The 57,671-nt window shown below is 36.2% G+C and carries 50 protein-coding genes and 1 tRNA gene (1 of these 51 running past the window's edge); 18 read left to right on the top strand and 33 right to left on the bottom strand.

Features of this window, described 5'->3' with window-relative positions; all coding sequences use genetic code 11:
* Together WBY99_RS02245 and WBY99_RS02240 are read left to right on the top strand one after the other, a co-directional pair.
* Positions 1-243 carry the 3' portion of a hypothetical protein gene (locus tag WBY99_RS02245; protein ID WP_423974722.1) on the top strand. It extends 114 nt beyond the left edge of the window, so only the last 243 of its 357 coding nucleotides appear in the window; its start codon lies off the left edge, out of view; it ends in the stop codon at positions 241-243.
* Positions 244-346: 103 nt separating this feature from the next.
* On the top strand, positions 347-2,575 hold the full coding sequence (locus WBY99_RS02240; protein WP_423974721.1) for a M1 family metallopeptidase: 2,229 nt from the start codon (positions 347-349) through the stop codon (positions 2,573-2,575).
* 87 nt (positions 2,576-2,662) lie between these two features.
* Here the strand turns inward: WBY99_RS02240 and WBY99_RS02235 are convergent, their stop codons facing one another.
* The 8 genes from WBY99_RS02235 to WBY99_RS02200 form a co-directional block, all read right to left on the bottom strand.
* Positions 2,663-3,901: a M20 family metallo-hydrolase gene (locus tag WBY99_RS02235; protein ID WP_423974720.1), complete on the bottom strand. Its 1,239-nt coding sequence runs from the start codon at positions 3,899-3,901 to the stop codon at positions 2,663-2,665.
* A gap of 105 nt (positions 3,902-4,006) precedes the next feature.
* The gene (gene preA, locus WBY99_RS02230; RefSeq protein ID WP_423974719.1) at positions 4,007-5,275 is read right to left on the bottom strand and encodes an NAD-dependent dihydropyrimidine dehydrogenase subunit PreA; all 1,269 of its coding nucleotides are present in this window, start codon (positions 5,273-5,275) and stop codon (positions 4,007-4,009) included.
* 42 nt (positions 5,276-5,317) lie between these two features.
* Positions 5,318-6,655 carry an NAD(P)-dependent oxidoreductase gene (locus tag WBY99_RS02225; RefSeq protein WP_423974718.1) on the bottom strand — a complete coding sequence of 446 codons (1,338 nt, stop codon included), beginning with the start codon at positions 6,653-6,655 and terminating at the stop codon, positions 5,318-5,320.
* Positions 6,656-6,734: 79 nt separating this feature from the next.
* Positions 6,735-7,601, bottom strand: coding sequence for a nitrilase-related carbon-nitrogen hydrolase (locus WBY99_RS02220; protein WP_423974717.1), 867 nt, complete (start codon positions 7,599-7,601; stop codon positions 6,735-6,737).
* 52 nt (positions 7,602-7,653) lie between these two features.
* On the bottom strand, positions 7,654-9,033 hold the full coding sequence (gene hydA, locus WBY99_RS02215; protein WP_423974716.1) for a dihydropyrimidinase: 1,380 nt from the start codon (positions 9,031-9,033) through the stop codon (positions 7,654-7,656).
* 22 nt (positions 9,034-9,055) lie between these two features.
* Positions 9,056-10,519, bottom strand: a complete 1,464-nt coding sequence (locus WBY99_RS02210; RefSeq protein WP_423974715.1) for an NCS1 family nucleobase:cation symporter-1 — start codon at positions 10,517-10,519, stop codon at positions 9,056-9,058.
* 65 nt (positions 10,520-10,584) lie between these two features.
* The gene (locus WBY99_RS02205; protein ID WP_423974714.1) at positions 10,585-11,934 is read right to left on the bottom strand and encodes an aminotransferase class III-fold pyridoxal phosphate-dependent enzyme; all 1,350 of its coding nucleotides are present in this window, start codon (positions 11,932-11,934) and stop codon (positions 10,585-10,587) included.
* Between the two features lie 40 nt (positions 11,935-11,974).
* On the bottom strand, positions 11,975-13,438 hold the full coding sequence (locus WBY99_RS02200) for a CoA-acylating methylmalonate-semialdehyde dehydrogenase (RefSeq protein WP_423974713.1): 1,464 nt from the start codon (positions 13,436-13,438) through the stop codon (positions 11,975-11,977).
* A gap of 131 nt (positions 13,439-13,569) precedes the next feature.
* On the opposite strand from WBY99_RS02200, the gene WBY99_RS02195 reads away from it, so the two are divergent.
* The 3 genes from WBY99_RS02195 to WBY99_RS02185 all read left to right on the top strand — a co-directional run bounded on the left by WBY99_RS02195 (position 13,570) and on the right by WBY99_RS02185 (position 16,883).
* Positions 13,570-14,034, top strand: coding sequence for an Lrp/AsnC family transcriptional regulator (locus WBY99_RS02195; RefSeq protein WP_423974712.1), 465 nt, complete (start codon positions 13,570-13,572; stop codon positions 14,032-14,034).
* Positions 14,035-14,852: 818 nt separating this feature from the next.
* Positions 14,853-15,950, top strand: a complete 1,098-nt coding sequence (locus tag WBY99_RS02190; RefSeq protein WP_423974711.1) for a Fic family protein — start codon at positions 14,853-14,855, stop codon at positions 15,948-15,950.
* A 618-nt stretch (positions 15,951-16,568) separates the two neighbouring features.
* The gene (locus tag WBY99_RS02185) at positions 16,569-16,883 is read left to right on the top strand and encodes a ParB/RepB/Spo0J family partition protein (protein ID WP_423974710.1); all 315 of its coding nucleotides are present in this window, start codon (positions 16,569-16,571) and stop codon (positions 16,881-16,883) included.
* Between the two features lie 120 nt (positions 16,884-17,003).
* Here WBY99_RS02185 and WBY99_RS02180 read toward each other — a convergent pair.
* A tRNA-Gln gene (locus WBY99_RS02180) sits at positions 17,004-17,074 on the bottom strand.
* A gap of 147 nt (positions 17,075-17,221) precedes the next feature.
* Here WBY99_RS02180 and recA point away from each other — a divergent pair.
* From recA to htpG, 3 genes are all read left to right on the top strand, one after another.
* The gene (gene recA / locus WBY99_RS02175; protein ID WP_423974709.1) at positions 17,222-18,229 is read left to right on the top strand and encodes a recombinase RecA; all 1,008 of its coding nucleotides are present in this window, start codon (positions 17,222-17,224) and stop codon (positions 18,227-18,229) included.
* Between the two features lie 212 nt (positions 18,230-18,441).
* A complete protein-coding gene (locus tag WBY99_RS02170) occupies positions 18,442-18,636 on the top strand; it encodes a hypothetical protein (RefSeq protein ID WP_423974708.1) in 195 nt (64 codons plus the stop codon).
* Between the two features lie 17 nt (positions 18,637-18,653).
* On the top strand, positions 18,654-20,549 hold the full coding sequence (htpG, locus tag WBY99_RS02165) for a molecular chaperone HtpG (protein WP_423974707.1): 1,896 nt from the start codon (positions 18,654-18,656) through the stop codon (positions 20,547-20,549).
* A 109-nt stretch (positions 20,550-20,658) separates the two neighbouring features.
* On the opposite strand, the gene WBY99_RS02160 is transcribed toward htpG, so the two are convergent.
* The 9 genes from WBY99_RS02160 to WBY99_RS02120 all read right to left on the bottom strand — a co-directional run bounded on the left by WBY99_RS02160 (position 20,659) and on the right by WBY99_RS02120 (position 31,871).
* Positions 20,659-21,453: an alpha/beta hydrolase gene (locus WBY99_RS02160; protein ID WP_423974706.1), complete on the bottom strand. Its 795-nt coding sequence runs from the start codon at positions 21,451-21,453 to the stop codon at positions 20,659-20,661.
* 114 nt (positions 21,454-21,567) lie between these two features.
* Positions 21,568-21,873, bottom strand: a complete 306-nt coding sequence (locus WBY99_RS02155; RefSeq protein WP_423974705.1) for an MGMT family protein — start codon at positions 21,871-21,873, stop codon at positions 21,568-21,570.
* 237 nt (positions 21,874-22,110) lie between these two features.
* Complete coding sequence (locus WBY99_RS02150; RefSeq protein ID WP_282904432.1) at positions 22,111-23,085, bottom strand: deoxyhypusine synthase family protein; 975 nt, start codon at positions 23,083-23,085, stop codon at positions 22,111-22,113.
* A gap of 30 nt (positions 23,086-23,115) precedes the next feature.
* Entirely contained in the window at positions 23,116-23,763 is a 648-nt protein-coding gene (locus WBY99_RS02145; protein WP_423974704.1) for an outer membrane beta-barrel protein, read from the bottom strand.
* 20 nt (positions 23,764-23,783) lie between these two features.
* A complete protein-coding gene (gene arfB, locus WBY99_RS02140; protein WP_423974703.1) occupies positions 23,784-24,176 on the bottom strand; it encodes an alternative ribosome rescue aminoacyl-tRNA hydrolase ArfB in 393 nt (130 codons plus the stop codon).
* 86 nt (positions 24,177-24,262) lie between these two features.
* Positions 24,263-25,297: an AMP-binding protein gene (locus WBY99_RS02135; protein ID WP_423974702.1), complete on the bottom strand. Its 1,035-nt coding sequence runs from the start codon at positions 25,295-25,297 to the stop codon at positions 24,263-24,265.
* Positions 25,298-25,511: 214 nt separating this feature from the next.
* On the bottom strand, positions 25,512-27,290 hold the full coding sequence (gene argS / locus WBY99_RS02130; protein WP_423974701.1) for an arginine--tRNA ligase: 1,779 nt from the start codon (positions 27,288-27,290) through the stop codon (positions 25,512-25,514).
* 80 nt (positions 27,291-27,370) lie between these two features.
* Entirely contained in the window at positions 27,371-28,825 is a 1,455-nt protein-coding gene (locus tag WBY99_RS02125; protein WP_423974700.1) for a SusD/RagB family nutrient-binding outer membrane lipoprotein, read from the bottom strand.
* A gap of 10 nt (positions 28,826-28,835) precedes the next feature.
* On the bottom strand, positions 28,836-31,871 hold the full coding sequence (locus WBY99_RS02120) for a SusC/RagA family TonB-linked outer membrane protein (protein WP_423974699.1): 3,036 nt from the start codon (positions 31,869-31,871) through the stop codon (positions 28,836-28,838).
* Between the two features lie 542 nt (positions 31,872-32,413).
* Between WBY99_RS02120 and WBY99_RS02115 the strand changes: the two genes are divergently transcribed.
* A complete protein-coding gene (locus WBY99_RS02115) occupies positions 32,414-32,998 on the top strand; it encodes a ribonuclease HII (protein ID WP_423974698.1) in 585 nt (194 codons plus the stop codon).
* Between the two features lie 76 nt (positions 32,999-33,074).
* On the opposite strand, the gene yidC is transcribed toward WBY99_RS02115, so the two are convergent.
* The gene (gene yidC / locus WBY99_RS02110; RefSeq protein WP_423974697.1) at positions 33,075-34,889 is read right to left on the bottom strand and encodes a membrane protein insertase YidC; all 1,815 of its coding nucleotides are present in this window, start codon (positions 34,887-34,889) and stop codon (positions 33,075-33,077) included.
* Positions 34,890-35,055: 166 nt separating this feature from the next.
* Positions 35,056-36,663 (bottom strand): CTP synthase, encoded by a 1,608-nt coding sequence (locus WBY99_RS02105; protein ID WP_423974696.1) that lies wholly within the window; start codon positions 36,661-36,663, stop codon positions 35,056-35,058.
* A 345-nt stretch (positions 36,664-37,008) separates the two neighbouring features.
* Here WBY99_RS02105 and radA point away from each other — a divergent pair, with 345 nt between their 5' ends.
* The 4 genes from radA to WBY99_RS02085 are packed head-to-tail and all read left to right on the top strand — an operon-like array spanning position 37,009 to position 39,590.
* Positions 37,009-38,355, top strand: coding sequence for a DNA repair protein RadA (radA, locus tag WBY99_RS02100; protein WP_423974695.1), 1,347 nt, complete (start codon positions 37,009-37,011; stop codon positions 38,353-38,355).
* A gap of 53 nt (positions 38,356-38,408) precedes the next feature.
* Entirely contained in the window at positions 38,409-38,645 is a 237-nt protein-coding gene (locus WBY99_RS02095) for a hypothetical protein (protein WP_423974694.1), read from the top strand.
* Complete coding sequence (locus WBY99_RS02090; protein WP_423974693.1) at positions 38,629-38,970, top strand: type II toxin-antitoxin system PemK/MazF family toxin; 342 nt, start codon at positions 38,629-38,631, stop codon at positions 38,968-38,970. Before WBY99_RS02095 ends, WBY99_RS02090 begins: the two co-directional genes overlap by 17 nt.
* A 41-nt stretch (positions 38,971-39,011) precedes the next feature.
* On the top strand, positions 39,012-39,590 hold the full coding sequence (locus WBY99_RS02085) for an ACP phosphodiesterase (RefSeq protein ID WP_423974692.1): 579 nt from the start codon (positions 39,012-39,014) through the stop codon (positions 39,588-39,590).
* On the opposite strand, the gene WBY99_RS02080 is transcribed toward WBY99_RS02085, so the two are convergent.
* From WBY99_RS02080 to WBY99_RS02070, 3 genes are read right to left on the bottom strand one after another with little or no spacing between them, the layout of a single operon-like run.
* Entirely contained in the window at positions 39,587-40,087 is a 501-nt protein-coding gene (locus WBY99_RS02080) for a DUF6702 family protein (RefSeq protein WP_423974691.1), read from the bottom strand. The genes WBY99_RS02085 and WBY99_RS02080 overlap by 4 nt on opposite strands.
* A 5-nt stretch (positions 40,088-40,092) precedes the next feature.
* Positions 40,093-40,395 carry a hypothetical protein gene (locus WBY99_RS02075; protein WP_423974690.1) on the bottom strand — a complete coding sequence of 101 codons (303 nt, stop codon included), beginning with the start codon at positions 40,393-40,395 and terminating at the stop codon, positions 40,093-40,095.
* Entirely contained in the window at positions 40,371-40,619 is a 249-nt protein-coding gene (locus WBY99_RS02070) for a hypothetical protein (RefSeq protein WP_423974689.1), read from the bottom strand. Before WBY99_RS02070 ends, WBY99_RS02075 begins: the two co-directional genes overlap by 25 nt.
* Positions 40,620-40,687: 68 nt before the next feature.
* On the opposite strand from WBY99_RS02070, the gene WBY99_RS02065 reads away from it, so the two are divergent.
* The 4 genes from WBY99_RS02065 to groL all read left to right on the top strand — a co-directional run bounded on the left by WBY99_RS02065 (position 40,688) and on the right by groL (position 45,887).
* Positions 40,688-41,266 carry a HupE/UreJ family protein gene (locus tag WBY99_RS02065; protein WP_423974688.1) on the top strand — a complete coding sequence of 193 codons (579 nt, stop codon included), beginning with the start codon at positions 40,688-40,690 and terminating at the stop codon, positions 41,264-41,266.
* Between the two features lie 83 nt (positions 41,267-41,349).
* On the top strand, positions 41,350-43,722 hold the full coding sequence (locus WBY99_RS02060) for a M1 family metallopeptidase (protein WP_423974687.1): 2,373 nt from the start codon (positions 41,350-41,352) through the stop codon (positions 43,720-43,722).
* Positions 43,723-43,910: 188 nt separating this feature from the next.
* Positions 43,911-44,189 (top strand): co-chaperone GroES, encoded by a 279-nt coding sequence (locus tag WBY99_RS02055; protein WP_423974686.1) that lies wholly within the window; start codon positions 43,911-43,913, stop codon positions 44,187-44,189.
* A gap of 75 nt (positions 44,190-44,264) precedes the next feature.
* Positions 44,265-45,887: a chaperonin GroEL gene (groL, locus tag WBY99_RS02050; RefSeq protein WP_423974685.1), complete on the top strand. Its 1,623-nt coding sequence runs from the start codon at positions 44,265-44,267 to the stop codon at positions 45,885-45,887.
* A 314-nt stretch (positions 45,888-46,201) separates the two neighbouring features.
* Here the strand turns inward: groL and pyk are convergent, their stop codons facing one another.
* From pyk to WBY99_RS02005, 9 genes are all read right to left on the bottom strand, one after another.
* Positions 46,202-47,647 (bottom strand): pyruvate kinase, encoded by a 1,446-nt coding sequence (gene pyk, locus WBY99_RS02045; RefSeq protein WP_423974684.1) that lies wholly within the window; start codon positions 47,645-47,647, stop codon positions 46,202-46,204.
* Complete coding sequence (locus tag WBY99_RS02040) at positions 47,640-48,110, bottom strand: IPExxxVDY family protein (RefSeq protein WP_423974683.1); 471 nt, start codon at positions 48,108-48,110, stop codon at positions 47,640-47,642. Before WBY99_RS02040 ends, pyk begins: the two co-directional genes overlap by 8 nt.
* Complete coding sequence (rnc, locus tag WBY99_RS02035; RefSeq protein ID WP_423974682.1) at positions 48,079-48,849, bottom strand: ribonuclease III; 771 nt, start codon at positions 48,847-48,849, stop codon at positions 48,079-48,081. Before rnc ends, WBY99_RS02040 begins: the two co-directional genes overlap by 32 nt.
* 15 nt (positions 48,850-48,864) lie before the next feature.
* Positions 48,865-50,109 (bottom strand): beta-ketoacyl-ACP synthase II, encoded by a 1,245-nt coding sequence (fabF, locus tag WBY99_RS02030; protein ID WP_423974681.1) that lies wholly within the window; start codon positions 50,107-50,109, stop codon positions 48,865-48,867.
* A 25-nt stretch (positions 50,110-50,134) separates the two neighbouring features.
* Positions 50,135-50,374, bottom strand: a complete 240-nt coding sequence (locus WBY99_RS02025) for an acyl carrier protein (protein WP_034760617.1) — start codon at positions 50,372-50,374, stop codon at positions 50,135-50,137.
* A 341-nt stretch (positions 50,375-50,715) separates the two neighbouring features.
* Positions 50,716-51,639 carry a formimidoylglutamase gene (gene hutG / locus WBY99_RS02020; RefSeq protein WP_423974680.1) on the bottom strand — a complete coding sequence of 308 codons (924 nt, stop codon included), beginning with the start codon at positions 51,637-51,639 and terminating at the stop codon, positions 50,716-50,718.
* A 145-nt stretch (positions 51,640-51,784) separates the two neighbouring features.
* The gene (gene paaA / locus WBY99_RS02015) at positions 51,785-52,717 is read right to left on the bottom strand and encodes a 1,2-phenylacetyl-CoA epoxidase subunit PaaA (RefSeq protein ID WP_423974679.1); all 933 of its coding nucleotides are present in this window, start codon (positions 52,715-52,717) and stop codon (positions 51,785-51,787) included.
* A 30-nt stretch (positions 52,718-52,747) separates the two neighbouring features.
* Positions 52,748-53,005, bottom strand: coding sequence for a hypothetical protein (locus tag WBY99_RS02010; RefSeq protein WP_423974678.1), 258 nt, complete (start codon positions 53,003-53,005; stop codon positions 52,748-52,750).
* 27 nt (positions 53,006-53,032) lie between these two features.
* Entirely contained in the window at positions 53,033-54,121 is a 1,089-nt protein-coding gene (locus WBY99_RS02005) for an FAD-binding oxidoreductase (RefSeq protein WP_423974677.1), read from the bottom strand.
* A gap of 333 nt (positions 54,122-54,454) precedes the next feature.
* Here WBY99_RS02005 and clpB point away from each other — a divergent pair, with 333 nt between their 5' ends.
* Positions 54,455-57,046, top strand: a complete 2,592-nt coding sequence (gene clpB, locus WBY99_RS02000; RefSeq protein ID WP_423974676.1) for an ATP-dependent chaperone ClpB — start codon at positions 54,455-54,457, stop codon at positions 57,044-57,046.
* A 75-nt stretch (positions 57,047-57,121) separates the two neighbouring features.
* On the opposite strand, the gene WBY99_RS01995 is transcribed toward clpB, so the two are convergent.
* Positions 57,122-57,310, bottom strand: a complete 189-nt coding sequence (locus tag WBY99_RS01995) for a hypothetical protein (RefSeq protein WP_423974675.1) — start codon at positions 57,308-57,310, stop codon at positions 57,122-57,124.
* Positions 57,311-57,671: the final 361 nt, after the last annotated feature.

Below are 57,671 nucleotides of genomic sequence, written 5' to 3'. Positions count from 1 at the left end.
CATAAAAGAACTAGTAAAGTACAGCTTATTGAAATTAGACAGGATTCGCTAGTTATTTTAAAAAAAGGGAAACAGTTTACCATCGCAAATGGCGAATTTACCAACCCGAAAAAACGAAAATTTTCAGCTGTTAAAACAGTTGCTTTATATGTCGGAGTTTCGGTTGTAGTGGGAACCGTTATCATTGTGGCAGTTTTAGGAGATGCTTTGAAACATGTGGGGTCTATGCAGATGCCACCTTAAGTTCTTCCGTAAATGCAGTTAATTAGTAAAGGAATAGATAAATTAAACCCATCATTTGTAACAATGTTGGTTTTTTTTAATACTTATCTAAAAATTATCCATCATGAATTTTAAATTTTTAAAGCCATTGGTTGCTTTGTCGATTGCAGTTTCTGTTCATTTATCTGCGCAAACTGATGCACCGAAATACAGTTACACTGAAGCTTTCAAGCCATTTTTCTATATGAATAACGGTACCGAAACCCGTTCAGCAAGCGGACAACCCGGTCATCATTATTGGCAAAATAGTGCCGATTATGTTTTGAATGCTACTTTAAATGAAGCAACGAATGAAATCTCAGGATCTGCGGAAATTATTTACACCAATAATAGCTTTGATGATTTAAGTTTTCTTTGGCTTCAATTGGATCAAAATTTATTTAAAAAAGATTCCCGCGGAAATGCCGTAGTTCCAATGTCCGGAAGTAGAAATGGAGCGCACGGACAGGATTTCGACGGAGGTTACACCATCAAATCGATTGAAATTCTTTCAGCAAACGGAAAAAATTTAAAGATAAATCCAACCTACACGATTTCGGATACAAGAATGCAAATTGATTTGCCACAAAATCTTAAAGCAAAAGGTGGTGTTGTGAAATTCGTCATCAATTATTCTTTCGTTTCTCCAAATTATGGTTCCGATAGAATGGGAGTGGAAGCGACCAAAAACGGGAAGGTTTTCACGATTGCACAGTGGTTTCCAAGAATGTGTGTTTACGATGACCAAATGGGATGGAATACTTTGCCTTATTTAGGAGCAGGAGAATTTTATTTGGAATACGGAAATATTACTGCAAATTTAACCGTTCCTGCCAATCATTATGTGGTTGCTTCTGGCGAATTATTAAATCCGAAAGACGTTTATACCAATGACCAAAATAAGAAATGGAACGAAGCGAGAAACAGCGATAAAACTATAATTATTCGTTCTGCGGAAGAAGTAAATGCGGCAGCTAAAACTTCAAATTCCACTAAAACCTGGAAATTTAAAATTGAAAATACCCGAGATTTTGCTTGGGCTTCTTCGTCGGCATTTATTTTAGATGCTGCGAAAATCAATTTACCGAGTGGCAAAAAATCGTTAGCAATTTCTGCTTATCCTGTAGAAAGTGACGGAAATACAGCTTGGGGAAGATCGACGGAATATACCAAAACGTCCATCGAAAATTATTCAAAAAGATGGTATGAATATACTTATCCGAATGCGGTAAATGTTGCAGGAAATGAAGGCGGAATGGAATATCCGGGAATTGTTTTCTGTCACATGAATTCGAAAGGTGCAGATTTATGGGGCGTTACCGATCACGAATTCGGACACAACTGGTTTCCGATGATTGTGGGTTCCAATGAAAGATTATATGCCTGGATGGATGAAGGTTTCAATACTTTTATCAATGGTATTTCGGAGAAAGATTTCAACAAAGGCGAATATGATCAACCCAAATCGCTTCAAAGTATGGCTTTTGCATTTAACAGCGATCAAATGGAACCTATCGCAACCTCGCCAGATAATTTAAAAGAAAGAAATTTGGGTTTTTTAGGATATTACAAGCCCGCTGCCGGATTGCAGATGTTGCGTGAAAATATTTTGGGCGAGGAGCGTTTTGATAAAGCTTTCCGGGAATACATTAAGAGATGGGCTTTCAAACATCCAACGCCGGAGGATTTTTTCAGAACTATGGAAAATGTTTCTGGTGAAGAACTGAACTGGTTTTGGAGAGGTTGGTTCTTAAATAAATGGAAAATCGATCAAGCAGTAACGAATGTGAAATATGTAAACGGAGATTTCACGAAAGGAGCGATCATTAAAATTGAAAATATCGGTCAGTTGCCAATGCCCGTAAATTTAGAAATTAAATTTAAAGACGGAACGATGCAAAATGTAAAATTACCAGTTGAGATTTGGAAGCGAAATTCCGAATGGTCATTTGAAGTTCCTACTCAAAAAGAAATTGTTTCCGTGCAATTGGATCCGAAAGGAAGTTTACCCGATGCAAATACTGCGAATAATATCTTCAAAATGACAGATTCTGGCGCAGTTGCGGAAAAAGTAAATCTGCAAGATTTTGTAGGAAGTTTTGCCAGCAAACTAATTCCAGTAAAAATTGTAACAACAATAGATAATAATCAATTAAAAGCGCAAGCAACCGGACAACCAGCTTTCCCTCTGGATTATGAAGGTGCAGATAAGTTTTCTTTTTCGGTGGCGGAAATTGAGTTGCAATTTGCCAAAGACAAGAAAAGTTTTACCCTTCATCAAGGGGGAAAAGAGTTTGCTTTTACTAAAGAATAATCTAAATTTTTTATAATTGTTAACCGTCTTGCAATTTTTGTAGGACGGTTTTTTTTGTTTTTTTAGCAGTACAACTAAGATTATGGTTTATCCTTTTAAAATATCTAAAATAGTTCCGTACAAAATTTCGCTTCCTAAAGCTAAATCTTCTGGAGACGAATATTCTAAGGGGTTGTGACTTATTCCGTCTTTGCAACGCACGAAAATCATTCCGTAATCGCAGGCGTAAGAAATCGCCATTGCATCGTGAAAAGGACCGCTCATTATTTCAGGAGTTTCTTGTAAACCGATTTTTTCGCAATTATTTCTGATGATATTTTTAATCCAATCTGCGCAATATCGTGGATCTGATTTCCAATCTTCGGAAATTTCATAAGTTAATCCGTGTTTTTTAGACACTTCCTCAATTTTATCTAACAATTGTTTTTCGTAACGGTTTCTTCTTTCTAAATCAATGTCGCGTAAATCCAAAGTAAACTCGCATTCTTCGGGAATTATGTTTCTGGAAGCTGGAAAAACTTTGATCGTTCCGCAAGTTCCAACCGTTGGATTTCCTGGTACTTGATTCGCAATTTCGTTTAATGCAACGATGATTTCTGCAGCACCAACCAACGCATCTTTTCGCATTGGCATCGGAACAGAACCGGTGTGACCTGCCATTCCTTTCAGTTTTACCGTCAACCAAATCGGTCCGGAAATCCCGGAAACCACGGCGATTGGTTTTTTGCTGATGTCCAAAACCGGACCTTGTTCGATGTGAAGTTCGAGATAGCAATAAATGCTTCCCTCTTTATATTCTGATTCTTTGAATTTTGTAATATCACATCCGAAATCTTTTAACGCTTGTTCGCGCGTAATTCCATTTGCATCGGCTCTTTGAAGTTCGCCTTCTTCTAATTTCCCCAAAATACCACGAGAACCGAATAATCCTTTGTTAAAACGCCAACCTTCTTCATCGGCAAAGGAAATTATTTCTAAAGTCCGTTCTGGTTTTATGCCTTTTTCGTGCATGGTAATTGCCGCTTCGATGGCGCACAAAACGCCTGCAACACCGTCATATCTTCCGCCGTAAGGTTGAGAATCGAGATGAGAACCCAACATCAAAACCGGCAAATCGGGATTGGTTCCTTGTAATCTTCCGATAAGGTTTCCGAAGTTGTCAATTTTGGTGGTCATTCCTGCTTGTTCCATCCAGGAAGAAGCGAGTTCGAAGGCTTTTTTTTCGTCCGGAGAATGCGCGGGTCGATTGGTTCCGGTTTCACCAATTTTCCCGATTTTGCTCATTTCGGTAAAGAAATTTTCGAGGCGTGAGGAGTTGATATTCATATTTTTATCATTCAAGATTTAAAGTTAAAAATTCAGAGTTCAAAATAGAATTTAGTTAAAAACAATATCAAAAATATTGAAGGTTTAGGAAGAATGTTAAATGTTTTAATGATTATTCAAAGGCAAACCCTGTTCCTGAAACTGTTTCCAATTAAGATATTCTGGTGCAACGCGTTTTTCTTCCATCGTAATACAATCGTCAACCGGACAAACGAGTTTGCAAAGATTGCAACCAACACATTCTGGTTCGTTGATTTCGTAATGGTTATAAGGCATTCCGTCGTTTTTGAAAATCGCTTGATGGGAAGTGTCTTCGCAAGCGATGTGGCACAATCCGCAATGGATGCATTTGTCTTGATCGATATTGGCAACGATGTGAAAATTGAGATCGAGTTTTTCCCATTCTGTCATTGTAGGCACCGATTTCCCGATAAAATCGGTTATTTTTTCGAAACCTTTTTCGTCCATCCAATTATTAAGACCTTCATTGAGATCTTCTATAATTCGGAATCCGTATTTCATTGCGGCGGTACAAACCTGCACAGAAGTTGATCCCAACAACATAAATTCTACCGCATCTTGCCAATTGGAAACGCCGCCAATTCCGGAGATAGGAACTTTATTGGTGATTGGATCCTGAGCAATGGTGGTCAACATTTTCAAAGCGATTGGTTTCACCGCTGGTCCACAATAACCGCCGAAAACAGATTGTCCGCCAACGTTTGGATTCGGGACAAAAGTATCTAAATCGATTCCTGTTACAGATTGTATCGTATTAATTAAAGACAAAGCGTTGCTTCCGGCGTTTACAGCGGCTCTTCCGGTCGGAACTACGGAATGAACATTCGGAGTTAACTTTGTAATGACCGGCAAAGTGGCGACTTCCATCACCCATTCTACAATTTGTCCTGCAATTTCGGGATCTTGTCCAACCGCTGCGCCCATTCCGCGTTCGGTCATTCCGTGCGGACAACCGAAATTGAGTTCGAAACCGTGCGCTCCGGTTTGTTCGCAGCGTTTTATCATTTCATGCCAAGCTTCTCTTGTATTGTCTGCCATTAATGAAATAATCATCGCCCGGTCGGGAAATTCTCTCAGAACTTCTTCTATTTCACGAAGATTAATATCTAAAGGGCGGTCAGAAATTAATTCTATATTATTAAAACCTGCAACACGCTGACCGTTGAAATTAATTGCAGAATATCTGGAAGAAACGTTTTTTACCTGAGAACCCAAAGTTTTCCAAACAACGCCACCCCAACCTGCTTCGAAAGCACGCATTACATTTATTTTTTTATCCGTTGGTGGCGCCGAAGCCAACCAAAAAGGATTCGGGGATTTTATACCTAAAAAGTCACAAGAAATATCGGCCATTTTTTTGAATTTTAAATTAAAGATTTTAGATTTTGAATGGTATTAATTCATCATATATTCCAGAATTGAACGTGCTGCTAACTTTCCGTCTTGGGCTGCGTTTACGACTTCTTTTCCACCATTGATGCAATCTCCGCCTGCGAAAACGCCTTTTAAATTGGTTTCGTAAGTTGAATTCACAGAAACTTTTCCATAAGAATTTTGCAATTCGGAATTCGAAATTAAATTCTCGAATGGGGTCTGTCCTGCTGCTTTGATAATCATATCGCATTCGATTTCGAAAGTTTCACCCGTATCAACGGGGCTTCTTCTTCCGGAAGCATCGGCATTTCCTAAAGTCATTCGGCTGCAAATCAAAGATTTCACGTTTCCGTTTTCAGAAATAATTTCTTTAGGAGCGGCTAAATATTCTAAACCGCAACCGTCTAATTTTGCAATATCCAACTCAACATCGGTACACGGTTTTTCGTTTTCGGTTCTTCTATAAACAATGGTCACTTCTTTTGCTCCCAATCTTTTTGCTTGAGTTGCAGCGTCAATTGCCGTCATTCCAAGTCCAATAACCGCGACTTTATCACCAACAGGAATTTCAGAGAAATCATTCGTTCTGAGGTTATAAATATAAGAAATAGCATCTTCTATTCCTGCTGAATTTTCTCCGTTAATGTCTAATTGTCTTGCAACGCCAACGCCAATGCCAAGAAAAACCGAATCAAAATTCTGCTGCAAATCTTTCAGTTGAAAATCTTTTCCTAATTCCTGATTGTATTTAATGTCAATCCCGCCAATTGAAATGATGTAATTCACTTCGTCTTCGCAGAATTCTGGCGTTACTTTGTAAGCGGCAATTCCGTAAGTCATCAATCCGCCACCTTTCGATTCTTTCTCGAAAATGGTAACATCAACGCCTTCTTTGGATAAATAAAATGCACAGGAAAGTCCCGCCGGACCTGCGCCAACGATGGCTACTTTCTTTCCAAGAGAAGGTTTTCTTTCGAACAACTGCCAATTATTTTCCATCGCTTTTTCAGTGGAATATCTTTGCAAACGTGCAATCTGAATCGGTTCTTCATGAAGCAAATTATACACACAAGATCCTTCGCAAAGCTTTTCGACAGGACAAACTTTGGAACAGCTTGCTCCCATAATATTGTCGGTGAAAATCGTGTGTGCCGAACCTTTTACATTATCGGTTGCGATTTGTTTGATGAATTTTGGAATATTAATATGCGTCGGACACATCTTTATGCAAGGCGCATCGTAACACATAATGCATCGGTTGGCTTCTATTATTGCACTATCGCGATTTTCAAAAGGCGGGTGAATATCTGCAAAATTTTCCTGATATTGTTCGGAGGTTAAGCGTTTGTTTGCTATCATCGTTTTTTTAGTTGTTGGTTGATGGTTGTCAGTTATTTTTTAGGAATCAATAATTCGTAATTGATAACTCTTAATTGTTTTAAAGTTTTGTTAAATCATCGTAAGTTTCGGGTCTTCTGTCTCTGTAAAACTGCCATTTAGAACGAACTTGATCGATTAAATCCAAATCGAATTCAGCAATCAGAAGCTCATCTTGATCTTCGGAAGCGCAAGCTAAAATTTCACCCAAAGGATTTACGAAATAAGAATTGCCATAGAATTTACCCAAATTCCAAGGTTTTTCGATTCCGACCCTATTGATACAACCCATAAAATAGCCGTTGGCAACGGCGTGAGCGGGTTGTTCTAATTTCCATAAATTTTGTGACTGCCCAACTGTAGTTGCGGAAGGATTATAAACGATTTCTGCACCGTTGATTCCTAAAGCTCTTGCACCTTCTGGAAAATGACGGTCATAACAAATATAAACGCCAACTTTCGCATATTTGGTCTGAAAAACTGGATAACCCAAATTTCCGGGTTTAAAGAAATATTTTTCCCAAAATCCACCCGTTTGCGGAATGTGATTTTTGCGGTATTTCCCCAGATATTTTCCGTCTGCATCGATTACTGCGGCGGTGTTGTATAAAATTCCTGCGCCGTCTTTTTCATAAACTGGAACGATAATCACCATTTGATATTTTTTGGCGTATTCCGACATTAAATCCGTTGTAGGACCAGGAACGGTTTCCGCAGATTCATACCATTTGGAATCTTGACCGGGACAGAAATAGGGCGTATTGAAAATCTCTTGAAAACACAAAATTTGCACACCTTTTTCACCTGCTTCGTCAATAAAAGGCAAATGTTTTTCCAGCATCGCCTGTTTTATTTCGTCGATTGTTCCTTCGCCTTCGGTTTTTGCGAGCGACATTTGGATTAATCCTGATTTTATGATTCGAGCCATAAATTATTATTTTGAATGATGAATATTGTGTGCTGAATTCATTTAAAATTTCTTAGATTTTATCTGAAACCTTATTTCTTTTAATAAACTGTCCATATCCTTTTTCTATATGACATTCGTTATTGTCAATTGCTTTTTTTCCTCGCAAGAAAACTGTTTTTACTTTTCCGGTAATTTCCCAACCTTCGTATCCGCTGTAATCTACATTCATGTGATGGGTTTTAACAGAAAGCGTATGTTTTTCCTTCGGATCAAAAATCACCAAATCGGCATCTGAACCAATAGAAATTGTTCCTTTTTTCGGGTACATTCCGAAGATTTTTGCAGGATTTGTACAAGCCACTTCTACGAATTTACTCAAAGTAATTCTGCCTTTATCAACGCCTTCAGAATACAACAATTCCATTCGGTTTTCTACAGCCGGATGACCATTTGGGATTTTAGAAAAATCGTCGATTCCCATTAATTTCTGTTCCCAGAAAAACGGACAATGATCGGTCGCCACCACATTTACTAAACCTTGATTAATTCCTGCCCAAAGCGTTTCCTGATCTTTCTTTTCCCGCAAAGGCGGCGACATTACCCATTTTGCACCTTCAAAATCTTGCTCGTACAAACTCGCATCAAGGATTAAATATTGAATGCAAGTTTCCACAAAAACGTGCTGATTTCTTTTGGTTGCATTTCTCACCGCATTCAGCGCGCCTTCGCAAGTGAGATGAACAATATATCCGGGACAACCTGTATAATTCGTCATATCCACAAAACGTTCGCTGGCTTCAGCTTCGGTGACTTCCGGTTGCGATAAATAGTGATAAATCGGCGCACAATTGCCTTCGTTTTTATTTTTCTGAACGAGATAATCGATCATATCGCCGTTGGTTGCGTGAACATTGATGAGTCCGCCTTGTTTTTTCACTTCTTCCATCAAACCAATCATTTGTCGGTCATCTACCATCAAAGCACCTTTGTAAGCCATAAAAGTTTTGAAAGACGTAATTCCTTCCTCAATCATTTCTTTGATTTCTGGTTTTACATTTTCGTTATAATCGGTTACTGCCATGTGAAAACTGTAATCTCCAACGGCGTTTCCGTCGCTTCGTCCTTTCCATTCATTCAAAGCATTTCGAAGAGATTTGCCTTGAGTTTGAAGGATAAAATCAATCACCATTGTTGTTCCGCCAAAAAGTGCAGCGCGAGTTCCGGTTTCGTAAGTATCGCTGGAAAACGTTCCCATAAAAGGCATTTCGAGATGAACGTGCGGATCTATTCCGCCGGGGAAAATTAATTTCCCGGAAGCGTCAATAATTTCGTCTGCTTCATATTTTAAATTTTTTCCGATGGCAGAAATCGTTTCGCCTTCGATAAATAAATCGCCGATGAAGTTTTCTGAAGCAGTAACAATATTTCCGTTTTTAATTAAAATGCTCATATTTTGAATTGCGAATTAAAAATTATGAATTAAGTGTTTTTTGATGATTTGATTTCATTAAAATATAATAAACCAAACCGCTGATAAAGAATCCGACGAACCAGCCATAATGATAAAGATTCGTTAAAAACTCAGGAACAGAATCATTAGGAATGAGTTTTATCGTCAGCAAAAACCCAGGAATATTAGGTAGAATCCCGAGAATTAATGCCCAAATTGCTTTTGAATTAAAACCGTTTTTATAAGAATAGCTTTTGTTGTTTTGATACAAATCTTCTACAATCAGATTTTTATTTCTGATGAAATAATAATCGGCAATCATAATTCCACCAATCGGACCAAGCAAGCTTGAATAACCAACCAGCCAAGTGAAAATGTAACCAGAAGGATCTGCAATCAATTTCCACGGACAAATTAAAACGCCAATAATTCCCGTGATATAACCGCCAGTTCTGAAGTTTATTTTTTTCGGACTAAGGTTCGCAAAATCATTTGCCGGACTTACAATATTTGCTGCAATATTGGTTGCCAACGTAGAAATAGCGATCGCGATCATTGCAACAGTAACGAGTATTTTATTTTCGAATTTACCTGCGAGAATTACCGGATCCCAAATGGTTGTTCCATAAATAATCACGGTTGCAGAAGTTACCACGACGCCAATGAACGAGAAAACTGCCATTGATGGCGGCAAACCGATCATTTGACCATTAATCTGGGCTTTTTGCGAAGTCGCATATCTGGTGAAATCTGGAATATTAAGCGATAAAGTCGCCCAAAAACCGACCATTCCCGTTAAAGCCGGAAAGAAGAATTTCCAAAATTCTGATGAGGTTTGAAACTTTGAAGGCTGATTAAGAATTTCGCCTAAACCATCCGTAGCATAAATTGCCCAAAATAACAATGCAAAAGCCGCAACCGGAAGAAACACCGCTTTGAAAACCAACAATTTACGAATGCTTTCAACCCCAAAATAAACAACAATCATATTGATAATGAGGAAAATAAGAAAGCAAACCATTTCTAAAACCGGCGGAAAAAACCCAACAACCGCAGGTTCTGAAAGCGAAGGAATCCAAACTCTCAGAATCTGATATAAGGAAACGCCGCCAATCCAGGTTTGGATTCCGAACCAGCCGCAAGCGACAATTGCCCGCAACAAAGCCGGAATATTAGCACCTGAAGTTCCGAAACTTGCCCTTGCAAAAACCGGAAATGGAATGCCATATTTTGTTCCTGCATGTCCGTTGAGAATCATCGGAATCAGCACGATTAAATTGCCCAAAAATATTGTTAATACCGATTGCCACCAATTCATTCCGCCTTCTATCAGCGAACTTGCCAACATATAAGTAGGAATACACATCGACATACTGATCCATAACGAAGCGTAGTTCCAGGTTCCCCAAGTTCTTTTATTCTGAGGAATCGGAGCTAAATCTTCATTATAAAGCTTTGGATCTGTTGTGATATTGGTTTCCGACATTTTATTTGAATTAAAAATTAATAATTACGAATTACTCTTCATGCTTTAATTAATAATTACGAATTTTAATAAGTCGCTTCATCAGCAATTTTCAAAGCTTCCGAAATTATGGCTAAACCTTCTTCTACCTCATCTTTAGTAATAATTAAAGGGGGCGCAATAAAAATATAACCCCATCTTACAAACGTGTACATTCCGAGTTCTTTGATTTTTGCAGCAACTTTGTTCATTACCGCCATTTCTGCGGGTTTTGCGTTGAAAGGAGCCATTGGTTCTTTGGTTTCGCGGTTTTTTACCAATTCGATACAACCCAACAATCCTGTATTTCTGAAATCACCGATTGATGGATGGATTTTCTTTAAATCTTCAATTCGAGATTCAATGTATTTCCCCATTTCTACGGCTTTTTCTATCAAATTGTCTTCTTCATAAATTTTAAGAACTTCCAAAGCAGCAGCACAGGAAACCGAATGCGCCGAATAGGTAAGACCTAAAGGCAAAACCGCATCGTCATATTTTTCAGCAATTCTTTCGGAAACCATCAGACAACCCAAAGGCAAATACCCGCAAGTAAGACCTTTTGCCATACAAATCATATCCGGAACAATATCGTGATTTTGGAATCCGAACCATTTTCCTGTTCTTCCAAAACCGGACATTACCTCATCCATAATCAACAAAATGCCGTATTTGTCGCAGATTTTTCTTACTTCTTTCATATACCCTTTCGGATATTGCAAACATCCGGAAGTTCCAGATTCGCCTTCCAAAAGAATCGCCGCAATATTATTTGGTCCTTCATACTCAATTTGCCTTTCCAATGATGCAACAGAATCTTTCAGCAGGTTTTCTTCGCTATATTCATAATGATAAGCATCTTGCAAATCGAAATGAATAAAGTTAGGCGCTTGCTGAGAATCTACCGCTAATTTCCTTGGATCGCCACCTGCGGAAATTGCGCCAATTGTTGCGCCGTGATACGATTGATACCTTGTGAAAATCTTATGACGCCCTGTATGAAGTCTTGCTAATTTGATGGCGTTTTCTATGGAACTCGCGCCACACAAAGTGAAAAAAGCCCTGTTTAAATCTCCCGGACAAATCTCCGCCAGTTTCTTTCCTAAATCTCCACGAACCTGCGAAACACAAGCTGGAGAAATAAAGGCAACTTGCTGCATCTGTTTCACCACCGCATCTGTTACGCGCTGATCGCCATAACCGATATTGGAGTTCATTAATCCTGAAGAAAAATCAATTATTTTTCTTCCATCGAAATCATACAGATAAACCCCTTCTGCTTTTTCTATCGCAAACGGATCAAGACCTTTTTGCTTAGACCAAGACATCATGGTATAGTTCAAACTGTTATCTACAATCTCCTGACGGTTTTTTTTATTTTCTACTATTGCTGACATTTTTGATGTGAAATTTGAAATTAATACTTTGAAATTGATCCTAACTCATCCAATTGATTCCAGCGTCCGGATTCCATTTGGTGGTCATTTTTTTCAGTTTTGTCCAGAATTCGATTGAACTTTTTCCGGTAATATCGCCAACTCCGAATCTCGATTCGTTCCAACCACCGAAAGAGAAAGGCTCTCTTGGAACGGGAACACCGATATTTACGCCAATCATTCCGGCAGAAGCATTTTCCATGACGTGTCTTGCCAAACCGCCGCTTTGCGTGAAAACAGAAGCTGCGTTGCCGTAAGGATTTGCATTCTCAATTTTAATCGCTTCATCCAAAGTTCGGCTTCTCATGATAGAAACAACTGGTCCGAAAATTTCTTCTTTGGCAACCGACATTTCCGGCGTTACAAAATCGATAATCGTTGGTCCCACATAATAGCCGTTTTCTTTGCCTTCAACTTTACAATTTCGCCCATCCAAAAGGATTTTAGCACCATCTTTCTCGGCTTGAGTAATATAACCTTCAATTCTTTCTTTTGCTGCTTTTGAAATGACGGAACCTAAATTTTTTCCAGGAATAATATTCTTAGCCTCTTCAACCATTTGTGCAATAATATGGTCGGATTGCCCAACAGCAACCATCGCAGAAGCCGCCATACAACGTTGACCGGCACAACCAGCCATAGAAGCGACAACGTTTGCGGCCGTCATTTCGGGGTTTGCATCGGGTAAAACCAAAAGGTGATTTTTCGCACCGCCCAAAGCCAAACATCTTTTGAGATTGGAAGTCGATCGCTGATACACAATTTTTGCCACTTTAGTGGAGCCGACGAAAGAAACAGCTTGAATATCCGGATGATCACAAATGGCTTCTACAATTTCTTTTTCCCCATGAACAATATTGAGAACACCATCCGGAAGACCTGCTTTTTTCAAAAGTTCTGCAATTTTCATCGCACTTAGCGGAACCAATTCTGAAGTTTTTAAAATCATACAATTTCCAAGCGCAATCGCATTCGGAATCGTCCAGTTGGGAACCATGGACGGGAAATTAAATGGAACAATCGAGGCTACAACGCCCAATGGCGCATATTCTGTTCTGCATTCCACTCCTCGGCTGACCTCCAAGATTTCACCTTGAGTCAATTGTGGAAGCGAAACGGCAAACTCGCAAAGTTCTATACTTTTTTCTACTTCGGCTTTGGCTTCGTCGTACGTTTTTCCGTTTTCTTCCTGTACCAATTCCGAAAGTTCCTTTATATTTTCCTGTAACAGATTTCTGTAATTAAATATCACCTGAACCCTATCTTTAATAGGTTTCTTCGACCAACTTTCGAAAGCAGATTTTGCTGCTTCAACTGCCTTATCCAAATCTTCTCTTGAAGAAAGTGCCACTTCTGCGATTACTTCGCCAGTTAATGGAGATTCTACATTAGACCAACGGTTAGTAACCGTTTCTAACAGACTTCCATTGATGTAGTTTTTAACTTTACCGTACTTATTTGACATTTTTATTGAATATTTTTTAATTAAAAGCTAATTTATTAACAATTTCAATACTGTGCAAATATTTTTATTATTAATGATAATTTAAAGAAATTTGCTTTTTTTTATTATTTTTGTGTAAAATTTATTTTTCCATGGAAAACAAATTAGATGAGCTTGATTTCTTAATTCTGAAAGAACTGCAAAAAGACGGTCGCGCTTCTTTTACAGAAATCGCCGATAAACTAAAGGTTTCCATTAGCAATATAAGAACGCGGGTAACCAAGTTGATTGAAGAAAAAACCATACAAATTGTTGGCAGAATCAATCCGCAGAATGTGGGCTTTAATGCCTACGCCAATATTGCAGTTTCTGTAAGACCTGCTCATTTCATCCCAAAAGTGGTAGAAACTTTGATGAAAATGCCGGAAGTGAGTTTTTTAGCCAATACTTCAGGTGAATTTGATATTGAAGTAGATATAATGACAAAGAATAATGAGCAGTTACACGAATTAGTGAATAAAAAAATTGCATTAATTGATGGTGTTTTTCAGACCAGGACTACTTTGTATATGAATGTTCACAAATATGCGCAACCTGATTTGGATTTGATTAAATAGTCATTAAAAAATGGAAAGGCTAAATAATTTTCTTTAAAGTAAAAAATCCTATTCGGGTTTATTTAAATATAATTTTTACAAGTAATTTACAAGGGCTGTTTAAAGTTTTACATTCAAGAAACACGCGAAAATTGTGTCAGTATTAAAACTTGGTTTATTTGTTGGCAAATTGTCGGCAAAGTCGTAAAGTAAAAAAGCATAATGAATTGAAAATCAATCAATCAATTGTTCTTGTGTAAATGTAGACCTACAGGGCGCATACTCTATTGATTCCGCTAAATCTTGTTTTACTGTTTTTTCCCATTTGCAAAGGGCTTATACTCTTTTTAAGTTAAATGAGGGAAAATGAAATTAAGAAAAATTAAACTATTGTGGAGAAAGTGCGGGGAGAATTTTATATCTTTATGAATAAATTTTTTCCTTTGGCATCAATAAGATTCCTTTTGAAGAGTAGTAAAAATCCCGCGAGCCTTTAGTAAGATTTAAAGCAGGACGGGAGATTGATTTGATAACTACAACTGGTTTTCATATAGACCCTAAACATTGGAGTAACGCTAATAGTGCTAATGTAAAAGCTTTATTATTTTTAATTCTTGTAGAAGATTGCATTAGTATAGATAAGCATAAAATCGAAGAAGAATTTAGTCGGTATAAAGAATCTTTTGTTTGTGTAAAAGTAATGTTTAATAAATTGAAATAATTTATTAAACTATAATAATATAATAGAGAGTTCAATTCAAATATGCGGAGAATGCCTCTTCTGTATTCTCCGCAAAACACGCGGAGAATAATTCGTATATTTACCGCAAATCTCAAAAATGGCACTTTATATCTACCAACTTCAAGAATGGGCAAAATTTCACTGGGAACAAGATGAACTCATTAATCTACTTGCAGAAGTAAGACAACTGCAAGGAAAACTCTTGGGCAAAGTTGAACTTTTAGGCTTTGAATTAAAAGATGAAGCCAACTTGGAAACACTAATACAGGATGTAATAAAAACTTCCGAAATCGAAGGAGAGGTTTTAAATCCTGAATTAGTTCGTTCATCGATAGCCATTCGTCTTGGATTAGATAATCTTGGAACTGAGCATTCAAACCGAAATATTGATGGGGTTGTAGAAATGATGTTGGATGCTACTCAAAATTCAGACAAATCTTTAAGCGGCGAGCGATTATTTGGATGGCACGGTGCATTATTTCCGACTGGAAGAAGCGGACTGTATAAAATTGAAGTCGCTCAATGGCGAACTGGGAATATGCAAGTGGTTTCTGGAGGAATGGGTAGAGAGAACATTCATTTTGAAGCCCCAAAACCAGACAGTCTGGAAAAGGAAATGGATGATTTTATAAATTGGTTCAACAAAGAAAATTCTTTGGATTCAATTATGAAAGCTGCTATTGTTCACTTGTGGTTTATAACAATACATCCTTTTGATGATGGGAATGGTAGAATTGCTAGAGCCATAACCGATATGCAATTATCAAAATCGGATGGTGTAAACCAACGTTTTTACAGCATGTGTTCCCAAATCAATTCGGAGAAAAAATCTTATTACAATATTTTGGAAAAAACCCAGAAAGGAGATATGAATATAACCAATTGGCTCAAATGGTTTCTCGATTGTTTAAAGGGTGCAATTATTAATTCAAATACGATAATTGACAAGGTAGTCCGAAAGCATCAATTCTTTGTAAATAACGCTTCTAAAATCACAAATGAGCGGCAAAGATTGATATTGGCGAAACTGCTTGACGACTTTGAAGGGAATTTAACTTCATCCAAATACGCTAAGATTGCAAAGACTTCTCCAGACACAGCACTGAGGGATATAAATGATTTAGTAGAAAAGGGAATTTTATTGAAAGCTGATTCAGGTGGAAGAAGCACAAACTATATTTTAAATTTTCAATAATCAGCACAAAAACCACCCCCCTTTTTAATTTTGTTTATAGTTTGCTATATGAATTTAGCCAAAACCCCTCCAGTTCCCAAAGCCATAGAATCAATTTATTAAACAGAACAAATTTTACAACAATTGCCAACCTAAAGTTAGACTATTTCTTTTTGCTGTATTTTTAAATTCCACAAGAGTGTTTGTATTTAAAATATTATATATCAATTTATTAAATCTGTTTGTTTTAGTTATTGTATTGGATTTCAAGATTAATAGAAAAAACAACAAATTGAAACTTAGAACACTAGAATGAAATAAAAAAGTGCTGTCTTTGTTAGACACTAAAAATTACATGCAATAAAAAGCAGTAGAAAAATATAAAAGTGTAATTGTATTCTTGCTTCAAGAAATTGCCAATTTCAAATTAACAACAATAACAGGAATACGGAATAATTCTCACACGAAATACAACGTTAGGATTTTCCGTATTGTTATTAGGTGTTTGACAATACCTTCGAAGCATGCGGTTAAGTCCTCATAAATCATAGAAATTAATAATTTATTAAATACTATAATATGGGCGACAACGACAAAAAAGTCTTTTAGACACATTTATAACGATATGAGTTTAAATTCTTGGAATTACCACCAGATGACATTGAAGAAGACCAAAACCAGCCGCGCAAAGCATTTGGTCTTCTAAAAGGTGGAGACCATAATCGACTGTTGAAATCTATACAGCATTACGGAATTGAAGAGTTAATCAAAGTATGCCAAATTGAAGAGGGGCGTTACATCATTATGGATGGAAACCGAAGATTTAAATGTGCAAAAGAATTGAAATTTGAAAAAATTCCCTGTCGTGTATATCCAAAAATGAATGAGGGCGAATTTGAGGCTCGCAGATATGAAATGCAGAACAACCGCAGAGGTTGGAAGCTTATCGAATAAGCTAATGCAATTTACAGAATCAAAACAGAGGGATCTGTTTTGATACTGATCCGATGTTTGCTAAGGGCTTGCTAAAATAAAAATAACGCCCTGAAAATCAGAGCGTTATAATTGAAAAAGTAGACCCACAGGGATTCGAACCCCAACTGACGGTACCAAAAACCGGAGTGCTACCGTTACACCATGGGTCTGTCTTTATTTTGGTGGTGCAAATCTAGAAAAATTTTTCTTATCGAACAATTATTTTTCAAAAATTTTTCAAAAAAAATAAAGTTTATTTTTTTTTAGGCATTTTTTTCAAATTTTAAATTCGTATTTTTGAAAAAATTATTTTACAAATGAGTAGTATCGAAGATAAGAAAAAAGCACTGGCTTTGGTGCTTGAGAAACTAGATAAAACCTACGGAAAAGGAACCGTAATGACTTTAGGAGACGCTTCTGCGGATACTTCTATTGAAGTGATTCCGTCTGGATCATTAGGATTGGATTTAGCTTTAGGAGTGGGCGGTTACCCAAGAGGAAGAGTCATTGAAATTTATGGTCCAGAATCTTCTGGTAAAACTACCTTAACTTTACACGCTATTGCAGAGGCGCAAAAAGCGGGCGGAATTGCAGCTTTTATCGACGCTGAACATGCATTTGATAGAGGTTACGCTAAAAAATTGGGAATTAATTTAGAGGATCTAATCATTTCTCAGCCAGATAACGGGGAACAGGCATTAGAAATCGCAGATAATTTAATCCGTTCCGGCGCAGTGGATATCGTAGTGATTGATTCTGTAGCAGCTTTGACTCCAAAAGCGGAGATCGAAGGTGAAATGGGAGATTCCAAAATGGGTCTTCATGCAAGATTGATGTCGCAAGCGTTGAGAAAATTAACAGGAACGATTTCTAAAACAAAATGTACCGTAATTTTCATTAACCAATTGAGAGAGAAAATTGGAGTGATGTTCGGAAACCCGGAAACGACCACAGGTGGAAATGCTTTGAAGTTTTACGCTTCGGTAAGAATCGATATCAGAAAAGCAAGTGCGCCGATTAAAACAGGTGACGAAGCGGTAGGAAGCCGTGTGAAAGTGAAGATTGTAAAAAATAAAGTTGCGCCTCCATTTAAAATTGCTGAATTTGATATCATGTATGGTGAAGGAGTTTCTAAAACCGGTGAGATTTTAGACGCATCGGTTGATATGGGAATCGTGAAGAAAAGCGGTTCTTGGTTCAGTTACGGAGATACCAAATTGGGTCAAGGTCGTGATGCCGTAAGAGATATGCTAAAAGACAATCCTGAACTTGCTGACGAACTGGAAGCTAAAATCAGAGAAGAGATTAAAAATAAGAAAGGGTAGTTAGACTTGAAGATAATTGACTAAGAGATGATAGACCATCAGCTTTTAATTTAAATTTTGATTCCCGAACTTTCGATTATTAGAGACAGCATTTTTGCTGTCTTTTTTCTTTGTGGGAAAATTATGCTATTCAATAGAGGCGGGCGTTAGCTAAAACTTATTTCACCGTTTTTTTTTTAATTTTCGGTAATTTTTTAAATCCTTTCTTGTTAATGAAATCCGGCGCTGCAATAGGGATAGAAACGAAAATCCCACAGAAAGCGTTGGCCATTGCAGTTGCTCGAGGAATTGCAGTGGATAGCCCGACCCGAGCGTTGGGAAAAGCTTTGGCGAGGGGATTGCCCAAAAAATTGACAATGTGTCACTTTGATGAGATTGGTGTTTTATTTGAGAACTCAACTGCATAATTTAAAAATCAATTAAAATGACAAAAGGAAATATTAATGTATCGGTGGAAAATATTTTTCCCTTAATTAAAAAGTTTTTATACAGCGATCACGAAATATTTTTGCGTGAACTGATTTCTAATGCGACGGATGCAACGCTGAAATTAAAGCATTTGACGAGTATCGGTGAAGCTAAAATCGATTACGGAAATCCGAAAATTGAAGTTAAAATTGATAAGGAAACAAAAACGCTTCGAATCATCGACCAGGGAATTGGGATGACCGCAGAAGAAATTGAAAAATATATCAATCAAGTTGCTTTTTCCGGAGCGGAAGAATTTTTAGAAAAATATAAAGATTCTGCTAAAGATTCTGGGATTATTGGTCATTTTGGTCTTGGATTCTACTCGGCATTTATGGTGGCAGAAAAAGTGGAAATCGTTACTAAATCTTATAAAGATGAGCCAGCAGTTCGTTGGATTTGTGACGGAAGTCCAGAATATACTTTGGAAGAAACGACTGACAAAACTGATCGAGGAACAGAAATTATTTTACATATTGCAGAAGATTCAACGGAGTTTTTAGAAGAATCCAGAATTCGCGAATTGCTTTTGAAATATAATAAATTCATGCCTGTTCCGATTAAATTTGGAACGAAAACTGAAACTTTGCCATTGGCAGAAGATGCAGCAGAAGATGCAAAAGCGGAAACGGTAGAAGTTGATAATATCATCAATAATCCAACACCAGCCTGGACAAAAGCTCCGAGTGAACTTTCTGATGCAGATTACAAAGAATTCTACCATGAATTGTATCCAATGCAATTTGAGGAGCCTTTATTTAATATTCATTTGAATGTTGACTATCCGTTTAATTTAACAGGAATTCTTTATTTCCCGAAATTGACTAACGGTTTAAATATCGAAAAAGATAAAATTCAATTGTATCAAAATCAGGTTTATGTAACCGATGAGGTGAAAGGAATTGTGCCTGATTTCTTAATGTTATTGCGTGGGGTGATCGATTCTCCGGATATTCCGTTGAATGTTTCTAGATCTTATTTGCAAGCGGATGGTGCTGTGAAGAAAATCTCAACTTACATCACTAAAAAAGTAGCTGATAAAATGGTTTCTTTGTTTAATGAAAACCGTGAAGACTACGAGAAAAAATGGAACGATATTAAAATCGTTATCGAATACGGAATGATTTCTGAGGATAAATTCTTCGATAAATCAGATAAGTTTGCATTATATCTAACAACCGACGGAAAATATTATTTATGGTCCGAATTGGAAGAGAAAGTAAAACCAATGCAAACGGATAAAGACGGAAACTTCGTTATTCTTTACGCTACCAATTCGGATGAACAGCACAGTTACATTCAGTCTGCGAAAGATAAAGGGTATGAAGTTTTGTTGTTAGATTCACCGATTGTTCCCCATTTGATTCAGAAATTAGAAACTTCTAAAGACAAAATTTCATTTGCAAGAGTTGATGCGGATCACATCAATAATTTAATTAAAAAAGAAGATACTGCAATTTCAAAATTGAATGAAACTGAAAAAGAATCTTTAAAGAAAAATATCGAAGAAGCCGTAAACGATAAGAAATTCTCTGTTCAGGTTGAAGATTTAGAAAGCTCTGAAGCTCCGTTCATGATTACGCAACCAGAATTTATGCGAAGAATGAAAGACATGCAGGCAACCGGCGGCGGTGGCGGAATGTTCGGAATGAGCGGTTTCCCGGAAATGTATAATTTGGTGGTAAATTCGAACAGCGAACTGGCTTCCGAAATTCTAAAGAATGAAGATGTCGATGCTAAAAATGCTAAAATTAAATACGCTTTGGATTTAGCAAAACTTTCTCAGAATTTATTGAAAGGTAAAGATTTGACAGATTTTATTCAGAGAAGTTATCAACAGTTGAGTAAATAGGACAAAGAGAAAAGACTTCAAAGTTGTATTCTTTGCTAGATATAATAAAACCTTGTTGAGAGTTGATCTTGACAAGGTTTTTATTATTGAAAATCTTAATTAAAATGAATTACAAATTATGGATTGCCTTCAAAATCTCTAGCGGTTCATCTTTCAAACCCTGAAGGTGATCGGCATTATTTTCAAGGAATTGTTTGGGTTCCGAAGCATTTTTAAAAATTTCTTCTCCTTGTGAATATGGAACGGTTTTATCGTTTTTGCTATAAATAAAAAGCTTAGGAAGTCCCTCGGTGAATTTGATGTCTTCTTTTGCGGAGTAAACATTTTGTAACATTTGCGCAATTACATCTTTGTACTGAGGAGCAAATACTGCGGCAATATCAGCAAAAGAAGACATTCCGCCATCAATAATTAATCCTGAGATCTTTTCTTTATTTGCTCTTGCAAGATGAGTCGCAATTTGCGAACCGAGAGAAGCACCGTAAATATATATTTTAGTGTTTTTAATTTCGGGTTTGTTTGCTAAGAAATCAAATAATTTTTGCCCATCTTCCGCAACATTAGTGTGAGTGGGTTTTCCCGTAGATTTCCCGTAACCTCTAAGATCGACCATTACCACTTGAAATCCACTTTCTACTAATGGTTTTGTAATGTATTGATAAGTCGTTACATTTCCGGCAGCTCCATGAAAAAACAAAACTGTTTTTTTGCTATTTCCGGTTTTGGGCTTGGCGAAATAAGCCGTAATGGTATCGTTTTCAACAGGAAATACAATGTTTTCTAAGGTTGTGAATTCAAAGGGTTTCATTTCTTTGCTTGGTTGATAAAATCTATCGTCCATTTGCGCAGAAGCAAAACTTAAAATAAAAATAGAAAGAAGGGATAAAAATTTTGTAAGTTTCATAATAGTTTGTTTTAATGATGGGTCAAAGATATTATCCGTCGCCATAAAATAAAAAAAACGATTACCAAATCGTAATAAAAGAAGCCTGAACCGAAAAAATCAGTTTCTAAACCGTTAAATCTCCTCCAAAGGATTCCAAAAAATAGTTTTAAAATTCTGAATCTTCCCGTCTTTCACTTCGACGCCTTCGGTTTTTAATTTCCCTACAAAGTCCCGAATACAACTTGCCGTAATTCTTCCCGAGGCATTACAAACCCGATGAGCAGGGAAATCTTCATCATAATTCCGCAAGGCATTTCCGACATGTCTTGCGTGATTCGGATAACCGACCGCTTTCGCAATCGCACCATAACTTGTCACTCTTCCTTTGGGAATCAGTTTGATAATTTCAAAAACCTGTTTGTTGAATAAGTCGTTCATCGATTAAAGATAATGATTTCTGAAATAGAATTTTGGAAGATATTTCTGGGTTTTATTTTAGCCCCGATTGCAGCGGCATCCTTTTGCGAAACGAAGTGCAGCAAAAGATATAGCGGAAAGCGGGACCGAAACTTGAAAGAAAATCCCATCGTGTTGCTCCTAAAAATCAGCAGACCGCAAAGAGAAATCGCCCCAAAATTTTGAGACGATTTTATGTTATGAAATGTTGTGGGTGTTCTAAGAATTCTCCAAGATATAAGAGAACATCAACGGTGCACAAATGGTTGCATCACTTTCAACGATAAATTTCGGTGTAGTAATGTCGAGTTTTCCCCAAGTGATTTTCTCGTTCGGAACCGCTCCCGAATACGAACCGTAAGAAGTAGTTGAATCAGAAATCTGACAGAAATACGACCAGAACGGCGTATCCGTCATTTCCATATCCTGATATAACATTGGAACCACACAAATTGGGAAATCACCGGCGATTCCGCCACCAACCTGGAAGAAACCAACGCCTTTTCCTCCTGAGTTTTTCGGATACCAATCTGCCAAATACATCATATATTCAATTCCTGATTTTACGGTAGAAGGTTTTAATTCTCCTTTAATGCAGTAGCTTGAGAAGATATTTCCCATGGTAGAATCTTCCCAACCCGGAACTACAATTGGCAAGTTTTTCTCAGCCGCAGCAATCATCCAGGAGTTCTCTCTTGGGATTTCGTAATATTGCTCCAAAACGCCTGACAGAATCATTTTGTACATATATTCATGCGGAAAAAACCGCTCCCCTTTCGCTTCAGCATCTTTCCAAATTTCTACAATATGTTGCTGCAATCTTCGGAAAGCTTCTTCCTCAGGAATACAGGTGTCCGTAACACGATTCAAGCCTTTTTCCATCAAATCCCATTCTTCCTGCGGTGTTAAATCACGGTAATTCGGTACGCGCTTGTAATGAGAATGTGCTACCAGATTCATTAAATCTTCCTCTAAATTTGCACCGGTACATGAAATAATATGTACTTTATCCTGACGGATCATTTCTGCTAAAATTTTTCCAATTTCTGCCGTGGACATTGCTCCAGCCAGGGTAATCATCATTTTTCCGCCATCTTTCAAATGGGCAACATATCCTTTCGAAGCATCTACCAAAGCTGCAGAATTAAAATGCAGGTAATATTTTTCGATAAATTCCGTAATCGGTTTACTCATAATTTTTTGATTTTAGCAAAGGTAATAAATTTATAGACGAATTGTGACACCTGCACTAACAGTCAGTCTGTGAAGCGCTTCTTTCTGATCATCAGGTAAATTAAACTGCTGACCGTTTATTTTTGCTTTTACCAAAGTTCCGCCGGTGTAACCCACCTGTGGTCCAATGAAAATTCGGGGAGTAATTTCGTACATATATCCAATGTTTGCAGCTAAGCCTAGATTGGAACCCGAAAACAAAATGTTTCCAGTCTTGGATTTATAACTGATGACTCCAATTGCCATGTCATAATATAATTTGTGTTTTGTACTCTCATCAAAATTAGAGTAAAGAAAAGCAGGTCCTACAAAAGTAATGGTATCATCTGTAGAAAGAGAAATGGGGACAGGATTGCCATCAGGGGTATAGCCAATAAAATTACCAGATGAAGATGCGGAGTAGATGTTGTATTTTAATCCTAAACCAATCACATTGTTGAGTTGATAGTAGGCACCAATGTCGAAATTAATGCCTGATTTCAAACCTTTAAGATAAGATTCTTCCTGCCCGCTGAGGTTTGAAGGCAAACTTGCAGTTCTAAAACCATATCCAATGCTTGGGATAATAGAGATTTTTTTTTGGGAGAAAACACTTAAGGGCAAAGCTGCCAGAGCAAGGAGTAGAAATTTATTCTTCATATAATTTTTTTGCAAATATATTAGAATTTTAATCTTCTATTCTCTTTTTTCTCAGAGAGTTGTTTTTTAGTCTTAATCCGTTTTTCTATTTTAGATTTCGAAGGTTTGGTTGCTTTTCGGGATTTGGGAATAAACAAAGATTTTTCGACAATTTCTAAAATCTTGTCAGTCGCAATTTTTTTGTTTTGAAGTTGGGTACGGCTTTCTGAAACCGTCAATTGGAGAATTCCTTCACTATTGATACGGTTTTTGAGTTTGTCGAATATCATCTCTTTTCCTTCGATAGAAAAAGAGTCACTTTCCCAAACGTTCCACATCACCGTCACCGCAGTTTCTACTTTGTTCACGTTTTGTCCGCCTGCACCGCTGCTGCGGGAAGTTTTGTAAGTGAGTTCTTTGGTGAAGTCTTTCATGATACAAGAGGAAAGAACAAAGATAAAAGAATAAAGATAATGCAGTCAATAGCCAAAGGAATGAGCATCCCGAATTTGACTTTAATTTATTTCTTGATCCTATTAAAAATCATTTCTGTCAATTCTCGACGATCTATTTTTCCATTTGGAATTCTTGGAAATGTTTCGATAAAAATAAGTTCTTTTGGATTGTGATTTTTTGATGGAAATTCAATTTTTTTTAATCGCTGAATAACCTCCGGATTCTTTTGGCCTTCAATAATCAGAACTGATTTTTGACCGAGTAATTCATCTGCAATTCCCATGTAAAGAACTTCATTTGAGATTTCTTTTTTGACCAAATTTTCTAATTGTTCGGGATAGATTTTTAAACCGGCGGAATTAATTACATTGTCAATTCTCCCTAAAAATTTAAATTCTTTGCCGTTTTTTATATCAACTAAGTCGTTCGTGATAAGAATTTCCGGGTTAAGTTGTGGAGCGGAAATCTGTAAGCATCCTCTTCGATCTAAAGAAATTTCAATATCATTTAAAGTTTTGAAATACTCTTCAGTGTTGGGATAGATTTCTTTTAAAGCAATGTGGGAAAGCGTTTCCGACATTCCGTAGGTTTCATAGATTTGAGATTTTGAGATTTGAGATTTGAGACTTTGGCGAATTTTATCCTTCAAAGTTTCGGAAACTGCAGCTCCACCAATAATTAAGTTTTTTATAAAATGGAGTTTTTCTAGTGAGTTTTCAACCTGAAGCGGCGACATAGCGCAGAAATCAATTGTTTCGTTTAAATCTTTTAGTGGATTTATGGATGGTGTTTTTACAACCAAACTCATCTTCCGTTCGATGGCTCTAACGACCATCATTTTTCCGGAAATATATTCTACGGGAAGACAGAGTAGGGCAGAATCGCCGGTTTTTAAACCTAAAATATCGCAGGTCATTTTTGCCGAATGCCGCATCTTTTCTTTTTCAATTTCAAAAATTTTCGGCGTTCCTGTGGAGCCCGAAGTCTGAACTTTTACGGTCGCAGATTCATCGAACCAATCTTTGATAAAAGAACAGACCTGTTTTTCAAATTCTGTATTTGGAATTGGTAAATTTTGGTTGGAAAAATCGATCTTCATTTTAAACTATAATTTTTTAAATAACGATTCCTTGCTTGATGGTGTAGGTGGAAATCCTTTTTTAGCTGTGAGGTACGAGCAGAAAAAAGTGATTGATTCAATATTTTATTTATTTTTATTTGAATCATCGAAACTCGTTCCTCATTTTGGGAGCCGAAGACCGACCCGAAGTTGGAGTGGGAAAGCGTTGGCATCGAAGGAGCATACCCAAATATTACATTCTATTCACCGTTCCAATTCCTAATAATCCTAATCCTTTTTTGATTGTTTTCCCAGTAAGTTCTGACAATTCCAAACGGAAGTTTTTCGCGTTCTCGTCTTCTTGATTGAGAATCGGATTGTTCTGATAGAAGGAGTTATACGATTTTACCACGTCATATACATAGTTCGCGACGAGGGCCGGAGACAACGTTTCCGCAGCTCTGGAAACCACTTCTTTGAAATTGGAAAGGTTCATCACCAATTCTTTTTCTGAAGCATTGAGTTCGTAATCGGAAACGGTTGTTTTTTTATAGTCCGCTTTAGCCAGTAAAGACTGGATTCTTGCATAAGTATACTGAATAAATGGTCCTGTATTCCCAGCGAAGTCAATACTTTCAGCGGGATTAAATAACATTTTTTTCTTGGGATCCACTTTGAGCATGAAATATTTCAATGCACCTAAGCCAACTGTTTCGTAGGATTTTTCTTTGTCTTCATCGGAAAGTGTTTCCAGTTTTCCCAGTTCCTGTGCTTTTTCTTTTGCGGTATCATACATTTCCTGCATCAAATCATCAGCATCGACCACGGTTCCTTCTCGGGATTTCATTTTGCCTGCGGGAAGTTCAACCATTCCATAGGAAAGATGGAAAAGATTTTCTGCCCAATCGTAGCCTAGTTTTTTGAGAATTTTGAACAATACATCGAAGTGGTAATCCTGTTCGTTTCCGACGGTATAAATTAATTTCTGGATTGAGTTTTCTTTGAAACGCTGAACAGCTGTTCCCAAATCCTGCGTCATGTAAACCGAAGTCCCGTCGCCACGCAGCAATAATTTATGATCTAAACCTTCCTCAGAAAGATCACACCAAACCGAGCCGTCTTCTTTTTTGTATAAAACGCCTTTATTTAATCCTTCCTGAATTAAGTCTTTTCCTAAAAGATAAGTGTTGCTTTCATACTGAACCTGATCGAAATCAACGCCCAGTCGTTTATAGGTTTGTGCAAAACCGTCATACACCCAGGAATTCATTTCTGACCAAAGCTTTTTGACCGTTTCGTCACCTTTCTCCCAATCGAGAAGCATTTTTTGAGCTTCTAAAATGATCGGTGCCTGTTTTTTTGCTACTTCTTCTTCGTATCCTTTTTCGACTAATTCTGCAATTTCTTTTTTGTACTCTTTGTCAAAAGCAACATAATAGTTGCCGACGAGTTTATCGCCTTTAAGGTTTGTAGATTCCGGTGTTTCGTTGGTTCCGGACTTCTGCCAGGCAAGCATCGATTTACAGATATGAATTCCGCGGTCGTTGATAATCTGGGTTTTAATAACATTATAACCATCTTCTTTTAAAATCTGCGCCACAGAATATCCCAGAAGGTTATTTCTGATGTGACCAAGATGTAACGGTTTATTGGTGTTTGGTGAAGAATATTCCACCATTACCGTTTGGTTTTTAGTTTCTTTCTTGTCAAAATTCTGTTCAACTGAATGGAAATTATTCAGGAAGAAATTGTTTTTAATTTTTAAATTAAGAAATCCTTTAACCACATTATAACTTTCAACAAAATCAGATTGGGTCATAAAAGCATCACCTAATTCCATAGCGATGGTATCTGGACTTTTCTTTAAAATCTTCACAAGTGGAAAAGTAACAATGGTAAAGTCTCCCTCGAATTCAGATTTATTTTGCTGAACATCTAAAGTGATATTATTTCTTTGATTCACATCATCGATCTGAAAAATGGTTTCGATGATTTCAGCAACTTTATTTTGGATGATCTCTTTAATATTCATGGTATTATTTTGAGGTACAAATATACGGAAATAAAAAAACCACTCCGAGGAGTGGTTCTTATAATTTTTCCGGATAAAAATTAGTTTTTGTCCCAGAATAGTTTAGTCGTCAATTTGTCACCACCGATAGCTGTTGCTGCTGAAGCAACATTTGCACCATTAGTTGATGCTTCTCTTGGTGCATAAACCATTCTTACTGGAACTTTTCCTTCAGAAGCTGGAGCTGCATTAGTAGCTGCAGTCAAAATTGGGAAATCTAACCTTCTCCAAGTATTCCATGCCGTGTAAGGTTGGTTGTAAAGCGCAACCCATGCTTGCTCGCCAATTGATTTTTTCCAGTTGGTGTCGTCATAAGGGTGTGCGGTAAGATATGCATCTGCATCTGCAGGGATACCCCACTGGCTAAATGAAGCGTTAATAGCTGCATTATAATAAGTAGCGGGACTTCCTAATGCCCATCTTTTAGCAGCCTCAGCTAGATAGAAATTAACCTCTGTGGCATTCATAAGGATCCCAGGAGTGGTTGTTGTTGAGGCAAAAGTACCTGGTAAAGAAAGATTACTTACTCCACCTTGTAATGATGCAGGAACTCCGATAATTGCTCCCTTATAAATTCCTCCATCTGTAGATTTCTGAAAATACTTGCCAATTCTGGTGTCCCCAGATGCCTGCATAAAGTCTATGATAGTTTTTCCTGCTACGTAATCTTCTCGTCCACTTGCAATTACATTGGCGTAAATTGGGCTATAGTTTGGAGATGCCGCTAAATATTGGAATAAGCAATTGTCTGCGTTATCAGTTATTAAGCCATAAGAAATTGCTTTAGATGCTGTAGACTGCGCTAAGGTAGGATTTACATCAGCTAATGTAACACCTAATTTTAACAGAACAGAACTACCGAACTTTTTCCACTTCGAAACATTACCTCCATAATAAATATCTGCCGTACCCAAGTTTGAAGTTGTGTTTACATCAAGTGAATTGATGTCAGCATCTAGTCTAGAGATTAAATTAGAATAAATCGTAGCAGCATCATCATATTTAGGAGTTGTTATCGTTGCTAACATATTTGCTTCCGAGTAAGGAATGTTTCCAAAAATGTCTACGAGGTTTTGGAAAGTATAAACCATCATGATATCAATTATCGCTAATTGATTTGCTTTAACTTTTGGCCATGTTACAGCCTCAGTTGCAGTAGGTGCGTAATCATTAATTAGACCTTTTGCTTTAGTCAGGTTATTAAGAACCAATACATAGTTATCAGAATAAATCTGATTTGAGACACTTCTCGACGCAAAGTCATACTGGCTTTCTTGCATGTAAAGTGTTTCATTCCAATACTGCATTGTGAGCCTGAAATTATTGGTATTTACATTTGGCGTCGTTACATGATCACTAAGTGCTTTTTGCGTGTATGTTATTAACGTTGTAGGTATAGTCGTGTAAGCTGAATTTGGATCAGTATTTATCTCATCTCTTGTGCAACCTACAAACAGAAATCCTGTTGCGAGTAGGGGTAATATTATTTTTTTCATTTTTTTCATTTTAGAAATTAACTTTTAAATTAAAGGAAATGTTTCTTGTAGTTGGCATTGGACCAGATTGATAACCTTGGACATTACCGGAAGAAATTCCTGCTTCTGGATCGGCGTAAGGTAAGTTTTTATGAATAATCCATAAATTAGTTCCAATTAAACCAACAGACATTCCTTGAATAAATTTAACACCAAACAAATCTTTAGGTAAATTATAAGTAATTGATGCTTCTCTAAGTTTTACATAACTAGCGTCATAAACGAAAGCTGCAGTTGGAGGATCTGTCCCTAAAACCTGACTTGATTGCGATTTATCTAATCTAACATTGTTTGTAATATATCTTCCTGGATTGTTAGGGTCTTCTATTACCCCGTCCAAAATCACACCTCCACCATTTGCGATTGTGTTTCTCACTGGGTTACCTAAATCATTTATGCCAACTGAGTCAGGATATAAACCTGTTCCATAACCATAAAATTGATCAAGTGAGAATACATTTCCTCCTTTTTTAACATCTATTAAAAAACTTAATGAGATATTCTTATAGGTAAAAGTGTTTTTAAGACCACCAAACCATTCTGCTTGGTAACTTCCCAAATTGTGGTTAAAGTCTGTAGTTACTGCATATGCTCCCGTTTCTGAATCTATTATTTTTTGACCATCGGCTGTGTAAACGTAATCCGAGCCCCAAATAGTACCGTATTTTTCTCCTAATGGCGCATTAATACTAACATTTCCTTGTGAGGACGCTAATAAAATATTATCCGTTCCTGGTGCTAATTCTGTAATTCTAGAAATTGGATTTGACCAGTTTGCAGTCATTGTCCATCTAAAATTATCTGTTCTAATAGGAACAATATTTGCGGTAATTTCAAATCCTTCTGTTCTCATATTACCTGCATTTTGTATTTGAGCAGCTGAGCCTGAAGTCGTAGAAACTGGTAATGCAATAATTTGATTATATGCATCATTCCTAAACCAAGAAGCATCAAATCCAATTCTGTTTTTCAAAAATTGCATTTCTAAACCGAACTCAGTGCTTTTCAAAAACTGTGGAGCAATATTGTTGTTTTTTGCCGTAGTATTAAATGAATAAGTTGAATTCGTTCCAAATGCAGTTCCTGGAGTAAAAGTATCATATAAGCTATTTGGCCCAGTATCAGAACCTACTCTAGCATATGCTGCGCGTATTTTACCAAATGTTAACCAATCTTGCTTAATTAAATTGGAAAACACAATGCTTGTTGCAACAGATGGATACCAATACGAATTGTTGTCTGATGGAAGCGCAGTTGATTGATCTCTTCTAAGCGTTCCGTCCAAGAAAAATGTTTCTTTGTAACCAAAAGATGCTTGTCCAAATATTCCAAGTACTTGTTTTGAAGTATCTACAAGAACTGGATTTGGAGGTGCCGAAACTGAGTTAGAAATGGTAAATAGATTTGGAATCTTTAAACCTCCTGAAGTTGATAGATAAGTTGAAGAAACGGTTTGATAATTTAGGTTTGTTCCTAATAAAGCAGTAACATTGAAATCATCAGTGATGTTTTTCTTAAATGTTCCAATAAAATCAAAGTTCTTTTCATTAACATTAAACTTGTTGACCGCGTAGCCAGATGGTTGTGTTGCAGTGGTACTCAAACCAATTCTTGTAGGATAAGATCCAGCAGTAACACGCTCCTCAGTTGTTAAAGAGTAGTTGTCAACTCCCATTCTTGCAAGAAAGTTTAAATCCTTTGTTGCATCGAAACTTAAGCTAGCATTTCCGTTGAAACGGTCTCTCGAGTCATTTTCATAATTCTTGTATCTCTCAAAATATGGGTTGTTCCAAAATGCTGGTGCCAAGTTGGTTGCGCTCTTTAGGTTCCAAGTTAAGTTCGATTGCGATGCATCAAATAAATTTTTCAAATCCTGGACGTCAACGTTGGTTGGCCACCATTGTCTAAAGCCTGCAATCATATTTTGATTGTATCCTGTTTGACTTCTTCCTACCGTTTTTTGCGTGGTATAATTAGCGTAGAAACTCGCAGTGAATTTTTCATCTAATTTATAAGTGGCATTACCACCTAAGTTGTTCTTGATTAAAGAACTATTCGGCATAATATCAGTTGCATCATTGTTAGTGTAACTTAACCTAAATGATGATATGTCGTTAGCGCCACTCAAAGCTACGCTGTTGGTATAGCTAATCGGCGTTTCAAAAAATGTAATTGGGCCATTTTTAGCCATTACCCACGGAGTCATTTTATTGTAGTTCGGTGAAGTCGGTAACGCTGCATCATATTGATAAACTAGCAAGTTCGGATTATATCTAGGTCCATAAGATGCGTCATCACCAAATGGAGCGGTTAAACCTCCATTGATTTTTCCATTTCCATTAAAGCTGTCTTCTCCAACATATCCTTCTCCATATTCAGTTTGGTATTTTGCAAAGGTGGATTTATCAATTGTACCTACAGTAACAGAAGTTGAGTATTCAATCCCAATTCCTTTAGTGTTCTTTTTCCCTTTTTTCGTTGTTATAATGATTGCACCATTTTGCGCTCGCGATCCATAAAGTGCTGCTGCGGCCGCACCTTTTAGTACGTTTAGTGATTCAATATCATTAGGGTTAATGTCTGAAGCAGCATTTCCGTAATCATATCCATAACCACCGCTTACTTGATTCGAGCCGTTCACATTTGTATTAAGGATTGGAACGCCATCTACTACAAATAACATTTGGTTACTGCCTGTAAGAGATTTGAATCCTCTGGATGTGACATTAATAGATCCACCGAAGTTAGTTCCTTGTCTAATATCTAATCCGGATACTTCGCCCGAAAGGTTATTCAGGAAATTAGTAGTTGGATTTTTATTGACATCCTCTCCCTTTACTTCTTGAGTTGCATAGCCCAAAGATTTTTTCTCTCTCTTGATACCAAGAGCAGTTACAACCACTCCTTCGATATCTTGCGTTTTAACAGAGTCTTTTTTCTGTGCATTTACCAAAGCAAATGACGCAGTCAAAACTACAGCTAAAACGCTTGTTGTTAGTTTCTTCATATCAAATTAAATTTTTCATTATAGCAAATGTGCAAACTTTTTGTTATATAGCCAAATAATTTGTTAATTAATTCTTAAATATTTAATAAAAATAATTATTAAGTGGGTTATAATCAAGAGATACTTGAATTGTATTAATTTATCAAAATTTGAAGCTTTTTTTTGATAAATTTATTTTAATAATTATGATAAAACCAAATTATAAGCTTTTTTAAAGAGTGTTTTGTGGTAATTATGTAAAAAAAATTAAGTTAAATTAAGTTAAATGCGCTTTTGATGAAATACTCTTTCTACAATAAAAACCAACACTGTTAAATAAATGTTTTGTAAACGTTCTTTTCAAGGAGAGGAGTTTAACCAGACACCATAGCATTGCACAACGGTTATGACCCTTTCTGATCTTCTTTTGTTGCTGTAGCTTTTTTTGTTGAATTAAAATAAGTTGGGTCATAAAGCTTAAATTTAATCAAGTTTTTGTTTTTGAAAGTTTGTATTTTTACGTCTTAAATATTTTGTAGCATTATATTATATTGTGTCTTTTTATGGAACTATTAAAAAAATGGTCAGATAATAGCGTTGAAGCAGGTTGCGATGAAGTCGGTCGTGGTTGCTTGTGTGGACCAGTCGTTGCGGCAGCGGTTATACTCGATGAAAACTTTAACCAAAATTTGGTTAATGATTCTAAAAAATTAACATTTAAAACACGCTTATATCTGGATGACTATATCAAAGATAATGTGAAAGATTTTGCCATCGCAGAGCTTTCTCCTTCCTTTATTGATGAGCATAATATCCTAAATGCGAGTATTCATGCAATGCATTTGGCTTTAGATCAACTGAAAATTCGACCTGAACTGCTTTTAATTGATGGAAATAAATTTCATCCGTACCAATCTATTCTACATGAATGCATTATTAAAGGTGATTCAAAGATTCTTTCGATTGCCTGTGCTTCTATTTTGGCCAAAAATTATCGGGATCAGCTGATGATTAATTTGCATGAAGAGTTCCCCCAATACGGTTGGAATAAGAATATGGGTTATGCGACAAAACAACACCGTGAAGCTTTAATTAAATTCGGTCCAACCATTCATCATCGACAATCTTTTAGATTAAAATATGACTGATAAATAATTGATAATAATCAATAAAAAAACCGGAAGAAAATTTTCTTCCAGTTTTTTAGTATTTGTAAAAGAGGTTTTATTTTTTCTTTCCTCCTTGCTGCTGTTGTGCTTTTTGTTGCTCTTGAGCTTTCTCCATCATTTCACGCATTCTTTTCTGGAACTTCCCTTCTTTTTTAGGGTCTTTCTGTTTGTTCATCTGAATCTGAGCATGAATCTTTTTTTCATCTAAAATCCAATATTTAATCACCAAAATAATTAAAATATTAATCGCATTCGACACAAAATAATACCAAGATAAACCTGATGCAGAAGTATTTAAGAAGAATAAAAAGGTGATCGGGAAGATATACATAATCACTTTCATATTCGGCATTCCTTCCTGAGTTGGTTGCTGAATATTCCCTGCCGTCATGATGGTGTAGATTAAAATCACCACCGTACACGCTAAGGCGAAAATACTTAAGTGGTCTCCTAATAATGGAACACTAAATGGTAATTTAATAACGTCATCGTAAGCCGTTAAATCTTTAGCAAACCAAAAACTTTTTCCCCGCAGATCGATCATATTCGGGAAGAAGCGGAATAAAGCATAGAAAATAGGAACCTGAATTAATCCCGGCAGACAGCCTGCCATTTGATTCACACCTGCTTTTTTATAAACAGCCATTGTTTCCTGCTGTTTTTTCATGGCGTCCGCACCTTTGTATTTTTCGTTTACTGCATCAATTTCCGGACGAATCACTTTCATCATCGCACTCAGTTTATGTTGCTTGAACATTACCGGTGACAAAATAATTTTCACGATAATCGTCATTAAGAAAATCACCCATCCTGCTGCAAGTCCCCAACTGGAGATTAAATTATACATTGGGATAAAGAACCATCTGTTCAGTGTTCCAATGAATGACCAGCCTAAAGGAAGTAATTCATCGAAGTTTTTGTTGTAAGATTTTAATAATGGCAAATCCAAAGGCATGAAATACCATTTGAAATCCTGATTCAATTCACCCGCTGCCAAATCAACCTGACCATTGAAATTGAATTTTTTAATAAATTCGCCTTCATTAATGGTATCTTGTGAACCGTGAGAATTTTTGAAACCATGTTGTGGTTCAATTACCATCGAGAAAAACTGTTGTTTAATAGCTAACCAATTCAATGTTTCTTTTGGTTCTTCCATTGTGGTTCTTCCGTCGTAATCAAAACTTTTATAATCATTAAAAGTGTAATTGAATTCAGTATGAGTTTGTTCTTGCGAACGGCCTTTTTCCATTTGTCTTGCACTTAGATCCCAAACGAATTCTGCCTTAGAATCAGAAACCAATTGTGATAAACCTTGTGTTTTTACATTGAAATCAACCGTGTATTTATCTAGCAAAGTATAAATAAACTGAATAACAGCACCGTTTACATTAGCCTGCATCGTTACCGAATTTCCGTTTTGAATCGGTGCAAAAACTAAATCTTTAGTGTTGAAGGTTTTTCCAGATTTATCTTTAAACTGAAAACCGTAAGATGAGTTGTTTTTATCAAAAAGTAAAAGTTTTCGATCGTTAGTATCAGTTTTCGTATCGTAAGCTTTAAACTGGTTAAGCTCTACTGTAGAAAGTTGACCACCCAAAGTTGAGATTTCTAAAGTCAGTTCCTTGTTCTTTAATTCTACTTGCTGAATCGACGTTGCTTTTATACTGTCGTTTAGGTTGGTTGCGATTGCTGGTTTAGCCGCATTGTTTACCACCGGTTGGGTGACCTGCGTTTTATTTTGCGACTCTTTTAATTGTTGTTCGGTAGCCTGTTTATTTTGGAAATAAAACATTGCGCCTATAATAATCATCGAAAATAGTGCGAAAATGATCAACTGATTTTTATCTAAACCGTTATTTTGCTGCATTTTAATTTATTTGAAATTTAAAATTCGAAGGTTTGTAATTCTCTAATTTTTTACCTTTTAATTTTGGGTGACAAAAATACTGAAATTTTTGGCAATGAAGAATTTTTAGGCAGGTGATTTAAAAACAAAAGAGATAAAAAACATTTTGTCTTTTATCTCCTTCTTTTTACTTTTTAGTTGAAGCTTTGATCAAAGCCTTAAATAAAGGATGTGGTGAAGCAACCGTACTTTTGTACTCCGGATGATATTGTACTCCGATATAGAAAGGATGATTTTTCAATTCCAACGTTTCTACCAAATCAGTTTCAGGATTGAAACCGGTCGGAATCAAACCGTTTTTCTCAAATTCATCTCTGTATTCTGAATTGAATTCATAACGGTGACGGTGTCTTTCCGAAATGTTTTTCGTGCCGTAAATCTCATTTAATTTTGAGCCAGTTTTCAAAGTGCATTTCCAGGCGCCTAATCGCATGGTTCCGCCTTTTTCAACCACATTTTTCTGATCTTCCATTAAAGAAATTACAGGTTCAGGAGTTGATGTGTCGAATTCCATTGAGTTGGCTTTTTTGTAACCAAGAATGTTTCTGGCAAATTCAATCGTCATAATTTGCATTCCCAAACAAATTCCTAAAAGTGGAATATTATTTTCTCTGGCATATTTTGCAGCAGCGATTTTCCCTTCAATTCCGCGGTCTCCAAATCCAGGAGCAATCAGCATTCCGTCGATTCCGGCAAATGTTTCTGCAACATTTCCATTGTCGATATCACCACTGTAAACCCATCTTACTTTCACCTCAGTTTCTAAATCGGCACCAGCATGAATAAATGCTTCGGCAATAGATTTATAAGAATCCTGCAATGAAACATATTTGCCGACCAAAGCGATTTCTACTTTTTTCTTCGGGTTTTTGTATTTTTTAAGGAAGGTTTTCCAGTCTTTTAAATCAGCTTGTTTGTCGGATTTTAAATTCAGTTCTTTTAACACAACATCATCAAAATCCTGTTTCTGTAAATACAATGGAACTTCATAAATCGTTTCCAAATCTTTACATTCGATCACATTTTCTAAAGCAACGTTGCAAAACTGAGCCAGTTTCATCCGTTGTTCTTTCGGAATATGATGTTCTGTTCTACAAACCAAAACATCAGCTTGAATCCCAGATTCCATTAACTGCCGAACAGAATGTTGCGAAGGTTTGGTTTTTAATTCACCACTCGAAGCCAGATAAGGAAGCAAAGTCAAGTGAATGACCATCGAATTATGTTCGCCCAATTCCCATTTCAATTGACGTACACTTTCTATATAAGGAAGAGATTCTATATCACCGACTGTTCCACCAATTTCGGTGATGATGATATCGTAATTTTGTTTCGCAAGAATTTTGATCCGGCGCTTAATTTCATTCGTGATGTGTGGAATGACCTGCACGGTTTTTCCTAAGAAATCGCCTTTTCTTTCTTTTTCGATAACGGTTTGGTAAATTTTACCAGTCGTTACATTGTTGTTTTGAGAGGTATTAGAATTCAGGAATCTTTCGTAATGCCCAAGATCCAAATCGGTTTCTGCACCATCTTCAGTCACATAGCATTCGCCGTGTTCATAAGGATTTAGTGTTCCCGGGTCGATATTAATATAAGGGTCAAGTTTTTGGATGGTGACATTGAATCCTCTCGATTTTAGCAGTAAGCCAAGGGAAGCCGAGACAATTCCTTTGCCTAAAGAGGAAGTTACACCGCCGGTTACGAAGATGTATTTCGTGTTCTTTTTACTCATTAGATTAGGTTTGTGCAAAGTTAATGGATTTTGCAAGACGGGGCAAATAAAGGTTTAGAAAATATTTTAAACCAATAGGTTGCCATTCTATGGCTTATTTAAATTATTGGTTTTATTTCTACCAATATTTGGTTGCGCTGCAACTTTTTCACCTTCGAAAAACAAACTTCCTAACCTTTTAGCCGTGATGGAAGTGGCATCCTTTTTCTTTTTTCTCAGAAAAAGAAAAAGATAGAACGGACAGCGCGACTGATTTTCTGAGAAACGAAAACCTTCTTGCTCCTAAAAAAAATCAGCACTTCTCGAAATAACCAATTATCAAAAAAAAATTCAGAAATTCGCAACATGGCAAAAGTGAAAACGGCATATTTCTGTCAGAACTGCGGATCGCAATATCCGCAGTGGCTCGGACAATGCAAAAATTGTGGCGAATGGAATACTTTGGTGGAAGAAATTGTAGAAAAATCTCCTGCGAAAAGTTATACCGACAAATCCAAGCAACATATCATTAATATTATTGAAGTTGAAACCTTCGAAGAACCTCGAATTGCAACCCCTTCCGAAGAACTGAATCGCGTTCTGGGCGGCGGAATTGTTTTAGGATCTGTCACTTTAATTGGTGGCGAACCGGGAATTGGGAAATCGACATTGTTGCTTCAATTAGCACTGAAAATGAAGAAAACCATTCTGTACGTTTCGGGCGAAGAAAGTGCGTCGCAAATAAAAATGCGTGCCGATCGATTAACAGAACTTCAAAACCCGAAATGTTTTCTTTTTACGGAAACTTCGGTAGAAAAAATTCTGCACGAAGCGAAAAAATTGAAACCCGATTTCATGATTATCGATTCAATTCAAACACTTCAAAGTCAGCTCATTGAAAGTGCGCCCGGAACGGTTTCGCAAATTCGGGAATGCTCGAACGAAATCATTAAATTTTCAAAAGAAACCAATACACCGACTTTTTTAGTTGGACATATCACCAAAGACGGACAAATCGCTGGTCCAAAGGTTTTGGAACACATGGTAGATGTGGTTTTGAATTTCGATGGTGACCGAAATCATTTGTTCAGATTATTACGAGCAAGTAAAAACCGTTTTGGTTCCACCGCAGAAATCGGGATTTACGAAATGGTTTCGCAAGGTTTGAAAGAAATAAAAAACCCATCGGAAATATTAATTACGAAAAAATTCGAAGAACTTTCTGGGAATTCTGTCGCGGTAACTTTAGAAGGAAACCGCCCGATGTTGATTGAAATTCAGGCTTTGGTAAGTTCTGCGGTTTACGGAACGCCGCAAAGAAGTTGCACCGGTTTCGACTCGAAAAGATTGAATATGCTTTTGGCGGTTTTAGAAAAAAGAGCAGGTTTTCAACTCGGTTCAAAAGATGTTTTTCTGAATATTACTGGCGGAATAAAAACCGACGATCCTGCTTTGGATTTGGCGGTTGTGGCTTCCATTTTGTCCTCAAATGATGATATTGCGATTTCTGAACATTTTTGTTTTGCGGGCGAAATTGGTTTGAGTGGCGAAATTCGTCCGGTTCCGCAGATTGAGCAAAGAATTTCTGAAGCAGAAAAATTGGGTTACGAAAAGATTTTTGTTTCGAATTTGAATAAAATCCCGAAGAAAAAACACGGAATTAATATTGTTGAGGTGAGCAAAATTGAGGATTTTCATGACGCATTATTTTAGAATTATATTTTAAGTGTAATATTGTATATCTTTGCAGTATATACTTTTTGAATATGAAAACAATCTCATTAAAAATAGATGATGCGATTTTTCAAGACACGGAAAATATCATTAAGGCAAAGAAAAAAGCAAGAAACCGTTACATTAACGAAGCATTAGATTTTTATAATAAATCGCAAAAACGTGAAATGCTGCGGGAAGAATTGCGGCGAAGTTCGTTGCTCGTTCGCGAAGATAATTTAGAGGTTTTAAAAGAATTTGAAGCATTAGAAAATGATTTATCAATTTGAAATTTGGCTTGCAGATTTGAATCCGAAAATTGGCTCTGAAACGGGGAAAACACGTCCTGTATTAATTGTGCAAACAAATCTTTTGAATGAAGAAGAACATACTTCTACCATTATTTGCCCGATTACCACTAAGGTAAGAAACGCTCCTTTTATACGGGTTTTTTTAGAAAAAGGAAGCGGTGGTGTTTTTGAAGATTGCGACATCATGGTTGACCAAATTCGTACGATTGATAATTCCCGTTTTATTAAAAAAATCGGAAAAATCCCACCCACAAAGCAAAAACAAGTAGTTCTGTATTTAAAAGCAGTTTTGGATATAGAATAATCTAATTTTTTTGAATTAATAATTGAGTTCAATTATAAAAAATGAATTTCCTCGCACATTCTTATCTCACGTTTTCCGACGAACAAATTGTTGGGCAGTTTTTGGAAGATTTTATCCGAAACAAAGACCGTTTTTCTTTCCCCGAAAAAATTGGCGAAGGAATTACTTTGCACAGAGCGGTCGATACTTTTACCGATTCGCATCCCGAAATTCATGAAGCGAAAAAGATTTTCAGTCCGCTTGTGAGATTGTATTCCGGGGCGTTTGTAGATGTGGCGATGGATTATTTTCTGGCAAATTCCTTGCCCGATGAAATTTTGAAAAATCATTCCGAAAAAGTATATCAGGTTTTAAGAAAACATGAAAAATTTTTCCCCGAAAATTTCAAACGAATGCTCGACCGCATGGAAAAAGACAATTGGTTGTACAATTACAAAGAAGATTGGGGAATCGAGTTTTCAATGCAAAATGTGCTGAATAAAGCGAAATATTTAGATAAAAACTTACCGGTTTTTGATGTTTTTATGAATCATAAACCACAACTTCAAACTCATTTTAACGGATTTTTTCCAGATCTACTCGAAGAAGCAAAAAGAGTGAACGCAGAATTCGATAACTAAAAATTCTGATACAAATATCGGTCGGGATAATTTAGTTTTTGGCTTTTCCGCTTTCCGTCAACAATAATGTGGATGATATTCATTTGGTCATCATATAAATTGTAAAGCAAACTCACGGCGGTTTCTACTTTTTTCGGAGGATTTACTTTTTCAGATTCTAAGTAAATATCTACAGATTCGCTGTCTTCTTCGAAACCGATGTAATTGATTTTAAGGAATTTATTGTCAACTTTAAGCTTCAAATATTCTTCGCAATATTGAATTAAATACGCATTAATTTGCGCTTTGTATTTTTCATCATTAAAATGAACCGCTTTGCCGAATTTTTCTTTTAAAGCATTTTCTAAATCATCCAGAAAAAATTTCCCCGAAATTTCAAATGTTTTCGACTTTTGATTATAATTAAATTCAACAGAACCAACATGGTACGGATGGATTTCTTTTGCTTGAAAAGATAGTGAAAAGAGGAATGAGAATAGGAAAAAGAAAGTTTTCAATATTTTTATTTTATGTAATCAAACAATTTATTAGGATCCTCTCGAACATCAAAAAAAAGAAGAATTTTAATCAAACTATTGTTGTTTTTTTGGAAATATACCCTCACATGATTTTTTCCGATTAATGCAGAACGAATAGTTTTCGAGTATTTTTGATACATTCTAAATTTGTCGTTTTCTAAATCATGAAGTAAATTTTCAACATCATTTAGAAAAACAGCAATTTCTTTTTCTGTCCATTGATTTGCAAGAAACTCAATTATTTTTTCTTGTGTTTGTTCCGCTATTTCTGTGAATACAACTCGCATACTTTCTTTCTTGCGTTTGCGAAAAATTCTTCAGAAGAAATATAATCTTCCTCCGTCAATGAATCAGCATATTTTTCTAATTGTTCAATAAATGCTTTTGGCGTGCCGTCTTCATAAGAATCATCTTCTTTATTTTCAAAAACTTTCGCACCTTTTATTTGCTCCAAAAGTTTTTTCACTTTTTGGAAATCTTCTTTATTTTCAAGTTTAAGCGTGTAAGTCATTGCAATAAATTTTAAACAAAGTTAAAATAAATTTTGTATCATCGCATTTCAAAAAAAATATACGACAAATGCAGGATTTTATTTTCTATTTAAAACTCGGTTGGGAACATATTATTTCGCTTGATGCGCTCGATCATCAACTTTTTGTGCTGGTTTTGGTGGCGGTTTATTTGCTAAAAGATTGGAAAAAAATCTTGTGGCTCGTTACCGCTTTTACGATTGGTCATTCAATTACTTTGGCATTGAGCGTTTTAGATGTCGTTCGGGTTCCAGAAAAGTGGGTGGAATTTCTCATTCCGTTAACGATTGTTATCACTGCGGTGGATAATGTTTTAATGAGAAATAAGTACAATAGTTTAATGAAAATGAATTATTTTCTCGCACTGTTTTTCGGTTTAATTCACGGGATGGGTTTTGCGAATACTGCGAGAATGATGTTGGCAAAAGAGCAGCATATTTTCGTTCCGCTTTTGGGTTTCAATATCGGGTTAGAATTGGGACAAATCGCTGTGGTTATCGCAATTTTAATCGTGCAATTTCTTTTGCTGAATCTTTTCAGAGTCAACAGGAAAGATTGGGTTTTGTTCATTTCGTCGGGTGTTTTTGCACTTTCTTTAAAAATGGCTTTAGAAAGAATGCCGTTTTAAATTGTTAAAGTTTATATTTATAAATCATTTATTGTAACGAATTCTTACTTTTGATTACTATTTATTTAAAATCTCTCTATAACATGAAATTCAAATCGCTCGTTTTATCGCTTTTTATTCCTTTGGGGATTTTCGCTCAAGATATTCAGAATAATCCGAAGAGCAATCACGGTAATAAATTTGAACAATTAGGTACTATTTTACCAACACCAAATGTTTACAGAACCGCTTCTGGTGCGCCAGGACAAGGTTATTGGCAAAACCGTGCCGATTACGATATTTCCGCATATCTCGATGAAGATAAAAGAAATTTAAAAGGTTCCGAAACCATTACTTATTATAATAGTTCGCCAGATAATTTAGATTATTTGTGGCTTCAATTGGATGAAAATGAGCATTCATCAGTTAAAAATGCAGGCTATGATTCAGGATCGATGTTGCCAAAAATGGCGACTTCTGACCATTTGAAAACGACCGATTTACCCAATGAAGACAACGGTTATGGTGTGAATTTAGAAAAAGTAACCGACGCTTTTGGGAATCCGTTGAAATACATTGTGAACAAAACAATGATGAGAATTGATTTGCCTAAAGTTCTTAAAAAAGGCGAAACTTTTAAATTTAAAATCGAATGGAACTATAATATCTCTGACCGTTTAAAAATGGGCGGAAGAGGAGGCTACGAATACTTTCCGGAAGATGGAAACGATCTTTATACGATTACACAATGGTATCCGAGAATGTGTGTTTACAGTGATTTCAAAGGTTGGCAAAATAACCAATTTACAGGAAGAGCTGAATTTGCTTTGGCTTTCGGTGATTTCAAAGTTTCGATGAATGTTCCTGCCGATCATATTGTTGCTTCAACTGGTGCAGGAAAGAATTTCGAGCAAGTTCTTACTTCTGCACAATTGGCAAGATGGAAACAAGCGCAAAATTCAAATGAACCCATCGAGATTGTTACTTTAGACGAAGCTAAAAAGTCAGAAAAAAATAAATCCAAAGAAAGAAAAATCTGGAAATTCGAAGCGGAAAATGTTCGGGATTTCGCATGGACTTCCTCTCGAAAATTCATTTGGGACGGCATGAAAGTTATTATTCCTGAAAACAAGAATGAAGTGATGGCGATGAGTTTGTACCCGAAAGAAGCTTATAATCTTTATCGCAAATTCTCTACAAAGGCCGTTGCTCACACGATAAAAACATATTCTGAATTCACGATTCCTTATCCTTATCCAGTTGCGCAATCCATCGAAGCGGCGAATGGAATGGAATATCCGATGATTTGTTTCAATTACGGAAGAACCGAAAAAGACGGCACTTATTCTGAAGGAATTAAAAATGGAATGATTGGCGTAATTATTCATGAAGTTGGGCACAATTTTTTTCCAATGATTATCAATTCAGACGAAAGACAATGGAGTTGGATGGATGAAGGTTTGAACACTTTCGTGGAATATTTAACGGAAGAAAAATGGGATAATAAATTCCCTTCAAGAAGAGGTCCGGCTCATACGATCATCGATTATATGAAATTGCCAAAAGATCAGTTGGAACCGATTATGACGAATTCTGAGAATATCATTCAATTTGGTCCGAATGCTTATTCAAAACCTGCGACCGGTTTAAATATTTTGCGTGAAACGATTATGGGACGTGAGCTTTTCGATAAAGCATTTAAAACTTATTCTCAGAGATGGGCTTTCAAACACCCAGAACCCGCAGATTTTTTCCGAACAATGAATGATGCAAGTGCCGAAAACCTCGATTGGTTCTGGCGTGGCTGGTTCTATGGAATCGACCCTGTTGATATTTCAATTGATAAAGTAACAGTAGCTTCTGCGGATTTAGATGCGCTTCCGAAATCCCGCGAAACGACTTATACGGTTGATAAACCTTTGCAAAATGATTTCGAAGATATTTCGAAAATCAGAAATCGTGAAGATAAAAATATTACTTTTTATACCGATAAAGACAAAGAAACCCAAGATTTTTATTGGAAATACAATCGTGGTCTAGAAAAGGTTGATGCCACAAAACAATATGTAATGAAGGTGAATAATATGGAAAAAGTTGCGGAAAAAGACAAAGCGAAATTGCAAAAAATAAATGCGTATCAAATCGATTTCAGCAACAAAGGGGGTTTGGTGATGCCGATTATTCTTGAGTTTACTTTCGAAGACGGAACGAAACTCACCGACAAATCTTCCGCTCAAATCTGGAGAAAAAACGAACAGAAAGTTTCTAAAACCTATTATTTCGATAAAAAGTTAAAATCAATTCAACTTGATCCGATGCGAGAAACTGCAGATATTGATACTTCGAATAATTTCTGGGGCGAAATTCCAGAAGCAACATCGAAATTCCAAGTTTTCAAACAGAAAAATGGAGATGCTGCAAGAGGTGCTTCGCAAGGAAAAGTAAATCCAATGCAAGCGGCGGGAAAAAAGAATTAATTCAGTAAAAATCAATATTCACAAAGTCATTCGAAAAATCGGATGACTTTTTTCTGCCATAATTTCACATTAAAAATAAAATCCTGCCATATTTTAACATCCAACATCTAACATTCATCATCCAACATTATTGGCAAACTTTTAGCCAATAAGAAAACATCTAATTAAATTAAAAAATAAATATAATTATGTCAGTAAATTTCAAACCATTAGCCGACAGAGTTCTTATTGAGCCAACCGCTGCTGAAACCACCACCGCGTCAGGAATTATTATTCCAGATACCGCGAAAGAAAAACCACAAGAAGGAATTGTAGTTGCTGTAGGACCAGGGAAAATAGATGAGCCAACCACCGTAAAGGCTGGTGACAAAGTTCTTTACGGAAAATATGCAGGTTCTGAATTGAAGTTGGATGGTAAAGATTATCTGATCGTAAAAGAATCTGATTTATTAGGAATCTTAGGATAATCAAAAAATAAGTTAAAAATAATTGCGAATTACTAAAGCCAAAAGCCAAAAGCAATTCGCCAAAAACAAAACAATATGGCAAAAGAAATAAAATTCGATATCGAATCAAGAGACGCTTTAAAAAGAGGTGTTGATGCATTAGCAAATGCAGTTAAAGTAACATTAGGTCCAAAAGGAAGAAACGTAGTCATCGAAAAATCTTTCGGTGCGCCACACGTTACCAAAGACGGAGTTTCTGTAGCAAAAGAAATCGAACTCGAAGACAGAGTAGAAAATATGGGTGCTCAAATGGTGAAAGAAGTTGCTTCTAAAACCAACGACATCGCCGGAGACGGAACTACCACTGCAACCGTTCTTGCTCAAGCAATCGTTCGCGAAGGTTTGAAAAACGTTGCTGCTGGTGCAAACCCAATGGATTTGAAAAGAGGTATCGACAAAGCGGTAATCGCAGTTGTAGAAAACCTGAAAACGCAGTCTCAAGAAGTTGGGAACAATTCAGAAAAAATTAAACAAGTTGCTTCGATCTCTGCGAACAATGACGATACGATTGGAACTTTAATCGCTGAAGCTTTCGGAAAAGTTGGTAAAGAGGGTGTAATTACCGTGGAAGAAGCAAAAGGAACCGACACCACTGTGGATGTTGTGGAAGGAATGCAATTCGACAGAGGATATCAATCACCGTATTTCGTGACGAATCCTGAAAAAATGATTGCAGAACTTGAAAACCCTTATATCCTTTTAGTAGAGAAAAAAATCTCTTCAATGAAAGAATTATTACCAGTTCTTGAGCCAGTTGCACAAGCCGGGAAATCTTTATTAATTATTTCTGAAGAAGTTGATGGCGAAGCTTTAGCAACTTTAGTAGTAAATAAATTAAGAGGTTCATTAAAAATCGCAGCGGTAAAAGCTCCAGGTTTTGGCGACCGAAGAAAAGCAATGTTAGAAGACATCGCAATTTTAACTGGCGGAACTGTAATTTCTGAAGAAAGAGGTTTCACCATGGAAAACGCAACATTAGAAATGTTGGGAACAGCGGAGAAAATCGTTATCGATAAAGATAATACAACCATCGTAAATGGTGCAGGAGACGAAGCTCAAATCAAAGGAAGAGTTGCTCAAATCAAAGCGCAAATGGAATCTACAACTTCCGATTACGACAAAGAAAAACTACAAGAAAGATTAGCGAAATTAGCTGGTGGAGTTGCTGTACTTTATGTTGGTGCTGCTTCTGAAGTAGAAATGAAAGAGAAAAAAGATCGTGTTGATGATGCTTTGCACGCAACAAGAGCGGCAGTTGAAGAAGGAATCGTTGCGGGTGGTGGAGTTGCTTTGGTTCGTGCGATTGCTGCATTGAATTTTGAAGGAATTAACCAAGACGAATCTACTGGAATTAAAATCGTGAAAAGAGCAATCGAAGAACCTTTAAGGCAAATCGTTGCTAATGCAGGCGGTGAAGGATCTGTAATCGTTGCGAAAGTTTCGGAAGGAAGTGCAGATTTCGGATTCAATGCAAAAACCGATGAATTTGTAAATATGTTTGAAGCAGGAATCATCGACCCTACGAAAGTGGTTCGTGTAGCTTTAGAAAACGCAGCTTCAGTTTCTGGTATGTTGCTAACAACCGAGTGTGTGATCACCGAAGTGAAAAGCGCAGAACCCGCAATGCCAATGGGCGGCGGAATGCCGGGAATGATGTAATATGGCTTTTGGTCAATAGCTTTTAGCATAATAAATCCGTTCAGAATTTTTCTGGGCGGATTTTCTTTGCATTACATTCCAGAGGAATGATGTTTTTGTAGGGAATTATAGTGCACAAAGGCGTTCCAGAGGAATACTATCTTTATTTTAAGAAAATTTATTTCACCAAGTTTCAGTAAACGATCCGTTCAATTTGAACGGATTTTTTTGAGTTATAATTTGTTGCAAAAAAAAGCACTTCGATAGAAGTGCTATAATTTATAAAAACATTGTTAGGGTTCTAAGCTCTAACAATGCTTATTAAATCTTGTTTCTTAAATGGTCGTCAGCCTCAAAGTATTTGTTTTTCCATCTTCGTAAGCTGGTGTTGCATTGAGGTTCAATACGAAATCGCCTTGTTCCACATAACCATAAGTGTGAGCCAACATATTCACCTGAATGATTGTTTCATCGGTTGATTTTTGCATATCGTAATAAAATGCACGAACTCCCCATAATAAATTCAACATCGTAATAACCCGTTTGTTAGAACTGAAAACAATGATGTTTGAATTCGGACGGTGCGCCGAGATTTGGAAAGCTGTGTAACCCGAATAGGTGAGTGTAATAATCGCTTCCACATTGGTTGTTTTCGCAATTCGCACTGCGGCAAGGCAAACTCTGTTCGTAATGAAACGTTCGTCGATGCAATCGAAGTCATGTTCAATAGGCGAATTTTTAGTTCTGTAAAAATGAGTTTGTTCAATATTTTTAACAATCTTCGCCATATTTTTAACAACATCAACAGGATAACGACCTACGGAAGTTTCTCCAGAAAGCATAACCGCATCAGCGCCATCTAATACCGAGTTTGCAACATCGTTTACTTCGGCTCTAGTTGGTGTTAAACTCGTAATCATGGTTTCCATCATCTGAGTTGCGATAATCACCGGTTTCGAATATTTACGAGCTTTCTCTACTAGATTTTTTTGAATTGCAGGAACTTCTTCCATCGGAACTTCTACACCTAAATCACCTCGGGCAACCATTATGCCATCGCATTCCAAAAGAATCTCATCGATATTTTTGACCCCTTCTGGCTTTTCAATTTTTGCAATAATTGGTGTTTTCTGTTTATTGGTTGGATGGTTTTTAATAATTTCCTTTAGATCGATAATATCTTGAGCATGACGAACAAAAGATAAAGCGATCCAATCCAATTCTAAATCCAGAATAAAATTCGCATCTTCAATATCTTTTTCTGTTAAGGCTGGAAGCGAAACATTGGTATTAGGAAGATTGACGCCTTTTTTTGAACTTAAAGGCCCACCTTGAATGGTCTTTGCTTTTACAGTGTCTAGATTATTAGTTTCGGTTACTTCTAGCACGAGTTTCCCATCATCAATCAAAATTCTTTCACCAACTTTTACATCTTGTGGAAATTTCTGATAAGTCATATAAACCCTCTCAGAATCTCCTTCTATATTTTCATTGGTAAAGGTTAGGATATCACCAGGATTCAAATACGAGCCTTCTTTTACTACACCAACACGAAGTTTAGGACCTTGTAAGTCTCCTAAAATCCCGACTGATTGTCCTAGTTCCTGATTAATTTCGCGGATTGTTTCTACATGCTTTTTTACAATATCGTAATCAGCATGAGAAAAATTTATTCTGAAGATATCTACACCGGCTTGAACCAGTTGCATCATCGTTTCTTTGTCAGAAGAAGCTGGACCAAGTGTTGCGATGATTTTTGTTTTTTTAATATATTTATTCATAATATTGAATTAATTGATAAAGCTCCTCGATAGGGCTTAATTGAAAATCTTGAATTTGAAACATCAGGTTTTCAGGCAGCAAAATTAGTGAAAAATCGTCAAATGGTTCCGAAGTCGTAATGAGGTAGTTAACATCTGGATAATTCTCTAATAAACATTTCGTATCCGTCTCTGTATTAAATAGTTCGATTGGGCTGCTTTTTTGAATACTATGACTCGAGTGATTTGCAATAAAGAGAATGCAGATTTTCGTGTCGTGATGAAAAGACTGAAACCTTGGGAAATAATGATCGTAATGTTTTCCGTGATAAATTAAATCTGTAATTCGGGTAAACTTGAAAGGGTTCAATACATTAAGATGATGAAAAAGTTCATAATCGGGAACTTCTTTTACAAGACGAACCAGACCTAAGGTAATTTCATCGTCCTCATCAATCTCTAGCGTGAACTTTTGGGTTTTCAAGAATACTTTGTTTTTTATTTAAAATATAGAACGCTCTTTGTGCTGCTTTTTCTTCTGCTTTTTTCTTGGAAGTTTCAGTAGCATTTGAAATTTTCTCATTATCTAGCCAAACATGAGTTCGAAAAACGAAATTTTTATTGGGTTGAATTTCTTCTAAAGTTTCATATCTAATCGCGACTTTTTTCTTTTGACTCCATTCCAATAATAACCCTTTATAACTTATAATTTTGTTTTCAAGTTGATTAATTGCGGTAGGTGTTAACAAGCGATCGAGGATTATTTTTCTGCAGGTGTCATAATCTTGGTCAAGATAAATCGCTCCAACTAAGGCTTCAAAAAGATTCCCAGCGATATTTTCACTGAGCGATGTGCTAGATTCATTTTGCAAAAATTTAGTCAAAGAAAGTTCATTCCCTAATTTATTAAGGTTTTTCCTATTGACGATTTTTGATTTCATCTGGGTGAGATATCCTTCATTAGCATCAGGATAAGTCGCAAAAAGATGGCAGGAAATAATAGTTCCCAGCACAGAATCTCCTAAGAACTCAAGACGTTCATAGTTTTTGGTTTGCTTGTGTTTAGATGATGTTTTTAAAGAAAATGCTTCTCGGTAGAGATTAATATCCTGAACGGAATAACCAGTGATTTTGGATATTTCGTTGCTTAAATAATAGTCCTTCTCCGATAGATTTTTCTTTCTTTTTGCTAGGAATTTAGAAATGTATTTCTTTAACTCCATAGAGTTTTTAGGGTCTTAAATTTTGGTAAAGAGTACACAAGCGTTATGTCCGCCGAAACCGAAAGTATTACTCATCGCAACTTTCACTTCTTTTTTTACGGCATGATTAAATGTAAAATTCAATCTGCTGTCAATTCTTTCATCATCAGTAAAGTGATTGATGGTAGGTGGGACAATGTTGTGAATAATAGTATGTATTGCTGCAATCGCTTCAATAACTCCCGCTGCGCCAAGCAAATGACCGGTCATCGATTTGGTAGAGTTAATTTGAATGTCATAAGCGTGTTCTCCCAATAATTTTGAAATCGCATTAGATTCAGCAATGTCTCCCAATGGAGTAGATGTCCCATGCATATTGATGTGATCTACTTCGTCGGCAGTAATGCCTGCGTCTTCTAAACAATTTTTCATTACGAGATAAGCGCCTAAGCCTTCAGGATGCGGTGCCGTCATGTGATAGGCATCTGCACTCATTCCGCCGCCTTTTAGTTCAGCATAAATTGTTGCACCACGTTTTACCGCATGCTCATATTCTTCCAAAATAATACAGCCAGCTCCTTCACCAAGGACAAATCCATCTCGATCTTTATCAAATGGTCTTGATGCAGTTTTAGGATCGTCGTTTCTTGTTGAAAGTGCCATCATTGCATTGAATCCACCAACGCCACTTGCAGTAACTGCAGCTTCAGATCCTCCGCATACGATTACATCAGCTTTTCCTAATTGAATCAGCATTTTGGAATCGATAAGGGCATTTGCAGATGAAGCACAAGCAGAAACCGTTGTGTAGTTTGGACCATGGAAGCCATATTCTATAGAAATTTGACCGCCAGTGATATCGGCAATCATTTTCGGAATAAAGAAAGGATTAAAGCGAGGGATTTCTGTATTTGCCCAGCCTAAAACTTCTTTTTCGAAAGTTTCTAAACCACCAATTCCAGAACCCCAAATAACACCAACTCTGTTTTTATCCAAGTTGTCTGAAATAACCCCAGAATGTTCCACGGCTTCTCTGGCTGCAACGATACCTAACTGAGTATTTCTATCCATTTTTTTAGCTTCTTTCTTATCGAAATGTTCTAATGGATCGAAGTTTTTGACTTCGCACGCGAATTTGGTTTTGAACTTTGAGGCATCAAAAAGAGTAATAGGAGCGGCTCCGCTCTCACCTTTTACAAGGCTTTCCCAGTATTCCTTAACGTTTTTTCCAACAGGCGTAATCGCGCCAAAGCCGGTTACAACTACTCTTTTTAATTCCATAAATTTTTTCTTTGTTGATAGAATATTATTTATTCACTACTTCTTCAATGTAAGCAATAGCGTGTCCTACCGTAGTGATTTTTTCTGCTTGATCATCAGGAATCTGAATGTTAAATTCTTTTTCGAATTCCATGATTAATTCTACAGTATCCAAAGAATCAGCTCCTAAATCGTTAGTGAAGCTAGCTTCTTGAGTTACTTCTGTTTCTTCAACGTCGAGTTTATCAGCGATGATAGCTTTTACTCTTGATGCAATGTCTGACATAGTAAATTGTTTTTAATTAATTGTTAGTGGCTGCAAAGATATAAAATTCTTTATCATTTAAACTTTTTTTACCAAAATTTAAATATTGAATGAAATGAAATTTAATATTGACTGAACTTATATCCATTCTAATAACACAACGCTAATATAATATTATTATCGTAAAAAGCGAGGTTTTTTTTGTGCTAATATTTTTGAAGAATTGAAAGACAATCAGTTAAAAATATAAAATCAATACGTTGCGAAAATTATATTTTTTTACTTTTTGGAAGACGGATAGAGATCTGTTATTTCATACAAAAAGCGAAAAAGTAAATTGCTTATAATAATAAATGACAAAACTAAGTTTTAATCAATATAAACCATTCATTTATTAAAGAAGCTGCTAATCTTGCAGTGATTTCATTATTGTCATAAAGAGGGTTTACCTCGGCGACATCCATGGCGATTAATTTTTCGAAACTCAAAACGTGTTTGAAGAAATGCATAAAAGTAGGGTCGGCAAAAATCCCATTATACGCCAAAGCCGAAACACCGGGCGCAATAGAAGCATTGAAAACATCCATGCAAATTGTAAGATATAAAACATCAATTTCTTCTAAAAATATATCGATTTTTTGGTAAATATTTGGTAGGTTTTCAAAAAAAAGTTCATCAGCCAAAATATATTTCATCGCATATTGATGCGCAGTATCAAATAATTTTAAAGTGTTTGAGTTTTTTTGAATTCCGATATGTAAAGAATGAATTTGTTCTTCCTGCGCAATTTGCCAAAAACCTGTTCCTGAACTTGCGCCAATATTTGGGTCGATTTCCCGATTATCGAAATGCGCATCTATATTAATGATTCCGATTTTTTGATTGGGAAAAGCTTTTTTAATTCCAGAATAATGCGCAAACATCACTTCATGTCCGCCACCAAAAACGATTGATTTTCCTTTTCTTTTTAAAACTTCGGCAACTTTATTCGCAAGTTCGTTTTGGGTTTTTTCTAAATCTTCGTCGTTACAAGAAATGTTTCCAAAATCTTTTAAATTAAAATCAGGATTTACAACAGGGAAATTCGAAATGTTTTTTCTAATAATATCAGGAGCGTCTTTTGCGCCGACTCTTCCTTTGTTTCTTTTCACGCCTTCATCCACAGCAAAACCGTGCAAAACAAAATCGTTTTCCGAAATATTATCGTAATTGTTTTCCAAAGAAACTCTTTGAAAAATCCGGTGGTATAAAGCTTCTTCTCCGTCGAAACGTCCTGTCCAAATCATAAATTTAATTTAACAATGTATCAATTTAATAATGGGAAAATTACTTGAAAAATTCATCAAAAAAAATCCCTTTAGGGTTTGGGGAATTTTTTTTGATGAATTTTGACAAACTATAAATTATCAAGATTGGTAAATTAATAGTTTGTTATATTGTTACATTATTTCCCGCAAACGCCATCGCCGCATCTTTCACCCAAGAATGTTCTTTTTGTGCTTTTCTTTTTGTTTCCAAACGTTTTTTGTTGCAAGGTCCGTTTCCTTTCAAGACTTCCATAAATTCATCCCAGGGCAATTCGCCGAAATCGTAATGTTGGGTTTCTTCGTTCCATTTTAAATTTTCATCGGGAATTTTTAAGCCTAAAAATTCTGCCTGAGAAACCGTCACATCTACAAATCTTTGACGCAAATCATCATTGCTTTCCCGTTTTACTCGGTAATTCATTGATTTTTGAGAATTCGGAGAATCGGCATCATTCGGACCAAACATCATCAAAGCGGGCCACCAAAAACGGTTTAATGCTTCTTGTGCCAAATCTTTTTGTTCTTTTGTTCCGCGGCAAAGCGTCATCAAAATTTCGTAACCTTGTCTTTGGTGGAAAGATTCTTCCTTGCAAATTCTCACCATTGCTCGTGAATATGGCCCGTAAGAATTTCCCATCAACATGACTTGGTTCATAATCGCAGCACCGTCAACGAGCCAACCAATTGCGCCAATATCTGCCCAGGAAAGCGCAGGATAATTGAAAATACTCGAATATTTAGCTTTTCCGGAAAGCATATCATTATAAGTAGAATCTCGGTCGGCAGCGATTTCTCCGTTGTTCAAAGTTTCAGTTGCCGCATATAAATAAAGTCCATGACCAGCTTCATCTTGAATTTTGGCTAAAAGTGCCATTTTTCTTCTTAAAGTTGGCGCACGAGAAATCCAATTGGCTTCTGGCAACATTCCTACGATTTCGGAATGGGCGTGTTGCGAAATTTGTCTAACCAATAATTTTCTGTAATCATCGGGCATTACATCTTTTGGTTCTACTTTATTTTCGGCTTGTACGTATTTTAAAAATTTTTCTTGATTCATGAGAATTTTATTTTAATTAAAATTACCTGTTTACTGCGTATTGATCGCGTCTTCTTCTGGCAGGTAAAGTCCCATTCTTCCTTCAGAAAATTCACCAACCACAAAAGTGATTGTTTTCTCAGGACTTCTAATTTCATATTGATTAAAGAGGTAAGGGTTACCACTTAGCGGACCGATCACTTCTATTTTTCGATCGGCGCAATGCCAGGAATGGTTCCAAATATTAATTCCTTCGATTTTAAACTCTTTTTCTTCTTCGATTAAGGAAGCAAAATTCCAGTTGATCATGATTGTTAGTTTTTAAAATTAAACAAATTATACGTCGTAATTCAACATCACCACATTCGTCGTCGGGTGACACTGACAAGTCAATACAAAACCACGCGCAACTTCATCTTCAGTGAGCGCGAAGTTTTTCTCCATAAATACTTCTCCTTCCATCACCTGAGCTTTGCAAGTGCAGCAAACACCGCCTTTGCAAGCAAACGGAACCGGAAGTTTATCGGCTAAAGCCTGGTCTAAAATACTGTTTTTCTTTGAATTAAGGTGAAACGAATATTCATCATCATCAATAATTAAAGTCACCATACTTTCCAGATTCGGAATCGCTTTGAACTCGTCGCTCATTTCTGCATTTCCTTCTTCATCAGGCGCAGCGTAATATTCATACATGATTTGAAGCGACGGGACTTTCTGTTCTTTTTTCAGATAATCAGAAACTCCTTTAATCATTTCCGAAGGGCCACAAATAAAATAAGTAGATTCCTGAACCGGAATATCATCGAATCTTTGGAGTAAAAGACCAAGTTTCTCCGCAGAAATTCTTCCTTCAAAAAGTTCGTCTTCGAAATGTTTTTCTCTTGATAACAAGAAAATTACTTTTAATCTTCCTTCGAATTTTTCTACTAAATCATCAATTTCTTTTTTAAAGATAATATCAATAAAGCTTTTATTGCTGAAAAATAAATAGGCTTTGCTTTTTGGTTCCTGATAAAGAGCTTCTTTGATATTTGATAAAACTGGCGAAATTCCGCTTCCGGCAGCAAGACCAACGTAAGTTTTTTCATTCGAAACATGATAATGCGTATGAAAATGTCCGGAAGGTGCCATTACTTCTACTAAATCACCCACTTTGAGTTCGTGATTAAGATAAGTCGAAACTTTTCCCTGTTCCAAATGTTTTACCAAGATTTCCAAATCAGCGTTTTCTTCGCTCGGTGCATTGATGATAGAATAACTTCTGCGCAAATCTTCTTCCCCAAAAACAAATCTTACATTCAGATACTGTCCTTGTTTAAAAGAAAATTCATGTTTTAAGTTCTCTGGAATTTCGAATGCGATATGTACGCAATCATTGGTTTCCCGTGATACTTTAGTTGCTTTTAGTTGATGAAAATGATGCATAATATTTTAAAATCTCAGTAAAAGTGAGTTCAACAAATATACTTATTTTTTGAAACGTATAAAAATGGCTTGTTTATTTCATTCACTTTTTTAATTAAAGTTAAAAATCGCCGATTTAAATACAGCTATTTCTCTCTAAATCGGAAACTTTGACTTATCAACAGTGTTTGTAATTATTGAATTCGGAAATTTTGACCGATTTTATTTAATTATAATGAATAGAATGGTTTTTGCCGAACAGAATTTAGAATTAAATAATGATTGAATAGGAATAGTAAGAATTCGTAAGAAGTTATGGATTCTTTCTGTTTCTGAAAATTAAAAATTACCATTATGAACTTAGATCAATATACCGTAAAATCACAAGAAGCCATCCAGAAAGCACAACAAATTGCGATGGAATTTGGCAATCAAAGTATTGAACCACAACATTTATTGGAAGGAATTTTCCAAATTGATGAAAATATTTCTGAATTTTTATTAAAGAAATCAGAAGCAGAGCTCAATTTAGTAAGAGAAAGGAATCGCGAGAATATCGAAAAACTCCCGAAAGTGGAAGGTGGAAATATTTATCTTTCGCAATCTACCAACAAGATTTTGCTCGACGCTCCGAATATCGCCAAAAAAATGGGCGATGAATATGTGACGATCGAACATTTTTGGCTTTCTCTTCTCGATGTAAATTCTGATGTTTCTAAAATGCTCAAAGATATGGGTATTACTAAAAGTGGTTTAGAAACTGCCATCAAAGAACTTAGAAAAGGTTCGAAAGCAACTTCTGCAAGCTCGGAAGAAACTTATCAATCATTAAATAAATACGCTAAAAATTTCAATGAACTCGCCGCTGAAGGAAAGCTCGATCCCGTTATCGGAAGAGATGAAGAAATTCGTAGGGTTTTGCAGATTCTTTCCAGAAGAACCAAAAATAATCCAATTTTAATTGGCGAACCCGGCGTTGGGAAAACTGCGATTGCAGAAGGAATTGCGCACCGAATTATTTCCGGTGATATTCCCGAAAATTTACAGGATAAAACTCTGTTTTCGCTAGATATGGGAGCTTTGATCGCTGGTGCAAAATACAAAGGAGAATTCGAAGAAAGATTGAAATCGGTGATCAATGAAGTGATTAAATCAGATGGTCAAATTATTCTTTTCATTGATGAAATCCATACTTTGGTTGGAGCGGGCGGTGGAGAAGGTGCGATGGATGCTGCAAATATTTTGAAACCAGCTTTAGCACGAGGTGAGCTTCGTGCGATTGGCGCAACCACTTTAAATGAATATCAAAAATATTTTGAAAAAGATAAAGCTTTAGAAAGGCGTTTCCAGAAAGTGATGGTAGAAGAACCAGATACCGAATCGGCGATTTCTATTTTGCGTGGAATTAAAGATAAATATGAATCTCACCATAAAGTTCGAATAAAAGACGAAGCGATAATTGCTGCGGTAGAACAGTCTCAGCGCTATATTTCCGACCGATTTTTGCCAGATAAAGCGATTGATTTAATTGATGAAGCTTCTGCAAAATTAAGAATGGAAATCAATTCAAAACCTGAATCACTGGATGTTCTGGATCGTAAACTGATGCAGATGGAAATTGAACTTGCTGCGATTTCAAGGGAAGGAAATGATATTAGAGTAGGTCATTTAAAAGAAGACATTTCTAAAGTTGCTGAGGAGCGAAATGAAATCAATGCGAAATGGTTGAAAGAAAAACAAAAATCTGAGGATTTAACTTCTATTAAAAAAGATATTGAAGCATTGAAGTTAGAAGCTGAAAGAGCTTCAAGAGCTGGAGATTATGCTAAAGTTGCCGAAATTCAATATGGCAAAATTAAAGAAAAAGAAGCTGATTTACAGAAGCTTGAACTTGAGATGCAGAATAATCAGAATGAATTAATTAAAGAAGAAGTGACGGCAGAAAATATATCGGAAGTTATTTCAAAATGGACAGGAATTCCGGTTACCAAACTTTTACAATCTGAAAGAGAAAAGCTATTGCATCTCGAAGATGAGTTGCACAAAAGAGTAGTTGGGCAGGATGAAGCCATAGAATCAGTTGCGAACGCGATTAGACGAAATCGTGCAGGATTGAATGACGAGAAAAAGCCGATCGGCAGTTTTTTATTCCTTGGAACAACAGGAGTCGGAAAAACCGAATTGGCAAAAGCGCTCGCAGAATATTTATTCGATGACGAAAATAATATGACGAGAATTGATATGAGTGAATATCAGGAAAGACATTCTGTTTCGAGATTAGTCGGTGCGCCTCCAGGATATGTCGGTTATGATGAAGGTGGGCAATTAACAGAAGCTGTTCGAAGAAGACCTTATTCCGTCGTGCTTTTAGATGAAATTGAAAAAGCGCATCCTGATGTTTTCAACACTTTACTTCAGGTTTTGGATGATGGTAGATTAACGGATAATAAAGGAAGAGTCGTGAATTTTAAAAACTCAATTGTTATCATGACTTCCAATTTAGGATCACCATTAATCATGGAAAATTTTGAAAATATTACAGACAGTAATGTAGAGGAAATCGTGGCTAAAACAAAAGAAGAGGTTTTCGAACTGCTTAAACAAACATTAAGACCCGAATTCATCAACAGAATTGACGAAATCGTTTTATTTCAGCCTTTAAATAGAAAAGAAATTGGGAAAATCGTACATTATCAATTGCAGGATTTTAACAGAATGTTGGAGAAAAGAGGCATTATCATCACTGCGACCGATGATGCTGTGGAATATGTAATGAACAAAGGTTATGATCCTGCGTTTGGTGCAAGACCCTTAAAAAGAGTTCTTCAGCAGGAGGTTCTCAATGAACTTTCAAAGGAAATTCTTGCCGGAAAAATAAATGATGGCGACCGAATCACCCTCGATTATTTCGATGAAAGCGGTTTGGTTTTTCGTCCAACGGAATAATTATAATACAACAATTTAAATTTTTCAACAATAAAAACTCTTCCTTTTTCTGGGAGAGTTTTTTGGTTTAAAGTTTTACATTCTGCCTTGTTCATTGGCTTTTTTAATTGATTTTGTTTCTTTAAGAGATTGGTTTCCGAAGTTGTATTTTAAAGGAATGATGCCCACTATCAATGACTTCTCTTTAGTCAAAATGATTCTGAAACGAAATCTCAATTTCCCGATTTTGTTTTTATCAGCAGATTGCGCAAATATTTCGTTCACGACTCTCATATCAAAATAGAATCGCTAAGAGGAAACGGTTTCGAACTGTGTTTTCCAGAGTAAATTTGGATGTTATGATTCAATATAGTATATGTAAAAATGAGTTTAAATAATTGTTTATCATTGTTTTATGAAAATAAGTTTAGCTTTTTTTATCATTTAATGGCAAGGTTTTTGTATCAATGTTATTGAAAATTTTTTTTCATCATTTGTGTTTTTGGATTCGTTGAACAATCAGCGGATCCATTTTTTTCAATATAATACTCATCTATAAAAACATAAAAATATCATGAATAAAATTTTGCTATCTAAAAAATAAGAGCAATATTTGCAGTATTCAATGCTTGTACAAGCATTGAAT

The sequence above is a fragment of the Kaistella sp. genome (assembly GCF_049588135.1).
Lineage (GTDB): Bacteria > Bacteroidota > Bacteroidia > Flavobacteriales > Weeksellaceae > Kaistella.
Note: the sequence above shows the minus strand (reverse complement) of the source record. Positions and strands in the feature narration are given on the sequence as shown.

Coding starts and splice junctions, on each gene's coding strand:
- WBY99_RS02220 (WP_423974717.1), bottom strand. CDS start 7,601: ATGGCTCGAATCATAAAATCAGGATTAATCCAAATGTCGCTCGCAAAA.
- WBY99_RS02195 (WP_423974712.1), top strand. CDS start 13,570: ATGGAAAACAAATTAGATGAGCTTGATTTCTTAATTCTGAAAGAACTG.
- WBY99_RS02210 (WP_423974715.1), bottom strand. CDS start 10,519: ATGTCGGAAACCAATATCACAACAGATCCAAAGCTTTATAATGAAGAT.
- recA (WP_423974709.1), top strand. CDS start 17,222: ATGAGTAGTATCGAAGATAAGAAAAAAGCACTGGCTTTGGTGCTTGAG.
- WBY99_RS02010 (WP_423974678.1), bottom strand. CDS start 53,005: ATGATCAACTGGAATTTTGCTTCCTTAATCGAAGAAGAAAAAGAGTTT.
- WBY99_RS02055 (WP_423974686.1), top strand. CDS start 43,911: ATGTCAGTAAATTTCAAACCATTAGCCGACAGAGTTCTTATTGAGCCA.
- WBY99_RS02120 (WP_423974699.1), bottom strand. CDS start 31,871: ATGAAGAAACTAACAACAAGCGTTTTAGCTGTAGTTTTGACTGCGTCA.
- WBY99_RS02075 (WP_423974690.1), bottom strand. CDS start 40,395: ATGCGAGTTGTATTCACAGAAATAGCGGAACAAACACAAGAAAAAATA.
- WBY99_RS02105 (WP_423974696.1), bottom strand. CDS start 36,663: ATGAGTAAAAAGAACACGAAATACATCTTCGTAACCGGCGGTGTAACT.
- WBY99_RS02150 (WP_282904432.1), bottom strand. CDS start 23,085: ATGAGTAAACCGATTACGGAATTTATCGAAAAATATTACCTGCATTTT.
- WBY99_RS02160 (WP_423974706.1), bottom strand. CDS start 21,453: ATGAAACTTACAAAATTTTTATCCCTTCTTTCTATTTTTATTTTAAGT.
- WBY99_RS02060 (WP_423974687.1), top strand. CDS start 41,350: ATGAAATTCAAATCGCTCGTTTTATCGCTTTTTATTCCTTTGGGGATT.
- pyk (WP_423974684.1), bottom strand. CDS start 47,647: ATGAATAAATATATTAAAAAAACAAAAATCATCGCAACACTTGGTCCA.
- WBY99_RS02005 (WP_423974677.1), bottom strand. CDS start 54,121: ATGCATCATTTTCATCAACTAAAAGCAACTAAAGTATCACGGGAAACC.
- WBY99_RS02170 (WP_423974708.1), top strand. CDS start 18,442: ATGAAATCCGGCGCTGCAATAGGGATAGAAACGAAAATCCCACAGAAA.
- WBY99_RS02240 (WP_423974721.1), top strand. CDS start 347: ATGAATTTTAAATTTTTAAAGCCATTGGTTGCTTTGTCGATTGCAGTT.
- WBY99_RS02115 (WP_423974698.1), top strand. CDS start 32,414: ATGGAACTATTAAAAAAATGGTCAGATAATAGCGTTGAAGCAGGTTGC.
- WBY99_RS02085 (WP_423974692.1), top strand. CDS start 39,012: ATGAATTTCCTCGCACATTCTTATCTCACGTTTTCCGACGAACAAATT.
- rnc (WP_423974682.1), bottom strand. CDS start 48,849: ATGGAGTTAAAGAAATACATTTCTAAATTCCTAGCAAAAAGAAAGAAA.
- fabF (WP_423974681.1), bottom strand. CDS start 50,109: ATGGAATTAAAAAGAGTAGTTGTAACCGGCTTTGGCGCGATTACGCCT.
- hydA (WP_423974716.1), bottom strand. CDS start 9,033: ATGAGCATTTTAATTAAAAACGGAAATATTGTTACTGCTTCAGAAAAC.
- WBY99_RS02070 (WP_423974689.1), bottom strand. CDS start 40,619: ATGACTTACACGCTTAAACTTGAAAATAAAGAAGATTTCCAAAAAGTG.
- WBY99_RS02200 (WP_423974713.1), bottom strand. CDS start 13,438: ATGTCAAATAAGTACGGTAAAGTTAAAAACTACATCAATGGAAGTCTG.
- groL (WP_423974685.1), top strand. CDS start 44,265: ATGGCAAAAGAAATAAAATTCGATATCGAATCAAGAGACGCTTTAAAA.
- WBY99_RS02205 (WP_423974714.1), bottom strand. CDS start 11,934: ATGTCAGCAATAGTAGAAAATAAAAAAAACCGTCAGGAGATTGTAGAT.
- WBY99_RS02065 (WP_423974688.1), top strand. CDS start 40,688: ATGCAGGATTTTATTTTCTATTTAAAACTCGGTTGGGAACATATTATT.
- WBY99_RS02025 (WP_034760617.1), bottom strand. CDS start 50,374: ATGTCAGACATTGCATCAAGAGTAAAAGCTATCATCGCTGATAAACTC.
- arfB (WP_423974703.1), bottom strand. CDS start 24,176: ATGAAAGACTTCACCAAAGAACTCACTTACAAAACTTCCCGCAGCAGC.
- htpG (WP_423974707.1), top strand. CDS start 18,654: ATGACAAAAGGAAATATTAATGTATCGGTGGAAAATATTTTTCCCTTA.
- WBY99_RS02225 (WP_423974718.1), bottom strand. CDS start 6,655: ATGATAGCAAACAAACGCTTAACCTCCGAACAATATCAGGAAAATTTT.
- argS (WP_423974701.1), bottom strand. CDS start 27,290: ATGAATATTAAAGAGATCATCCAAAATAAAGTTGCTGAAATCATCGAA.
- WBY99_RS02190 (WP_423974711.1), top strand. CDS start 14,853: ATGGCACTTTATATCTACCAACTTCAAGAATGGGCAAAATTTCACTGG.
- WBY99_RS02145 (WP_423974704.1), bottom strand. CDS start 23,763: ATGAAGAATAAATTTCTACTCCTTGCTCTGGCAGCTTTGCCCTTAAGT.
- WBY99_RS02235 (WP_423974720.1), bottom strand. CDS start 3,901: ATGAATATCAACTCCTCACGCCTCGAAAATTTCTTTACCGAAATGAGC.
- WBY99_RS02135 (WP_423974702.1), bottom strand. CDS start 25,297: ATGAAGATCGATTTTTCCAACCAAAATTTACCAATTCCAAATACAGAA.
- WBY99_RS02155 (WP_423974705.1), bottom strand. CDS start 21,873: ATGAACGACTTATTCAACAAACAGGTTTTTGAAATTATCAAACTGATT.
- radA (WP_423974695.1), top strand. CDS start 37,009: ATGGCAAAAGTGAAAACGGCATATTTCTGTCAGAACTGCGGATCGCAA.
- clpB (WP_423974676.1), top strand. CDS start 54,455: ATGAACTTAGATCAATATACCGTAAAATCACAAGAAGCCATCCAGAAA.
- hutG (WP_423974680.1), bottom strand. CDS start 51,639: ATGATTTGGACAGGACGTTTCGACGGAGAAGAAGCTTTATACCACCGG.
- WBY99_RS02095 (WP_423974694.1), top strand. CDS start 38,409: ATGAAAACAATCTCATTAAAAATAGATGATGCGATTTTTCAAGACACG.
- yidC (WP_423974697.1), bottom strand. CDS start 34,889: ATGCAGCAAAATAACGGTTTAGATAAAAATCAGTTGATCATTTTCGCA.
- WBY99_RS02125 (WP_423974700.1), bottom strand. CDS start 28,825: ATGAAAAAAATAATATTACCCCTACTCGCAACAGGATTTCTGTTTGTA.
- WBY99_RS02090 (WP_423974693.1), top strand. CDS start 38,629: ATGATTTATCAATTTGAAATTTGGCTTGCAGATTTGAATCCGAAAATT.
- preA (WP_423974719.1), bottom strand. CDS start 5,275: ATGGCCGATATTTCTTGTGACTTTTTAGGTATAAAATCCCCGAATCCT.
- paaA (WP_423974679.1), bottom strand. CDS start 52,717: ATGAATCAAGAAAAATTTTTAAAATACGTACAAGCCGAAAATAAAGTA.